The 57,671-nt window shown below is 42.0% G+C and carries 53 protein-coding genes and 1 other annotated feature (1 of these 54 running past the window's edge); of the genes, 49 read left to right on the forward strand and 4 right to left on the reverse strand.

Translation table 11 applies throughout. The features are described 5' to 3' along the window. The 7 genes from LJE09_RS06915 to LJE09_RS06945 all read left to right on the forward strand — a co-directional run. Positions 1-394, forward strand: a 394-nt coding sequence (locus LJE09_RS06915; protein ID WP_173704703.1) for a hypothetical protein, incomplete at its 5' end; no start/stop codon positions are given. A gap of 120 nt (positions 395-514) precedes the next feature. Beyond that, positions 515-880: a PAS domain-containing protein gene (locus LJE09_RS06920; protein ID WP_008703984.1), complete on the forward strand. Its 366-nt coding sequence runs from the start codon at positions 515-517 to the stop codon at positions 878-880. Positions 881-988: 108 nt separating this feature from the next. After that, complete coding sequence (locus tag LJE09_RS06925; RefSeq protein WP_008703983.1) at positions 989-1,792, forward strand: SDR family NAD(P)-dependent oxidoreductase; 804 nt, start codon at positions 989-991, stop codon at positions 1,790-1,792. Positions 1,793-1,943: 151 nt separating this feature from the next. Next, entirely contained in the window at positions 1,944-3,533 is a 1,590-nt protein-coding gene (locus LJE09_RS06930; RefSeq protein WP_008703981.1) for an AAA family ATPase, read from the forward strand. A 49-nt stretch (positions 3,534-3,582) separates the two neighbouring features. Continuing rightward, positions 3,583-4,344 (forward strand): inositol monophosphatase family protein, encoded by a 762-nt coding sequence (locus tag LJE09_RS06935; RefSeq protein WP_020994056.1) that lies wholly within the window; start codon positions 3,583-3,585, stop codon positions 4,342-4,344. Between the two features lie 25 nt (positions 4,345-4,369). After that, positions 4,370-5,728 carry an MFS transporter gene (locus LJE09_RS06940; protein ID WP_008703977.1) on the forward strand — a complete coding sequence of 453 codons (1,359 nt, stop codon included), beginning with the start codon at positions 4,370-4,372 and terminating at the stop codon, positions 5,726-5,728. 79 nt (positions 5,729-5,807) lie between these two features. Further along, a complete protein-coding gene (locus tag LJE09_RS06945; RefSeq protein WP_008703976.1) occupies positions 5,808-6,830 on the forward strand; it encodes an alpha/beta fold hydrolase in 1,023 nt (340 codons plus the stop codon). Positions 6,831-6,949: 119 nt separating this feature from the next. Here the strand turns inward: LJE09_RS06945 and LJE09_RS06950 are convergent, their stop codons facing one another. Continuing rightward, positions 6,950-8,290 carry an MATE family efflux transporter gene (locus LJE09_RS06950; protein ID WP_008703974.1) on the reverse strand — a complete coding sequence of 447 codons (1,341 nt, stop codon included), beginning with the start codon at positions 8,288-8,290 and terminating at the stop codon, positions 6,950-6,952. A 439-nt stretch (positions 8,291-8,729) separates the two neighbouring features. Here LJE09_RS06950 and LJE09_RS06955 point away from each other — a divergent pair, with 439 nt between their 5' ends. The 9 genes from LJE09_RS06955 (at position 8,730) to LJE09_RS06995 (ending at position 16,297) form a co-directional block, all read left to right on the forward strand. After that, positions 8,730-9,002, forward strand: coding sequence for a hypothetical protein (locus LJE09_RS06955; protein WP_008703953.1), 273 nt, complete (start codon positions 8,730-8,732; stop codon positions 9,000-9,002). A 29-nt stretch (positions 9,003-9,031) separates the two neighbouring features. Further along, entirely contained in the window at positions 9,032-10,054 is a 1,023-nt protein-coding gene (locus LJE09_RS06960; protein WP_020994048.1) for a transglutaminase domain-containing protein, read from the forward strand. After that, positions 10,038-10,178, forward strand: a complete 141-nt coding sequence (locus tag LJE09_RS06965) for a hypothetical protein (RefSeq protein ID WP_173697481.1) — start codon at positions 10,038-10,040, stop codon at positions 10,176-10,178. Before LJE09_RS06960 ends, LJE09_RS06965 begins: the two co-directional genes overlap by 17 nt. A gap of 26 nt (positions 10,179-10,204) precedes the next feature. Then, on the forward strand, positions 10,205-10,846 hold the full coding sequence (locus LJE09_RS06970) for a methylated-DNA--[protein]-cysteine S-methyltransferase (protein WP_227311096.1): 642 nt from the start codon (positions 10,205-10,207) through the stop codon (positions 10,844-10,846). 33 nt (positions 10,847-10,879) lie between these two features. Beyond that, the gene (locus LJE09_RS19135) at positions 10,880-11,209 is read left to right on the forward strand and encodes a hypothetical protein (RefSeq protein WP_008703942.1); all 330 of its coding nucleotides are present in this window, start codon (positions 10,880-10,882) and stop codon (positions 11,207-11,209) included. A gap of 180 nt (positions 11,210-11,389) precedes the next feature. Beyond that, complete coding sequence (gene pap / locus LJE09_RS06980) at positions 11,390-12,868, forward strand: polyphosphate:AMP phosphotransferase (RefSeq protein WP_008703941.1); 1,479 nt, start codon at positions 11,390-11,392, stop codon at positions 12,866-12,868. A 20-nt stretch (positions 12,869-12,888) separates the two neighbouring features. Continuing rightward, positions 12,889-13,620, forward strand: coding sequence for a class I SAM-dependent methyltransferase (locus LJE09_RS06985; protein ID WP_008703940.1), 732 nt, complete (start codon positions 12,889-12,891; stop codon positions 13,618-13,620). A 507-nt stretch (positions 13,621-14,127) separates the two neighbouring features. After that, on the forward strand, positions 14,128-14,973 hold the full coding sequence (locus LJE09_RS06990) for a S8 family peptidase (RefSeq protein WP_008703939.1): 846 nt from the start codon (positions 14,128-14,130) through the stop codon (positions 14,971-14,973). A gap of 115 nt (positions 14,974-15,088) precedes the next feature. Continuing rightward, positions 15,089-16,297 (forward strand): NADP-dependent isocitrate dehydrogenase, encoded by a 1,209-nt coding sequence (locus LJE09_RS06995; protein ID WP_008703938.1) that lies wholly within the window; start codon positions 15,089-15,091, stop codon positions 16,295-16,297. Positions 16,298-16,413: 116 nt separating this feature from the next. On the opposite strand, the gene LJE09_RS07000 is transcribed toward LJE09_RS06995, so the two are convergent. Beyond that, positions 16,414-18,324, reverse strand: a complete 1,911-nt coding sequence (locus tag LJE09_RS07000) for an ABC-F family ATP-binding cassette domain-containing protein (RefSeq protein ID WP_008703937.1) — start codon at positions 18,322-18,324, stop codon at positions 16,414-16,416. A 260-nt stretch (positions 18,325-18,584) separates the two neighbouring features. Here LJE09_RS07000 and LJE09_RS07005 point away from each other — a divergent pair, with 260 nt between their 5' ends. The 21 genes from LJE09_RS07005 (at position 18,585) to pgeF (ending at position 40,986) form a co-directional block, all read left to right on the forward strand. After that, complete coding sequence (locus LJE09_RS07005; protein WP_008703936.1) at positions 18,585-19,232, forward strand: redox-sensing transcriptional repressor Rex; 648 nt, start codon at positions 18,585-18,587, stop codon at positions 19,230-19,232. A gap of 89 nt (positions 19,233-19,321) precedes the next feature. Next, positions 19,322-20,821, forward strand: coding sequence for a bifunctional ADP-dependent NAD(P)H-hydrate dehydratase/NAD(P)H-hydrate epimerase (locus tag LJE09_RS07010; RefSeq protein WP_008703935.1), 1,500 nt, complete (start codon positions 19,322-19,324; stop codon positions 20,819-20,821). A 77-nt stretch (positions 20,822-20,898) separates the two neighbouring features. Continuing rightward, on the forward strand, positions 20,899-22,044 hold the full coding sequence (gene alr / locus LJE09_RS07015; RefSeq protein ID WP_195981266.1) for an alanine racemase: 1,146 nt from the start codon (positions 20,899-20,901) through the stop codon (positions 22,042-22,044). A 185-nt stretch (positions 22,045-22,229) separates the two neighbouring features. Continuing rightward, complete coding sequence (locus tag LJE09_RS07020) at positions 22,230-22,577, forward strand: type II toxin-antitoxin system PemK/MazF family toxin (RefSeq protein WP_020994045.1); 348 nt, start codon at positions 22,230-22,232, stop codon at positions 22,575-22,577. Positions 22,578-22,777: 200 nt separating this feature from the next. Next, entirely contained in the window at positions 22,778-24,091 is a 1,314-nt protein-coding gene (locus LJE09_RS07025; protein ID WP_070102655.1) for a hemolysin family protein, read from the forward strand. A gap of 41 nt (positions 24,092-24,132) precedes the next feature. After that, the gene (locus LJE09_RS07030; RefSeq protein WP_008703925.1) at positions 24,133-24,864 is read left to right on the forward strand and encodes a YebC/PmpR family DNA-binding transcriptional regulator; all 732 of its coding nucleotides are present in this window, start codon (positions 24,133-24,135) and stop codon (positions 24,862-24,864) included. 110 nt (positions 24,865-24,974) lie between these two features. Continuing rightward, complete coding sequence (locus tag LJE09_RS07035) at positions 24,975-25,727, forward strand: ClpP family protease (RefSeq protein ID WP_022379998.1); 753 nt, start codon at positions 24,975-24,977, stop codon at positions 25,725-25,727. A 100-nt stretch (positions 25,728-25,827) separates the two neighbouring features. After that, positions 25,828-26,715 carry a sulfide/dihydroorotate dehydrogenase-like FAD/NAD-binding protein gene (locus LJE09_RS07040; RefSeq protein WP_055052424.1) on the forward strand — a complete coding sequence of 296 codons (888 nt, stop codon included), beginning with the start codon at positions 25,828-25,830 and terminating at the stop codon, positions 26,713-26,715. After that, positions 26,715-28,109 (forward strand): NADPH-dependent glutamate synthase, encoded by a 1,395-nt coding sequence (gene gltA / locus LJE09_RS07045; protein WP_055057464.1) that lies wholly within the window; start codon positions 26,715-26,717, stop codon positions 28,107-28,109. Before LJE09_RS07040 ends, gltA begins: the two co-directional genes overlap by 1 nt. A 59-nt stretch (positions 28,110-28,168) precedes the next feature. Further along, positions 28,169-28,400, forward strand: a binding site (T-box leader). A 183-nt stretch (positions 28,401-28,583) separates the two neighbouring features. Next, the gene (gene pheS, locus LJE09_RS07050; RefSeq protein ID WP_026648180.1) at positions 28,584-29,603 is read left to right on the forward strand and encodes a phenylalanine--tRNA ligase subunit alpha; all 1,020 of its coding nucleotides are present in this window, start codon (positions 28,584-28,586) and stop codon (positions 29,601-29,603) included. 104 nt (positions 29,604-29,707) lie between these two features. Then, positions 29,708-32,125, forward strand: a complete 2,418-nt coding sequence (pheT, locus tag LJE09_RS07055; RefSeq protein ID WP_008703916.1) for a phenylalanine--tRNA ligase subunit beta — start codon at positions 29,708-29,710, stop codon at positions 32,123-32,125. Next, on the forward strand, positions 32,125-32,739 hold the full coding sequence (locus LJE09_RS07060; protein WP_022379995.1) for a histidine phosphatase family protein: 615 nt from the start codon (positions 32,125-32,127) through the stop codon (positions 32,737-32,739). Before pheT ends, LJE09_RS07060 begins: the two co-directional genes overlap by 1 nt. Before the next feature lie 430 nt (positions 32,740-33,169). Then, the gene (locus LJE09_RS07065; protein WP_118566421.1) at positions 33,170-34,810 is read left to right on the forward strand and encodes a MotA/TolQ/ExbB proton channel family protein; all 1,641 of its coding nucleotides are present in this window, start codon (positions 33,170-33,172) and stop codon (positions 34,808-34,810) included. 15 nt (positions 34,811-34,825) lie between these two features. Beyond that, positions 34,826-35,758 (forward strand): OmpA family protein, encoded by a 933-nt coding sequence (locus LJE09_RS07070; RefSeq protein ID WP_055052420.1) that lies wholly within the window; start codon positions 34,826-34,828, stop codon positions 35,756-35,758. A 208-nt stretch (positions 35,759-35,966) separates the two neighbouring features. After that, positions 35,967-36,842 (forward strand): methionyl aminopeptidase, encoded by an 876-nt coding sequence (locus LJE09_RS07075; RefSeq protein WP_008703912.1) that lies wholly within the window; start codon positions 35,967-35,969, stop codon positions 36,840-36,842. Positions 36,843-36,968: 126 nt separating this feature from the next. Continuing rightward, positions 36,969-37,316, forward strand: coding sequence for a 50S ribosomal protein L19 (gene rplS, locus LJE09_RS07080; RefSeq protein WP_008703911.1), 348 nt, complete (start codon positions 36,969-36,971; stop codon positions 37,314-37,316). A gap of 73 nt (positions 37,317-37,389) precedes the next feature. Continuing rightward, positions 37,390-37,995, forward strand: coding sequence for a signal peptidase I (lepB, locus tag LJE09_RS07085; RefSeq protein WP_118566422.1), 606 nt, complete (start codon positions 37,390-37,392; stop codon positions 37,993-37,995). 6 nt (positions 37,996-38,001) lie between these two features. Continuing rightward, positions 38,002-38,847, forward strand: a complete 846-nt coding sequence (gene ylqF, locus LJE09_RS07090) for a ribosome biogenesis GTPase YlqF (RefSeq protein ID WP_020994042.1) — start codon at positions 38,002-38,004, stop codon at positions 38,845-38,847. Next, complete coding sequence (locus tag LJE09_RS07095) at positions 38,844-39,599, forward strand: ribonuclease HII (RefSeq protein WP_118759244.1); 756 nt, start codon at positions 38,844-38,846, stop codon at positions 39,597-39,599. The genes ylqF and LJE09_RS07095 overlap by 4 nt, the downstream gene beginning before the upstream one ends. Before the next feature lie 109 nt (positions 39,600-39,708). Beyond that, on the forward strand, positions 39,709-40,074 hold the full coding sequence (locus tag LJE09_RS07100; RefSeq protein WP_008703904.1) for a YraN family protein: 366 nt from the start codon (positions 39,709-39,711) through the stop codon (positions 40,072-40,074). A gap of 60 nt (positions 40,075-40,134) precedes the next feature. Beyond that, positions 40,135-40,986, forward strand: a complete 852-nt coding sequence (gene pgeF / locus LJE09_RS07105; RefSeq protein ID WP_118759243.1) for a peptidoglycan editing factor PgeF — start codon at positions 40,135-40,137, stop codon at positions 40,984-40,986. A gap of 127 nt (positions 40,987-41,113) precedes the next feature. Here the strand turns inward: pgeF and LJE09_RS07110 are convergent, their stop codons facing one another. Next, positions 41,114-42,283: a ribose-phosphate pyrophosphokinase gene (locus LJE09_RS07110; protein ID WP_055052419.1), complete on the reverse strand. Its 1,170-nt coding sequence runs from the start codon at positions 42,281-42,283 to the stop codon at positions 41,114-41,116. A 315-nt stretch (positions 42,284-42,598) separates the two neighbouring features. Here LJE09_RS07110 and LJE09_RS07115 point away from each other — a divergent pair, with 315 nt between their 5' ends. Genes LJE09_RS07115 through LJE09_RS07130 form a run of 4 tightly spaced genes read left to right on the forward strand, consistent with a single transcriptional unit; the run spans position 42,599 to position 46,959 of the window. Next, positions 42,599-43,981, forward strand: coding sequence for a DUF512 domain-containing protein (locus LJE09_RS07115; protein ID WP_055052418.1), 1,383 nt, complete (start codon positions 42,599-42,601; stop codon positions 43,979-43,981). Then, positions 43,944-45,269 (forward strand): ribosome biogenesis GTPase Der, encoded by a 1,326-nt coding sequence (gene der / locus LJE09_RS07120; RefSeq protein ID WP_008703896.1) that lies wholly within the window; start codon positions 43,944-43,946, stop codon positions 45,267-45,269. Before LJE09_RS07115 ends, der begins: the two co-directional genes overlap by 38 nt. Before the next feature lie 2 nt (positions 45,270-45,271). After that, the gene (gene plsY / locus LJE09_RS07125) at positions 45,272-45,916 is read left to right on the forward strand and encodes a glycerol-3-phosphate 1-O-acyltransferase PlsY (protein WP_029676806.1); all 645 of its coding nucleotides are present in this window, start codon (positions 45,272-45,274) and stop codon (positions 45,914-45,916) included. 14 nt (positions 45,917-45,930) lie between these two features. After that, the gene (locus LJE09_RS07130) at positions 45,931-46,959 is read left to right on the forward strand and encodes an NAD(P)H-dependent glycerol-3-phosphate dehydrogenase (RefSeq protein WP_055052417.1); all 1,029 of its coding nucleotides are present in this window, start codon (positions 45,931-45,933) and stop codon (positions 46,957-46,959) included. 194 nt (positions 46,960-47,153) lie between these two features. On the opposite strand, the gene LJE09_RS07135 is transcribed toward LJE09_RS07130, so the two are convergent. Further along, the gene (locus tag LJE09_RS07135) at positions 47,154-47,981 is read right to left on the reverse strand and encodes an aldo/keto reductase (RefSeq protein WP_008703893.1); all 828 of its coding nucleotides are present in this window, start codon (positions 47,979-47,981) and stop codon (positions 47,154-47,156) included. Positions 47,982-48,326: 345 nt separating this feature from the next. On the opposite strand from LJE09_RS07135, the gene LJE09_RS07140 reads away from it, so the two are divergent. From LJE09_RS07140 to acsD, 8 genes are all read left to right on the forward strand, one after another. Further along, a complete protein-coding gene (locus LJE09_RS07140; RefSeq protein WP_022380761.1) occupies positions 48,327-48,722 on the forward strand; it encodes a hypothetical protein in 396 nt (131 codons plus the stop codon). A 13-nt stretch (positions 48,723-48,735) separates the two neighbouring features. Continuing rightward, positions 48,736-48,918 (forward strand): CooT family nickel-binding protein, encoded by a 183-nt coding sequence (locus LJE09_RS07145; RefSeq protein WP_008703891.1) that lies wholly within the window; start codon positions 48,736-48,738, stop codon positions 48,916-48,918. Positions 48,919-49,010: 92 nt separating this feature from the next. After that, positions 49,011-49,781 (forward strand): ATP-binding protein, encoded by a 771-nt coding sequence (locus LJE09_RS07150; protein WP_227311091.1) that lies wholly within the window; start codon positions 49,011-49,013, stop codon positions 49,779-49,781. Between the two features lie 277 nt (positions 49,782-50,058). Then, positions 50,059-51,951: an anaerobic carbon-monoxide dehydrogenase catalytic subunit gene (gene cooS, locus LJE09_RS07155; RefSeq protein ID WP_055052416.1), complete on the forward strand. Its 1,893-nt coding sequence runs from the start codon at positions 50,059-50,061 to the stop codon at positions 51,949-51,951. 43 nt (positions 51,952-51,994) lie between these two features. Then, on the forward strand, positions 51,995-52,759 hold the full coding sequence (locus LJE09_RS07160) for an ATP-binding protein (protein WP_019161837.1): 765 nt from the start codon (positions 51,995-51,997) through the stop codon (positions 52,757-52,759). 23 nt (positions 52,760-52,782) lie between these two features. Then, complete coding sequence (acsB, locus tag LJE09_RS07165; RefSeq protein WP_022380764.1) at positions 52,783-54,909, forward strand: acetyl-CoA decarbonylase/synthase complex subunit alpha/beta; 2,127 nt, start codon at positions 52,783-52,785, stop codon at positions 54,907-54,909. A 124-nt stretch (positions 54,910-55,033) separates the two neighbouring features. Beyond that, positions 55,034-57,169, forward strand: coding sequence for an acetyl-CoA decarbonylase/synthase complex subunit alpha/beta (acsB, locus tag LJE09_RS07170; protein WP_055059584.1), 2,136 nt, complete (start codon positions 55,034-55,036; stop codon positions 57,167-57,169). A gap of 76 nt (positions 57,170-57,245) precedes the next feature. Continuing rightward, positions 57,246-57,671, forward strand: partial view of an acetyl-CoA decarbonylase/synthase complex subunit delta gene (gene acsD / locus LJE09_RS07175; protein ID WP_022380766.1) — the 5' end (the start) only. 519 nt of this gene lie beyond the right edge of the window; 426 of the gene's 945 nt are visible here — the first part of the coding sequence; it begins with the start codon at positions 57,246-57,248; its stop codon lies off the right edge, out of view.

Consider the following 57,671-nt stretch of genomic DNA (forward strand, 5'->3'; position numbering starts at 1 on the left):
AAAGCGTCTGGAAGCACGCGACTTCAGTCGTGTGAGGATAAAGTTTTTAATTCACGGGATTTCGGATGTAATTGATAAAATGACGGAAAATGTTGAATTTGCGGATCGTTTTATGAATAAAAATGGTTCATTAAGAAAAACACCATTAAAGAAAAAAAGAGCTATTTCAAAACTTGAATTTTTTATTCCAGAATATGAGTATCGGCGATTAAAAAAGATGAAGGATCCAATAGAGACATTGGAACGCCCAGTGGAACATATGACTGTTTATCGGAATGATGGTTCCAGTGTGACTTTGACAGCGGAGAATGGACGTGTGAGTATTGTTGACTCCAGGGAGAAGAATGTAAGGCATATTATTGAGGCAGATTATTTTGTTTCGAAAATTTTGTAATAATTTATTATAAATACCATTGATGGTGTCCGTATGTATGCCAACGGATATTTAAAGATATTTGATGTGGATAGTAAACTATTAGACGAAAGAAAAAAATGAAAGGACATAAAAAAATATATGATTAGTTTTTATAAGAGTATTGTTGACCAGGACAGGGCTTCGATTGTTATATGCAACCTTAAGCATGAGATTATCTACATGAATCCGGCAGCTGTTAACAGCTATGCGAAGCGAGGCGGTGATAAACTTATTGGAAGAAGCCTGTTAGATTGTCATAATCAGGAATCCAGGGATAAAATACAGAAGGTAGTGGACTGGTTTGCGGCAGATGAGAGCCATAACCTTGTCTATACTTTCCATAATGAGAAGCAAAATAAAGATGTTTATATGGTGGCACTCAGAGAAGAGGGAAGACTGATAGGATATTATGAAAAACATGAATATCGAAACGCAGAAACTATGAAACAATATGATTTGTGGTGATGTTATGGCACAGGACGAATGGTGCAGGCAGTTATTCAAGAATGAGGAAATACGACAGAAACTCACCCGTGTGGTAAGAAGAAAAAATGGAATGAGGTAAGTAACAATATGGAATCAAAACAGAAAAGAACAGCTCTTGTCACTGGCGGAAGTTCCGGAATCGGACGATGTACTGTAGCAGCATTGAGTAAGGCTGGCTATATAGTCTATGAGTTCAGTCGCCGGGATGTTCCGGTAGAAGGCGTGAAGCATATGTGCGTAGATGTGACAGATGAGGCTTCCGTGCAGGAAGCCGTTGGGCAGATCCTTTTGGAAAGAGGAAGTATCGAGATTCTTGTAAACTGCGCAGGTTTTGGTATTTCCGGGGCGGTGGAATTTACAGAGTTAAAACAGGCGAAAGCACAATTTGATGTAAATTTTTTCGGAACTGTCAATGTAAGCAGAGCTGTTCTTCCTTCTATGCGCAGACAGCACAGAGGGCATATTGTCAATATCAGTTCTGTGGCAGCGGTGGCACACATTCCGTTTCAGGCGTTTTATTCAGCCAGTAAAGCAGCAGTGTCTTCTTATTCCTGCGCGCTTGATAATGAAGTAAGTCCTTATGGTGTCAGGGTAACAGCAGTAGAACTTGGAGATATTCATACCGGTTTTACCCAGGCCAGACAAAAGATAGTTTTGGGTGATGATGAATACGGTGGCCGTATTTCACACGGTGTCAGTCAGATGGAGAAAGATGAACTAAGTGGGATGTCGCCGGAGATTATTGGTACATATATTGCGCGAATTGCACAGAAAAAGAACTGCGCACCAATTTGTGTGGCGGGTGTGAAGTATAAGATTCTGAGATTCTTATGTAAAATTCTGCCGTGTACATTACGGGGAAAGATTGTTGGTTCTATTTACGCAAAATAATTGAGATTATTTTATAGAATTCCGATATAGCCCGGGTGTCTGGATATATAACAGTTTTTTTCAGCTTTACGTTAAAATAGTTTCATGCTATCATTATTTTATTAAAAATTTTGATAACGTGAAGCTGTTTTTTGATTGTGGGGTGTAAGGAATGGGTAGATTTGTAAATCCTGATAACAGTGCATTTCAGGTGGCACTGAATTCTCCGATATATGTGGATAAAACCGGATTGTTGGAATATACAAACAGCGTACTTAATACAACAGAAGCTTATATCTGTAACTGCAGACCACGCAGGTTTGGAAAATCATATGCTGCAAATATGCTGGCCGCTTATTATAGTAAAGGCTGTAATTCCGAAGAAATGTTTTCAGGGCTGGATATAAGCAGGGAATCCGATTTTAAGACGCATCTTAATAAGTATGATGTGATTCATCTTGATATTCAGTGGTTTCTGGCAAATTGTGATAATGTGGATAATGTTGTAGCGTTTATTACGAAATCCGTACAGGCTGAATTGAGAGAGATTTACCCTGGTGTTCTGCCTGAAGAAGAGATAAGTTTGTCGGAAAGTCTTTCGCGTATTAAAAATATTGTTGGACAGAAATTTATTATAATTATTGATGAGTGGGATGTTCTGATCAGAGATGAAGCGGCAAATAAAAAAGTACAGGAAAAGTACATTAATTTTTTGCGGGCGATGTTCAAGGGAACGGAACCGACAAAATATATTCAGTTGGTGTATCTTACAGGTATTTTGCCGATAAAGAAAGAAAAAACGCAGTCTGCATTAAATAATTTTGATGAGTTTACAATGCTTGATGCAGGAGTGATGGCGCCATATATTGGATTTACAGAAGCTGAAGTGAAGGATCTTTGCGAAAGATATCACAGAGATTTTGAGAAAGTAAAATATTGGTATGATGGTTATTTGCTGGAGGACTATCAGGTATATAATCCTAAAGCAGTAGTAAGTGTTTGTGTGCGGGGCAGGTTTAGAAGTTACTGGTCTGAGACTGCTTCTTATGAAGCAATTGTTCCTTTTATCAATATGAATTATGATGGTTTGAAAAACGCTATAATTGAAATACTTTCCGGTGCTTCGATTAAAGTGAATACAGCTGCTTTCAAAAATGATACGGTGAATATACAAAGCAAAGATGATGTACTTACGTATTTGATCCATCTTGGTTATTTGGGATATAACCAGAATAGAAGAACTGCATTTGTTCCAAATGAAGAAATCCGGCAGGAATTGACAATGGCGGTTGAAAGCAGAAAATGGAATGAGATGATTACTTTTCAGCAGGAATCAGAACATTTACTGGAGGCTACGCTGGACATGGATGAAGAAGCAGTTGAAGAGGGAATTGAGAAAATCCATACAGAGTATGTTTCGAATATTCAGTATAATAATGAGAATTCTTTGAGCAGTGTACTTGCAATTGCATATCTGAGTTCAATGGAATATTATTTTAAACCAGTTCGTGAACTGCCGACAGGACGTGGGTTTGCAGACTTTGTATTTATTCCAAAACCAGAATACGTTTCCAGTTATCCGGCGCTTGTCGTAGAACTTAAATGGAATAAGAATGTCAAGACAGCATTACAGCAGATTAAGGAAAAACAATATCCGGATTCAGTTCTGGATTATACCGGAGATATTTTGCTGGTTGAGATAAACTATGACAAGAAGACAAAAGAACATCAGTGTCTGATTGAAAAGTATGAGAAATTATAAAAGTATTGATAAAACGGAAACCATTTTCTATTGAGAGGTGACAGATAATATGGAACTAAAGGAGAAAACTCCACATACGATATTAAATGAAATAATTGAAGCGGCAAAAGAATGCGGACAGGTTATGCTTCAGGCGGACAGGGCGAATTTTGGCATTAAGGATAAGGCAGGAAAAGCAAATTTTGTTACGAAGTATGATTGCAAAATTCAGGAAATGCTAGAAAAAAAGTTGTCTGAGATTCTTCCGGAAGCGGAGTTTTGGGGGGAAGAAGAGGATTGCCAGATTAACAGAAATGCAGAATATATTTTTGTGGTGGATCCGATTGATGGAACTACCAATTTTATTAAAGATTATCATATGAGCTGTGTATCTATTGGATTGATTCGAAATGGAAAGAGATATATGGGAGTCGTGCATAATCCGTATCTTAATGAAACTTTCTATGCGATTTCCGGTGAGGGTGCATATATGAATGGAAATGCGATTCATGTATCGAAGGATGATCTGGCAAACAGCATTGTTTTGTTTGGTTCATCACCGTATAATACGGAGCTTGCGAAGGCATCCTTTGAATTAGCTTACGAATATTTTCAAAAATGCCTTGATATCCGACGAAGCGGATCTGCAGCACTTGATTTATGTGCCATAGCATCAGGAAGAGCGGAAATTTATTTCGAGCTTATTTTATCTCCATGGGATTTTGCGGCAGGTGCACTTATTGTTGAAGAAGCAGGCGGAATTGTGACGACTGTTGAAGGAGAAGAACTTCCATGCTTGGAAAAGAGTTCGATTCTTGCAAGAAATAAGTAGTAGTTCTGAAATCTGGAGGTGCACGGTGAAAAAGTTAACAACAGGGAAAATATGGCAGTTTGCAGCCGGACAGTTTGGATGGGCGATGTTGTCCGGGATTATTTCTAACTGGCTTGTATATTTTTATCAGCCGGATAAGACAGCCATCAGTCAGGGACAGACAGTGTTCATTCCACAGGGGCTGGTGGTCTTTGGCATATTTACTATTATTGGCGGAATTACAGCTTTCGGAAGGATTTTTGATGCTTTTACAGATCCAATGATCGCCTCTTTATCTGACAGATGTACGTCAAAGAATGGGCGAAGAATTCCGTTCCTGAAATGGGCATCTTTACCGCTGGCGCTTTCTACAGTACTGGTTTTCTGGTCACCGGTTAATAAAAACAGCTGGATCAATGGAGTGTTTTTGCTGATTATGATTCTGGCGTACTATCTTTCCATTACTGCGTACTGTACACCATATAATGCGCTGATTCCGGAACTTGGACATACCCAGCAGGAAAGACTTAATATTTCCACAGTCATTTCCTTTACATTTATTGCCGGAACTGCAGTGGCGTATCTGGCACCTACGATATGGGGGATGTTTATTCCTGCTTTTGGCAGAGTTGGTGCTATCCGTATGACCTTTACTTTGATGGCGGCTATAGCGTTTATCTGTATGCTTGTGCCGGTATTTTGTATCCGTGAAAAAGACTATGTAGATACGGTTCCTGCAAAAGAGTCAGCTTTTGGATCTCTTGCAGCTACTTTTAAGAATGGAGAATTTCGCAAGTTTGTGGCATCTGATATTTTCTACTGGATTGCACTTACCATGTTTCAGACAGGTCTTCCATTTTTTGTCACCAGTCTTTTGAAACTTCCGGAAACAATGACAACTTTGTATTTTGTGGGAATGACAGCGTTGTCTCTTGTATTTTATATTCCGGTAAATAAGCTTACTCCTAAACTTGGAAAGAAAAAGATGATCTTGTTTGCATTTGCAGTATTTAGCCTTGCTTATTTTTATACCGGATTTATGGGAAAAATGAGTTTTATTCCGGCATCGGTGCAGGGACTGATCCTGACAGTCGTGGCGGCTCTTCCTATGGCGATTTTCGGAATTCTTCCGCAGGCTGTTGTGGCAGATATTTCGCAGAGCGACTCGATTACATCAGGAAGCAATCGTGAAGGAATGTTTTATGCGGCGAGAACATTTGCGTTTAAACTTGGGCAGAGTATTTCTATGTTGATATTTACAGCAGTCTCGACGATAGGGGCAGCAGAGGGAACTGGTTATAGAGTTGCTGCTTTTGGGGCAGCAGTATTCTGTTGTATAGGCGGAATTATACTGGTATTTTATAATGAGAAAAAGATTAATGGGATTATTAACAGGCACCAGTGAAGATTATAATACAGGTATGTATCGAATGGTGAAAAGCAGATAGCAACAGAATTATGAAAAAGCAACAGGAGTACATATAATGGAAATAATACATGAGAATGAATATTTGTATAAAATGAATGATGAAATAGAACCATATCTTGCAACGCACCGTCAGGAGGGGTACATTTCTGGTGCAGAGGATCATCTGCATCGAAAAGACACGGGGATAGTGGGGAAAATTCATGTACAGCGCTACCTGGCAGAGAAGCCGAAAGGCGTGATTATAATCAGTCATGGCTTTACAGAAGCAGCGCCGAAATATGAAGAGATGATTTATTATTTTCTGAAGGCTGGATATCATGTGTATATGCCGGAACATATGGGACATGGACAAAGTTATTGCCTGACAGCAGATCCATCTCTTGTACATATAGATACCTGGAAGCGATATGTGAGAGATTTTTTGAAAATATGCCATGTAATTAAAAAAACATATCCTGAACTGCCGTTAGTTCTTTTTGCACATTCTATGGGTGGGGCGATTGGCACAATTGCAGCTGCATGGGAGCCGCAACTGTTTCAGAAGATTATATTGAATTCTCCTATGCTCCGCCCGCTCACCGGAAATGTTCCCTGGCCATTGGTGATTGCTATTGCACAGACGAAGTGCCTTTTGGGAAGGGAGGAAGACTATGTGGCTGGTCAGAAGCCTTATGATGGTAGTGAGACTTTCGAAACCAGTGGATGTACTTCCAGACCAAGATTCGAAAAATATAATGAGATGCGTAAAGAGAATAAAAAATTCCAGGTTAGTGCAGCTTCTTATGGGTGGCTTCTGGCGTCTGTAAAAATGAGTTGGTACATAAAATATTGTGGATGGAAGAAACTGACAGCACCTGTTTTGCTATTTCAGGCAGAAAGAGATGATTTTGTATCTGTAAACGCATTGAGAAAATTTGCAGAGAAAATTAATCATAGAGGAATTACTTCCTGCGAATATGTTTACCTGCCGGGAACCAGACATGAGACCTACCGCAGCGATGACAGGACGATGGAAATGTATTTAGATAAGATTATGAAGTTTATGGATTCAGGCATGGTATCTGACAGTTGTACGTGATTCGTATCTTAATGAAATTTTCTATGCGATTCATGTATCGGAGGATAATCAAATAATGGAAATGGTTTTCTGTTATCAGCATCTCTACTAAGAGAACTGATAACAGGAAACCATTTTTATTATTTGGCTGAGTTTTTATTTAACAGCCGGAAACAGATTACAAAAAAGATAATTCCATATACAGTTGTGATAGGTGTCGCCATTCCAACATAAGTCAGAGATGTTTCCGGTAATCTCGACATAATGATAGATACCGGAATTCGGATGCAGAATGCGGAAGTGATTCCCTGGATCATAACAGGAATACTTTTTCCACAGCCATTAAAATATCCGATACTGCTGAAAAGTACACAAGTCAGTATACAGTCGGCAGAGAAACCTTTCAGGTAAGCGGCGCTCTGCGCGATTACCTCGGAATCATTGGTAAAGAAAGAGGATAATACTCCGCCTCCGAAGAATCCTACCATAAAGATGATGATTCCAACGGAACATCCGGTAATAATTGCAGTGTAAAAACCCTTCCATGCCCGGCTTTTCTTTCCGGCACCGATATTCTGCGCAACAAATGCTGATACACTCTGCATGATAGAGGACGGAACCAGCATAATAAAGGAAACGATTTTCTGTGCAATTCCATATCCGGCAGATGGCATCAGACCCATCTGATTGATAACAGAATTTACGACAAGAAATGAAATCTGAACCGTTGTCTCCTGAAGTGCGATCGGTATACCTACGTTTAATATTTTTCCAAGCTCTTCTTTATAAATCCGACATTGTTCTCTGGAAAATTCTATAGGCATATCCTGCTTTCTTAATACAACGACAGAACAGACGACAGAGACAAACTGTGCAAATACAGTGGCAATGGCGGCACCCGCAACATCCATGTGAAATACTCCAACCAGAAGCAAATCTCCCAGAATATTTATGACACAGGCAATTCCTACGAATAGAAGTGGAAGGTTTGCATTTCCCACACCTCGCAGCACACCGCTGATTACATTGTATGCAATGATAATAACGATACCGGCAGAACAGATTCTGATATAAAGAATTGTTTTGTCAAAGGATTCAGCCGGTGCCTGTAAAAGATGCGCAATTCCTCCGGCGGCAAATTCCAGTACAAATGTCATGATGACAGCAATGATCAGAAAAAGAATGATCGTAGTTCCGACCGCATTTCCTGCTTCTTTTGGTTTTTGTTCTCCGATGTGATGCCCGATTATTACGGTGGAGCCCATTGCAAGACTTGTAATGATAAAAGTAGCCATCTGCATAAAGGAACTTCCTGTTCCTACTGCGGAAATACTCGAGGCATTTCCGAATTTTCCAACAATCAGCAAATCAACTGCGCCATACGCAGCCTGCAGGATCAATGCGCCAAGCACGGGAATGGCAAACCGAAGCAAAGACTGGAACACAGGTCCTTCTGTAAAACTTATTTCTTTTTTCGACATTTTTTCCTCCTGAGAATGTGGCTTGAATGATTCAGATAGGCAGATATCATATCTGAAGCATTTAGATATTATCAGTATAACATAGTTATTGAGCACATTCTACTGTCACGTTGATAACCTTGTAAGTCTTGGAGTTACTGTGTTACTGTTTACTCAGTGCCTTGTAACAATCGTTACTGTTCACTCCGTTCACAGTAACGTAGCCAAAATTCATTCCAGATTGCCAGCGGCAATGGAATTTTGGCTTGTATGTCTCGGGATAGTGATGTGTGAACAGTAACTAACAATCTTTTTCCATATCAAATAAGCTCCATATTCTGATTGCGAATATCAGTTGAAGTATGTTACTATGAGAAAAAACATAGCTATATCATATGATTTTTGATGAAGTAAATCAGATGGCTGGTGACACAGAAACATGATAAGAAAGGCAAAAAACATGGCATCAGAAAGAACAGAAGAACTATACAGGGTTTTGCTCAGCAAGGGCTATCCGAAGGAGCTTTGTGCAGAGATCGCATATAAAAATATGAATACAGATTATACTGCAACCAGAATGCTGGGTTATTTATATCGGTATACAAATCCTAAAATCGAAGATCTGGTAGATGAGATGCTGGCGATTTTAAGTGATCGGGCGCAGATAATAGAGAAAAAGGAATCTGAACATGCGCAGGCAGTGATCAGTGAAATGTACCGGAAGGGATTATAAGTGACGAAGAACTTGGAGATAAGATAACAATGGAGCAATATTATTACAATCATATGAATAAGGCGCAGCAGGCTGCATATCACAGCATTCTTAGCGGTGTGAAAAACCTGGCGGATGAATTTCAAATTCCGGCATTAGAGGGAGAAGAACTTTATAATGTTTTTTTTCAGATGCGTCTGGATCATCCGGAGATATTTTGGGTGAGCAGTTATAAATACCGGTATTATAAAGACTCTCCGAATCTGATTTTTATTCCGGAGTATCTTTTTGATAAAAAGAAGATTTGCGAACATCAAAAGGCTATGACTGCCAGAGTTGAGAAGCTGATTCGTCCGGCTCAGAAGCTGTCTGAGTGGGAGAAAGAGAAGTATGTACATGATTTTATCTGTGAAAATATCCGCTATGACAAACTGAAAAAATCATATTCCCATGAAATTATCGGACCGTTGGGGCAAGGCGTTGGTGTTTGTGAGGGAATCGCAAAAGCAGTAAAGGTTTTGTTAGATGCACTGGGAGTCTGGTGTGTGATTGCAATCTGTGGAAATAATCCTGAGAAGGGGATTAAGTATCGCCACACATGGAATATCGTAAAAATAGGAGGTACATATTATCATCTGGATGCGACCTTTGATAATACCCTGGGGAAAGATCGTGAGACTTCTGAAATCCGCTATGATTATTTCAATCTGGATGATTCACAGATTTTCAGGGATCATGAGCCTCTTATTGCGCCGGCGCCTCACTGCGGTGATCATGAGCACTTTTACTATAAGGAGAAGAAGCTTTCTTTTACTAAGAAAGAGGATGTGTATAAACGTTCTTTGCAGGCGGCGAAGAAAGGCAGGGTACTTATTTTTCACTGGAGAGGCGGTTATCTGACAAAGGAAGTACTGAAGGAATTGCTGGAGCTTATCCGGAAAGCAGGAGATGAGAAAGACAAAACAGCAATGGTCAGCATAAACTGGCCGCAGGCAGTTATTCGTGTTCAGTATACGGATATGCAGGTACAGGAGAGTGTGACAATAGAGGAAGCGAATGAAGGGGAAAAATAGATGTAATAAACAGCTTAACTTTTTCCGTGTGAGGATAGAGCAGGAACAGTATGATAAGGCAATAATTTTGTTTGAGGGACTTCCAAGAGATTATGAAGATGCCAGAAATAATTTCAGGGAATAAGGGTGAAATAAATGAATCAAAATTGCATGATTACACGAGAAGCAGCGTTGGAATTCGGTTTATCATTTCAGAATACATATACGGAAAGACCTTTCCGTGATCAGAACTGGCAAGTGGTAAGAGCGAGGGAAAACAAAAAAATTTTTTTATGGATTTATGAACGAAACGGTTATGTTAATCTGAATGTAAAAGCAGATCCGAAGTGGCGTGATTTTTGGCGAAGTGCCTATGAATCTGTACAGGCTGGTTATCATCAGAATAAGGAACATTGGAATACCATTATTCTAAATGGGACGGTACCGGATAAAGATATTAAAAGAATGATATCCGAAAGCTATGATCTCGTAACATACAGCCCGACAAAGAAGATTTATGAGGCAGTGAAGCAAATTCCGAAAGGATGCGTTGCAACTTATGGTCAGGTTGCCGAAATGGCAGGGAATCCGAGAATGTCGAGAGCGGTAGGGAATGCCCTCCATAAGAATCCGGATCCGGGGCATATTCCCTGTTATCGGGTAGTGAATTTCAGAGGAGAACTGTCAGGGGCTTTTGCCTTCGGCGGTAAAGATGTACAGAAAAAGCTACTGGAAGCAGATGGAATTGAGGTTGTCAATGGAACGGTGGATTTAAAAAAATATGGATTGACGCAAAGAGATGATAAACTGTGAGAAAACAGATACGGATGATTACCTTATTATCATTTGAATGCTGCTTTTGATAACGGCCTGAGAAAGGATTACGGAAATTCTGAAATCCGATATGATCATTTTTATTATAAAAAGAAGAAGCTGTCTTTTACCAGACAGGAATTTTGTAATGCTCATCAGCTGGGGGCGGGCAAATCTTTCCGGATCTGCCTGGCAAAGGACTGTATTATAGGTGCAGGAAGCCTGGTTACCAAGAATACTGTGATACCGGATGGTTCTCTGGTAATGGGCAGTCCGGCCAGGATCAAACGAAATCTCACCTGGGAAGAATATTCTGAAAATATTGTGGCTTTAGAAAAAATCCATAGTAATCCCATAAAATAATGCAGTTAAAACAATTCAGTAGTGATATCATACACCTGCTTTACGATAAACAGATTTCATGTTATGATTATTTCAGTTGAATTTGAGATATTCTATTAATGAAAAGGGTAACTATTCAACAGTCTCTGATTGTGAGAGTATTGAACAGTTACGAAGAAAAATAAAAGGAGGATCAATGTTATGCTTACAACATGGACTCCGGCACATATGCCGGAAAAAGAGGAAATCAAAATCCGTCTGCAGACAGCAAGAAGTCAGCTCTATGATTTTCAGATGAAAATCAAGGAACATAAGATCCCGGTAATCGTACTCTTTGAAGGCTGGGGATCTTCCGGCAAGGGAAGTACGATCGGAAAAGTCATTAAGAATATTGATCCGCGTTTCTTTAAGGTTGCCACTATGTCAGCTCCCACAGCAGAAGAACTGAGATATCCATTTCTGTATCGTTATTTTAAACAGATTCCGGAAGCCGGAAAATTTACATTTCTGGATTCCGGCTGGATGGAGCAGACTTGTAAAGACTGTCTGTCGGGCGAGATTGAAGGCGAAGGTTATACACAGCGGATTGACAGCATCCGCCGTTTTGAGCGACAGCTTACAGATAATGGTTATCTGGTGCTGAAATTCTTTATGCAGATTGACAGGGATGAACAGAAGCGGCGTGAAAAATTACTTCTGGATCATAAAGACACCAGATGGCGTGTGTCAGACTTTGATAAATGGCAGAATGAACATTACAAAAAATGTGCAAAAATATTTTCTCAGTATCTGTCTGACACGAATGTTTCCTCTGCACCATGGTACATCATAGATGCCAGTGACAGAAAATGGGCGGAACTTCAGGTGCTGGAGACTATGGTAAGCAATATTGAAGTTGCCATGCAGAATCAGGCACATTCCGTTCCGATTTTGCAGAATGTATTCCCTCTGGAGCAGATTCCCCGTCTGTCGGATATTGATCTGAGAGATAAAACAATGGATGACGAGGAGTACAGGGGAGAACTGAAACAGCTCCAGAGTAAACTGGGGGAACTCCATAATAAACTGTACAGGAGACGTATTCCTGTGATCATCACGTATGAAGGCTGGGATGCGGCAGGCAAAGGAGGTAACATCAAACGTATTACAGAAGCTCTGGATCCCCGGGGCTATGAAGTACATCCAATTGCAAGTCCGGAACCACATGAGAAGGCCAGACATTATTTATGGCGTTTCTGGACAAGACTTCCGAAAAATGGGCATATCGCTATTTTTGACAGAACCTGGTATGGCAGAGTTATGGTAGAACGTCTGGAGGGATTTTGCAGTGAAAATGACTGGAAACGTGCCTACAACGAAATGAATGAGTTTGAGAAAGAACTTAAAGACTGGGGTGCAGTCATTATTAAATTCTGGGTACAGATCGATAAGGATACACAGCTGGAGCGTTTTCAGGAGAGACAGAATAATCCGGAGAAACAATGGAAGATCACAGATGAGGACTGGAGAAACAGAGAGAAATGGGATGCCTATGAAGTGGCCGTAAATGAGATGCTTCAGAAGACAAACACTTCCTTTGCACCATGGCATGTACTGGAATCTGTTGACAAGAAATATGCCCGTATCAAAGCACTCAGAATTGTGATCTCTGAAATAGAAAAAGCATTAAAAGAAAATTAAATTTTGCGGGAAATGTGTAAATGAATGATAAGATAACAGTCTGCCTGGGTAAGGGCGGGCAAAGAGAAATGGCAGAATCTTTTGCCAGAAAGAACAATGTTCCGATTATGGACAAACCGGGAGAACATCTGACAGTAATGTTTGACTCCCGGGGCGTATCACTTACCGGTTATGGCCTGACATATCAGGGAGATTTTGAAGGAATGCTGCACAGAGTCACAAACGGAAGACTTTCCCATGAAATGCTGGTACGTGCGGTCAAAACAGAGGGAGAACATCTGAAAGCAATTGATGCCACTGCAGGTATGGGGGAGGATGGTTTCCTTCTTGCAGCATATGGCTATGAGGTGACATTATACGAACAGAATCCGGTGATCGCCGCACTTTTGAAGGATGCGCTCCGGCGTGCCAGAAAGCATCCCGTATTAAAAGACATTGCTTCCAGAATGAAACTGGTGGAGGGTGACAGTGTGTCATGTATGGAGAAACTTATGGATCCGGTAGATGTGATCTATCTTGATCCCATGTTCCCGAAGAGACAGAAATCCGGTCTGATAAATAAAAAACTTCAGCTGATCCAGAAACTTGAACCTCCATGTTCTGAGGAAAAAGATCTTTTTGATGCAGCTATCAAAGCCGGACCTTCCAGAATTATCGTAAAACGTCCTCTTAAGAGCGTCTGTCTTGATGGAAGAGAGCCTTCTTATATATTAAAAGGAAAAGCAATACGATATGACTGTTATGTGATGTAGAAGGTTTATCAGCACATTGCAGCAGCCCTTTATTTTTGAGGGCTGCTGCAATGTATTTTTTTCCATTCCCGGATAAATTCCATTTGTTCCTGATCGGAGATTTCCTGGGAGGCAGCGTCATTTCCGGCAGCTACACAGCAGAGCAGGACGAAGGTCTGAAAGAGTAAAAATACCAGTATCAATAATAATGCAGTCATAATTTGTCTCCTTAATATTATGCAGATGGTTACAGTTATTTTATGAAATTGCTATAAGGATATTTTCGGGATTTCTGTAACAGATTCTGTATATGCCTGTTGTTTTGCATATCAGAAGTATCTGCATATCATGGAAGCTTTATACATTTTATTTACAGAAAAACGGAGATATGACAGGAGAAACTGTCGGACACAAAAATATAATCTTCCGAATAATTTAAAGTAAGACGCAAATGTTCATTGTCTTTGTAGCGACCTGATGAACAGTTGCGGTAAGATTTCATTATCCAGATGATTCGGAGGATTTTTTATGAAGAATTCAGATGATTCCGGATATACAGGAAAGCACGTGGGTGTGTGTGTTCTGGATACCGGGATTTTTCCTCATATAGATTTTACAGGGAGAATACTTGCGTTTCAAGATTTCATCGGACATCGTATCAGACCTTATGATGATAATTCTCATGGAACCCATGTATGTGGGATCATTGGCGGTGACGGAAGGGCTTCGGAAGGACGGATCAGAGGAATTGCCCCCGGGTGTAGCCTGATAGTTCTGAAGGTGCTCGACAGAACGGGAAATGGCAGGAAAGAAGATGTTTTACAGGCTTTTCGCTGGATCCTGGAGAATAAGAGATATTATGGGATACGTGTAGTGAATATCTCGGTGGGAACAACCTGTAGGAGAGCAGAAGATCACAGAGTTCTGATCGCAGGTGTGGAACAACTTTGGGATGCAGGTCTGGTGGTAGTGGCTGCGGCAGGAAATCAGGGACCGAAGGCAGGAAGTGTGACAGCACCGGGAAGCAGCCGGAAGATTATCACAGTAGGCTCCAGCGATCTGCTTACAGGACGGACTGCCATATCAGGCAGGGGACCTACATTTGAGTGTGTTTGTAAACCGGATCTGGTTGCACCCGGGAATCATGTTCTTGCCTGTGCACCGGGAGCAGATAACGGATATGGAGTGAAGAGTGGTACTTCTATGTCTACACCTCTGGTTGCAGGGGCAGCAGCATTGATGCTTGAGAAGAATCCGGAGCTGACTAATGTTCAGATCAAGATGAAATTGAAAGAAAGTGCCAGGGATATGGGATTGCCAAAGAATCAGCAGGGATGGGGAGAACTGGATCTGGAACGCTTTATGGAACTGTGATCAGTAATCATTTTATTTGGCAAAATATTGCTTTAGTGTATAAAAGCATTGACGAACGGTCTGTTTTCGGCTATCATGATAGTTAACTGGATGAGAGCCAAAGAGGAGGATTAACATGAAAAAAATTCAGATGCAGACACCACTTGTGGAGATGGATGGAGATGAGATGACCAGAATTCTCTGGAAAATAATCAAAGATGAACTTCTTCTTCCGTATATTGATTTGAACACTGAGTATTATGACCTTGGTCTGGAATACAGAAATGAAACGGATGATCAGGTAACTGTTGATGCAGCAGAGGCTACAAAGAAGTACGGCGTAGCAGTGAAATGTGCAACTATCACTCCTAATAAGGCAAGAATGGAAGAGTATACCTTAAAGAAAATGTACAAGAGTCCTAACGGAACGATTCGTGCAATTCTCGACGGAACTGTTTTTCGTGCCCCAATCGTAGTGAAGGGTATTGAACCATGTGTTAAGAACTGGAAGAAACCGATCACCATCGCACGTCATGCCTATGGTGATGTGTATAAGAACACAGAGATGTATATTGACGGTCCCGGAGATGCTTATCTGGTATTTGAAGGTGCAGACGGACAGCAGAGAAAAGAGCTGATCCATCATTATGAGGGACCGGGTGTGCTTCAGGGTATGCACAATCTGGATGATTCTATCACAAGTTTTGCAAGATGCTGTTTTAATTATGCACTGGATACAAAACAGAACCTGTGGCTTGGCGGCAAGGATACGATCTCCAAGATTTATGACGGACGTTTTAAGGAAATCTTTGCAACTATTTATGAAGATGAGTTTAAGGAGAAATTCGAAGCAGCAGGCATTGAATATTTCTACAGCCTGATCGATGATATCGTAGCTCGTGTCATGAAGGCTGAAGGCGGATTTATCTGGGCCTGCAAGAACTATGATGGAGATGTTATGAGCGATATGGTTTCTTCAGCATTTGGTTCTCTGGCTATGATGACATCTGTACTGGTATCTCCACAGGGATATTACGAATATGAAGCTGCTCATGGAACTGTACAGAGACATTATTATCGCTATCTGAAAGGTGAGGAGACATCTACTAACTCTGTAGCAACTATTTTTGCATGGACTGGAGCTCTGAGAAAAAGAGGTGAGCTGGACGGCAATAAAGAATTGATGGAATTTGCTGATAAACTGGAGAAGGCGACTCTGGAGACGATTGAAAGCGGTAAGATGACAAAAGACCTTGCGCTGATCACTTCTCTTGAGGATGTGACAGTACTGAACAGCAAAGATTTCATCCTTGCCATCAGAGAGAGACTGGATGAAATTTTATAATTTCAGAAATTATCCGGTAATGTTTCTATAACATTATAAAGTTCTCCGGGCAGGATCACACTGCAGCGGAGAAACCTGTAAAAAGTTATAAACTGCGAAAATGGGAAGAACCTGCATTATGCAAGTTCTTCCCATTTTTCATATAATCCTTCTAATTCTTCGGTAATGGCGGCTTTCTCTTTGCTGAGTTTCGCACATTCTGCCACATTTGTGCAGATATCCGGGAGAATCATGGTTTCGTCGATCTCTTTATCTCTGGTTTCAAGTTCTTCAATGCGGGCTTCTACTTTTTTTAGTTCATTCTCTCGTTTTCGCTGGCGGGCCTGTTCTTCTTTCTGCTGTTGCCAGGAAAGCTTGTTATCAGAAGCCTGCTTTGCTTCTGTCACAGCCTGAGCGGCAGCCGGAGCATATTTTTCCGTCAGCTCTTCTTTTTTCTCCAGATAATAGTCGTAATCTCCGATATAATTTACAATTGCCTGATTGGTCAGATCCAGGATCCGGGTAGCTGTCTGGTTGATGAAGTAACGGTCGTGGGAAACATAGAATACTGTTCCAGTGTAACTGTTCAATGCCTCTTCAAGAATCTCTTTTGAAGCGATATCCAGATGGTTGGTGGGCTCATCGAGGATCAGAAAGTTTGCTTCGGACAGCATCAGCTTGGCGAGGGAAACACGACCTCTTTCTCCGCCGGACAGAGCGGAGATCAGTTTGAATACATCATCCCCTGTGAAAAGGAATGCTGCCAGCATATTTCGAATTTCTGTTTCCGTAAGTGTGGGATAAGCATCTGAGATTTCCTCAAAAATAGTTTTCTCCATATGAAGAACATGGTGTTCCTGGTCATAGTAGCCAATCTGTACCTTGGAACCAAGAGTAAATCTGCCGCTGTCTGCATCAATCAGCCCATTGATGATCTTTAACATGGTGGTTTTGCCTGTGCCGTTATTGCCAATCAGGGCTACACGTTCTCCACGTTTGATCTCAAAGGAGATGTCACTGAAAAGTGTCTGTCCGGGAAAAGATTTGGAAAGACTTTCCACAGTAAGGACATCATTTCCGCTGACAAATCTTGGTTCCAGGGAAATGCGCATCTGATTCTGAATCTCCTGTGGTTTATCAATGCGCTGGACTTTATCCAGCATTTTCTCGCGGCTTTCCGCACGTTTGATGGATTTCTCGCGGTTAAAGGATTTCAGCTTGGCAATGACTGCTTCCTGATGTTTGATATCCCGCTGCTGGTTCAGATAGGCTTTGTACTGGGCGTCACGCAGCTGGGCTTTTTTCAGGGCATAGGCAGAATAGTTGCCACTGTACATACGCATATTTCCTGCTTCGATTTCCACAACTTTTGTTACAACTTTGTCAAGAAAGTAACGGTCGTGGGATACGATAAATACAGCACCCGGGTAATTCAGAAGATAGGTTTCCAGCCAGGAAATACTCTCCATATCCAGATGGTTGGTAGGCTCATCCAGAAGAAGAATGTCAGGGCTGGCAAGAAGCAGTTTACCCAGAGCTACGCGGGTTTTCTGGCCGCCTGAAAGAGTTTCTATCTGGCGTTCGAAATCTTCTTCTGTGAAACCAAGACCTTTTAATACACCCATGATCTCACTTTTGTAAGCGTAACCATTTTCCAGTTCAAACTGGTGACTCAGTCTTGTGTAAGTATTCATCAGGCTGTCCAGAGCATCTCCGGTGGTGGTTTTCATTTCCTGTTCCAGAGAGCGCAGACGGTTCTCCATATCAATAATGTGCTGTTTGGTGGAAATCAGTTCTTCGTAAATGGTATGATGGCCATGAATGTCCTGATACTGGGCAAGGTAGCCGATATTTTTATCTTTGGCAAGTACCACGTTTCCTGAATCCGGGGAGAGCTCATGCATAATGATTCGCAGCAGAGTCGTCTTGCCTGCACCGTTATTGCCGATGAGAGCTGCCTTTTCGCGGTCTTCTATATGGAAACTGGCATCCTTGAGAATGATTTTTTCGCCAAAGGATTTACAGATATTCTGACATGATAAAATCATAGGAATTCCTCCGTTTGTAATTTGTCCGCGTACTATTATAATCGAAAATGCCTGTTTTTGAAAGCATTTTAAGAGATTTTGTCCAGAGAAAAGAAAGCACCGGATGGATGCATGGAAGAAAATATGATATTCCGGGGAATTTTTCAGAATGAAATTGATAAAAAAATACAGAAATATTTGGTCAAAAAGTACAAATTTAATTTGACAATAAAATAACATCTGGGTATAATTGACATAGATAAGCTAAGGAGGGAAAATTTGTGGAAGCTAAGGAAATTTCGAAAGCGGTAATCAAGCGTTTGCCGCGGTACTACCGCTACCTCGGTGAATTGATGGAGGAGAATGTAGAGCGTATATCTTCAAATGATCTTAGCAAGAAGATGCATGTGACGGCTTCCCAGATTCGTCAGGACTTAAATAATTTCGGTGGTTTTGGTCAGCAGGGTTACGGCTATAATGTACGCTATTTGTATACAGAAATCGGTAAGATCCTTGGGCTGGATACTGTACATCCGATGATTATTCTGGGTGCCGGTAATTTGGGACAGGCATTGGCCAATTATGTGGATTTTGAAAAGCGCGGATTTAAGCTGGTTGGTATTTTTGACGTCAATCCTGTACTTGAGGGGATTGCAGTTCGTGGAATTGAGATTCAGATGTTGAGCGATCTTCCTTTGTTTCTGAAGGAGAATGAGGTTGAGATCGCGATCTTGACTCTTCCTAAAATTAAAGCCAAAGAGATGGCAAAGATTTTGATTGATAATGGAATTAAGGCAATCTGGAATTTTGCACATATTGATCTGGATGCCCCGGAGGATGTAATGGTAGAGAACGTACATCTTTCAGAGAGTCTTATGACTTTGTCCTATAACCTGAGTGAGTACAGAAAGGAACATGAAGGGATGTAAGGGATAACTGTGAAACACAAGGCTGTGGTCATCTGATCACAGCTTTTCTCTTGTATGTAAATGTGTTATTGTAAACAGGAGGTGAACAGATGAGAGAGATTGTAACTGCTGTTGAGATGAAAGAACTGGATCATAATACGATTCAGAAAGCCGGGATATCGTCTCCAGTACTTATGGAGAGGGCGGCATTAAAGACGGTTGAGGAGATTGTACAGAGATTAAAGAATAAAGAAAAAGAGAAAATCCTTGTGGTCTGCGGAACCGGCAACAATGGCGGAGACGGATTGGCGATTGCCAGACTGCTTCAGTTGAGAGGAGTCAGAACCTGGTATTATATTGCGGGTAAGGAAGAGAAAATGACTGCTGAAACTGCCGGACAGCTTAAAACAGCAGAATATTATCAGGTGCCCCGGGTGCATAACCTGGATCCGGATGAATATACTACTATAGTAGATGCCATCTTTGGGGTTGGACTGAGCAGACCTGTAGAGGGAAAATATGCAGAGCTTATCAGTACAATGAACCGGGCATCTGCGTATAAAGTAGCTGTGGATATTCCATCCGGGATTGACTCAGATACCGGATTTGAGAAGGGGATTGCATTCCGGGCAGATCTTACGGTTACCTTTGCTTTTCGCAAAAGAGGGCTGTGTTTTTATCCCGGACGCATGTATGGCGGTGAGATCGTTGTTACGGATATCGGAATCTATTCCATACCCGGAAAGAAAATCTGTATGCATCATCTGGAACGTGAAGATTTAAAAATGCTTCCGGAGAGAGTTCCCTATGGAAATAAAGGAACCTTCGGTAAGGTTCTTCTTATAGCTGGCAGCGAAGGAATGTGCGGAGCTGCATATCTGAGTGCAGCAGCTGCTCTGAAAAGCTCTGCGGGAATGGTGAGAATTCAGACCGTGGAGGCCAACAGGATTCCGTTGCAGACACTGTTGCCGGAAGCCATGATCACCTGTGATTTTGATGAGAAAAAAAACCAGGCAATGCTTGACTGGTGTGATGTGCTTGTGATAGGACCGGGTCTTGGAACCGGAGCGCAGAGCAGGGAAAGAGCTCAGTGGTTCCTGGCGAAGGCAGCTGAGTGTAAAAAAACAGTAATTCTGGATGCAGATGGCCTGAATCTTCTGTCAGTCCATGACAACTGGAAGTGTTTTATCGGGGAACATGTGATCCTGACACCTCATATTGGTGAGATGAGTCGTCTGTGCGGAAAAGAAATCGGTAAGATCCAGGATTGTCTGGCACAGACTGCAGCTGATTATGCAAAGGAGTCTGGAGCGGTTTGCGTTCTGAAGGATGCCTGTACTGTGGTGGCAGATGCTTTTGGAGATATGTATTTGAACATTTCGGGTAATGCAGGAATGGCTACAGCGGGAAGTGGAGATGTGTTAAGTGGTGTGCTTGCCGGTATACAGTGTATGTACCTGGCAGCAGAAAAGAAATTTTCTCCTGTTATTCTGGCTGCACTTGGTGTATATGTGCATGGGCTGGCAGGTGATCTGGCTGCTGAAACAGTAGGGCAGCGAGGGATGACCGCAGGAGATATCATCTGTTTTCTGCCGGAAATACTAAGATAGAATATTCATTTTGAGGCAGTAAATCTGTGAAACAATTTGCAGATATTAACATGAAAAAATAACAGAGGAAAATTATTATGAAGAAAGATAGCAGAGTAAAAGCAGTCATTTCACTGGATGCAGTAGAACATAATTTCCGGGAAATGAGAAAAAATATTGCAGAAGAGACAAAGATGATCGCAGTCATAAAGGCTGACGCTTATGGACATGGCGCGGTGCCGGTTGCACATCTCATTGAGGATTATGATTATATCTGGGGGTTTGCGGCTGCAACTGCGGAAGAAGCGATTCATCTGCGAGAAGCCGGGATTACAAAACCAATCCTGATCCTTGGAATTGTTTTTGATGAATATTTTCCGGAACTTGTCCGTTATGAGATCCGTCCTGCAGTGTGCGAATATGAGGAGGCAAGGAAACTTTCAGACGAAGCGGTTCTGCAGAAAAAAACTGTACATATTCATATTGCTCTGGACACAGGAATGACCAGGATCGGTTTTGCGGATGTACAGGAAAATGTAGAGGAAATTAAAAAAATTTCAGAACTTCCAAATCTTAAGATTGAGGGTATGTTTACTCATTTTGCAAGAGCAGATGAGTATGACAGAAGTCCGGCTATGGTACAATTGGAGCGGTATCTGGATTTTTCAAGGCGCGTAGAAGAGGCAGGAGTGGAAATTCCTCTGCATCACTGTTCTAACAGTGCGGGCATCATACGTATGCCGGAAGCAAATCTGAATATTGTCCGCGCCGGAATCACAATTTATGGAATTTATCCTTCTTCTGAGGTGGAGAGAGATATTGTAAAGCTTGAGCCGGTTATGGAACTTAAGAGTCATGTGACTTATGTGAAGGACGTTCCTGCCGGAGCAGCGATCAGCTACGGCGGTACTTATGTGGCTGACAGGAAGATTCGTGTGGCAACTATTCCGGTGGGCTATGCAGACGGCTATTCCAGGCAGCTTTCCAATAAAGGCTGGGTTCTGATACATGGACAAAAGGCTCCGATCCTTGGCAGAGTCTGTATGGACCAGTTTATGGTAGATGTGACTGAGATTGGTGATGTGAAGAAGGGCGATGAGGTAACACTGATCGGCAGAGACGGGGATGAGTTTATCGGTATTGAGGAGATTGGTGATCTCTGTGGCAGATTTTCCTATGAGTTTGCCTGTGATATCAGCCCGCGTGTGCCGAGAGTCTATATTAAAAACGGGAAAGAAATATAATGTTACTGTTTGCTGAATAGAGACGAAGTGAGCGATAACTGATTTTTATATACCACGCATGTATACACAAGAAAAAGGTGGAAATACTTTATCTTAACCGGACAGAAAATATCCGGCTGATAACAAGGTTTCTTCTTATGGCAATGTTGTAAATTGAAACCGGAAAGAATCGGAGTGTGAATTGTGTGGTAATTAAAAGAGGGGATATATTTTATGCTGATCTTCGCCCTGTAGTGGGGAGTGAACAGGGTGGAATCCGGCCGGTTCTGATCATTCAGAATAACGTAGGTAACCGGCACAGTCCTACAGTGATCTGTGCTGCTATTACATCAAAAATGAACAAGGCTAAGCTTCCTACACATATTGAGATCAATGCGGAACTCTATGGGATTGAAAAAGATTCTGTGATTTTGCTGGAACAGCTTCGTACTATAGATAAAAGAAGATTAAAAGATAAAGTCTGTCATCTGGATGATGCGATGCTGGATAAGGTGAATCATGCACTTGAGATCAGCCTGGAGCTTACGTTCTGATTTTACTTTTTAAGGGATATATCATCTGATCCGGTATTACGATTTTTTGGCTTGCATGTCTCGGATAGTAGTGCGTGAACAATAAATGAACAGTAATTTTTGGTATCTCTGTCCGGTCAGTATCTTGACGATTAATGGAGAAAGTGATATATTTTACCAGTAATTACGCATATTCAATAAGGAGGAGACTGAATAATATAATGGAAGATGGCAGTAGTATGCCCCTCTGGGGCTTATTTGTTTTACTGTTACTGTTGTGGCTGAATGGAATCTTTTACGGGTTTGCCGCAGCGCTGAGAAACATAAGTGAGAATGATACACAGAAGAAAGCAGAGGAAGGCGATAAAAAAGCACAGATGCTGATGGCTCTGATCGACAAACCGGCGCAGTTTGTCAATGCAATTCCGCTGATCGTAATGGCATGTGGTATTTGTTTTGGTACTTTTCTGGTCCCATATGCTGTGGATGCATTTTATCCATACATAAAGCATGTGCCTGCACTGATCCTGGTAATGGCATTGTGTGTGATTTTTCTTGCTGCAATCGGTATTCTGGCTTTTCGGCGGGTTGGTACTTATCATCCTGAAGCTTATGCATATAAGTATCTGAACCTGGTACATTTCTGGCTGAATCTGTTAAAGCCTTTTACTGTATCTGTCACCTGGATCGCCAGACTGGCAGCAGTGCCTTTTGGTGTGGAGATAAACCGTACAGAAAAGTCTGTCACAGAAGAGGAAATCATTTCCATTGTAGATGAAGCTCATGAACAGGGCGTTATCCAGGAGAATGAGGCGGAAATGATCCAGAATATCATATCTTTTAATGAGACAGAAGCCCATGATATCATGACTCACAGAAAGAATGTGGTGGCCTTTGACGAGGAGATATTACTCAAGAACATGATTGACACTATGCTGGAAGAGGGGAATTCCCGTTATCCGGTATATGAGGAGAATATTGACAATATCAAAGGAATTGTCCATTATAAAGATGCGCTTAAGTTTATGACACAGAATCCCTGGGCGAAGTTCAAACCGTTGAAGGAACTGCCCGGAATTATCCGCCAGGCATCCCTGATTCCTGAAACAAGGGGGATTGGAGATCTTTTTCATACTATGCAGGCCAGAAAGATCCATATGGCAATTGTTGTGGATGAATATGGCCAGACAGCCGGGATCGTTACCATGGAGGATATTCTGGAGGAGATTGTCGGAGATATTCTGGATGAATATGATGAGGATGAAATTACGATCCGCGCACAGAAAGATAACAGTCTGATCATTGACGGGCTTGCTTATCTGGAGGATGTGGAAGAAGAGTTGGATGCAGATTTTGGGGATACAGAGTTTGAAACACTGAACGGTTATCTGACCAATATTCTGGGACATATTCCTACAGATAAGGATGTTGATACAAGCATAAAAGCGATTGGATACTGCTTTACGATCTTGTCTATTGGTAATAAAACCATTGGCAAGGTTAAGGTGGAGCGGGATAATAATGTTGCTGTATAAACAGCAGCAGATAAAAATAATTAACAAAAGGAGAAAGAAAGATGTCAGGACATTCAAAATTTGCAAACATTAAGCATAAGAAAGAGAAAAACGATGCAAAAAAAGGTAAGATTTTTACAGTAATCGGACGTGAGCTGGTTATGGCTGTCAAAGCAGGCGGTCCGGATCCAAATAACAACAGCAAACTTCGTGATGTAATTGCCAAAGCGAAAGCAAACAACATGCCAAACGATACAATCGAACGTGGTATCAAAAAAGCAGCAGGTGCTGATTCCGCAGACAACTACGAGAAAGCTGTATATGAAGGATATGGTCCGAACGGTGTTGCTATCATTGTTGAGACTCTGACAGACAACAAGAACCGTACAGCAGGTAATGTACGTAATGCATTTACAAAGGGTAACGGAAGCATCGGAACTCAGGGATGTGTATCCTATATGTTTGATCAGAAAGGTCAGATCATTATTGACAAAGAAGAGTGTGAGATGGATGCAGACGAGATTATGATGCTTGCTCTGGATGCCGGTGCTGAGGACTTCAGCGAGGAAGAGGACAGTTATGAGATTCTCACTGCTCCGGATGATTTCAGTGCAGTTCGCGAAGCTCTGGAAAAAGCAGGTCTGCCTATTGCAGAAGCACAGGTTGCCATGATTCCTCAGACTTATGTGGAGCTTACAGATGAGCAGGCACTCAAGGATCTTCAGAGAACTCTGGATCTTCTGGATGATGACGATGATGTCACAGATTACTGGACAAACTGGGATGAGCAGTAAAATACCGCAGGTATATTGAGACTGCCTGTTTTGGGTTATTGCTGTCGGACATGTATAGTTTATAAAAGAAACACACATAATACCTCCATAGAGAAAATGGAGGTATTTTTATGTCTGAAAACAGATATGGAGAAAAAAGAGAAGAGTCTGAAACAGGGATGAAGCTGCAAAACTGTGAGACACAGGAGTCAGAAAATAAAGTTCAGGAAAGTACCAATGAGCAGATCAAAGATATGGGACAGGTGGTTTTAAACAGCAATTCCCGAAAACACAAGGTAGAGCTTCTGACCATCATTGGTGAGGTGGAAGGTCATGAGTCTGCACCCTCCCATTCCAAAACTACAAAATATGAGCATGTACTTCCAAAGCTTGCCATCATTGAGGATGATGAAGAAATAGAAGGCTTGCTGATCCTTTTAAACACAGTGGGAGGAGATGTGGAGGCTGGGCTTGCCATTGCAGAGATGATTGCCTCATTAAGTATACCAACAGTGTCACTGGTTCTGGGCGGCGGACATTCTATCGGAGTTCCGATGGCCGTATCTGCGGACTATTCTTTCGCAGTACCAAGTGCTACGATGGTGATCCATCCGGTACGTTCCAATGGTATGTTTATCGGAGTGGCTCAGACTTACCGGAATATGGAGAAAATTCAGGACCGTATCACTACATTTATTTCCGAACACTCCAGAGCATCTCAGAAACGTCTGGAAGAGCTGATGCTTGATACTTCTCAGCTGGTAAAAGATGTAGGAACCATGCTGGAAGGAAAAGAGGCAGTAAAAGAAGGGCTGATCGATGAGGTTGGCGGTATTAAGGAAGCGTTGGCAAAATTATATGAAATGATAGAAAAAGAGTGTTGAAAGTGAAAAAAATCTTATATATGCTACAAATCAACCCTTGCCATATGTCAGATTTTGGCGTATTATTAATAGAGGTTTATTATTTGCGAGGAGGAAAACCATGTATAAGATTTTAAAAGCTGAAACACTGGCAGCTAAGATCCATCTTATGGTTGTACACGCACCGCGTGTTGCAAGCCATTGTCAGCCAGGACAATTTATTATCGTTAAGTTAGATGAGAAGGGTGAGAGAATCCCTCTTACTATCTGTGATTATGATCGTGAAGAGGGTACGGTCACAATCGTATTCCAGGAGATTGGTGTATCTACCATCAAGATGGCAGAATTAAAAGCAGGAGATGCATTCCGCGATTTCGTAGGACCTCTTGGATGTCCTTCTGAATTTGTTGAGGAAGATATCGAAGAATTAAAGAAAAAGAAAATGGTATTTGTTGCCGGCGGTGTTGGTACAGCCCCTGTTTACCCACAGGTAAAATGGCTCCATGAACATGGAATCACAGCAGATGTTATTCTTGGTGCAAAAACTAAGGATATGGTTATCCTTGAGAAAGAACTGGGAGAAGTTTCCAATCTTTATGTTACTACAGATGACGGTTCCTATGGCCGTGCAGGTATGGTTACCAAGACTCTTGAGGATCTGGTAACAAATGAAGGCAAACATTACGATGTCTGTGTAGCGATCGGACCGATGATCATGATGAAATTTGTCTGTCTTCTTACCAAGAAGCTTGGCATTCATACAATTGTCAGCATGAACCCGATCATGGTTGACGGAACAGGTATGTGTGGCGCATGCCGCCTTCAGGTTGGCGATGAGATTAAGTTTGCATGTGTAGACGGACCGGAATTCGATGGACATCTCGTTGATTTCGACCAAGCTATGAAGAGAAGCCAGATGTATAAGACTGAAGAGGGACGTGCATTACTGAAACTTCAGGAAGGTGATACCCATCATGGCGGATGTGGACATTGTGGAGGTGACAAGTAATGGCAGATGCAAAGATGTTAAAGAAAGTTCCTGTAAGAGAACAGAATCCAAAAGTACGTGCAACAAACTTTGAAGAAGTTTGTCTTGGATACAATCAGGAAGAAGCAATGGAAGAAGCACAGAGATGCTTAGGCTGTAAGAAACCGAAATGTGTGGAAGGCTGTCCTGTATCCATTAATATTCCTGGATTTATTGAAGAGATCAAAGAGGGAAAGATCGAAGAGGCATACAAAGTGATCGGATTATCCTCCGCACTTCCGGCTATCTGTGGACGTGTATGTCCTCAGGAATCCCAGTGTGAGGGTAAATGTATCCGCGGAGTCAAAGGCGAAGCTGTTTCTATCGGTAAGCTGGAGAGATTTGTTGCTGACTATGCTCTGGAACATGATATCAAACCTGTTGGAGCAGAAGTTAAGAACGGACATAAAGTTGCAGTGATCGGTTCCGGTCCTTCCGGACTTACCTGTGCAGGTGATCTTGCAAAAGCTGGTTATGATGTAACTGTATTTGAAGCTCTTCATGAACTTGGCGGTGTTCTTGTTTACGGTATTCCGGAGTTCCGTCTTCCGAAACAGAAAGTTGTTAAGAAAGAAATTGAAAAAGTTAAAGAATTAGGTGTTAAATTCGAGACGAATGTTGTTATCGGTAAATCCACAACAATTGATCAGCTGATCGAGGACGAAGGATTTGAAGCTGTATTTATCGGATCAGGTGCCGGACTTCCAATGTTCATGGGTATCCCGGGTGAGAATGCAAGCGGTGTATTCTCTGCCAACGAATATCTTACAAGAAGCAACCTGATGAAAGCTTTTGATGATTCTTATGATACACCGATCGCAGCAGGAAAGAAAGTAGCAGTTGTAGGCGGTGGTAATGTTGCTATGGATGCTGCCAGAACAGCTTTAAGACTTGGTGCTGAAGTACATATCGTATACAGAAGAAGTGAAGCAGAGCTTCCTGCACGAGCAGAGGAAGTTCATCACGCAAAAGAAGAGGGAATCATCTTTGATCTTCTTACTAACCCGAAGGAAATCCTTGTAGATGAGAACGGTCATGTAAAAGGTATGAAGGTTGTCAAGATGGAACTTGGTGAGCCGGATGCTTCCGGAAGACGTCGTCCGGTTGAAATTCCGGGATCTGAATATGACATGGATGTAGATACAGTTATCATGTCTCTTGGTACTTCCCCGAACCCTCTTATTTCTTCTACAACAAAAGGTCTTGAAGTCAATAAGAGAAGATGTATCATTGCTGAAGAAGAAACAGGTAAGACATCTAAAGATGGTGTATATGCCGGCGGTGATGCTGTTACAGGTGCAGCTACTGTTATCCTTGCCATGGGTGCAGGTAAAGCTGGTGCCAAAGGTATCGATGAATATCTTAAAAATAAATAATGTAAATGGTACTTGACAGATTTTGACGTCTGTGGCATGATTACTAGTGTTGATAATCATGAAAAGCTTAGAAGGTGTTTACAGGGATTTATTTTCCGTCAGAGAGAGGAAGCCATCGGCTGGAAGCTGCCTCAGGTTCAGATATTTCCTGAATTTCCCACCGGAGCCGCGTTTCTGAATGACAGTATTTACTGAGTAGGAAATGACGTTACTGCGCGTTAAGCAGACCGAGAGCCTGTAGAAAATGCAGGAAGCAGGGTGGTACCGCGGATATTTTACTCCGTCCCTTTAGTGGGACGGAGTTTTTTGTTTGCCAATTCTGCTATTATAACATGAATTGCGAGAACTGCTTTTGCAACGGAGCGATTTGTGGCTATCAAGTCAGAGTCAGATTTTACGTTACTGTTCATTCTGTTCTCAGTAACGATTTTTCTTCTCTGACATTATGACATAAAGGAGAAAGAGAACATGGATATGAAAGAAAGACTTCAGGAACTGGCTGAAGCAGCCGGAAAACGGATCAGTGAATCCGAAGGTCTGGAAAAACTGAACGAAGTACGTGTGGCATACCTTGGTAAAAAAGGTGAATTGACTGCAATTTTAAAGAGTATGAAAGATGTTGCACCGGAAGAGCGCCCGAAGGTTGGACAGCTTGTAAACGAAACAAGAAGCAAGATAGAAGCACTTCTTGATGAATCTAAACAGAAACTGGAAGAAGCAGCACGTGAAGAGAAGATGAAACAGGAAGTGATTGATGTGACTTTACCTGCAAAGAAAGCTAAAATCGGTCACCGTCACCCGAACACCATCGCCCTGGAAGAAGTAGAGCGTATCTTTATTGGTATGGGTTATGAAGTAGTAGAGGGACCGGAGGTAGAGTATGCGGATTACAACTTTACTAAACTGAATATTCCGGAAAATCATCCGGCACGTGATGAACAGGATACTTTCTTTATCAACGATTCTATCCTTCTTCGTTCCCAGACTTCACCGGTTCAGGCACGTACTATGGAGAAAGGAAAGCTGCCGATCCGTATGATTGCACCTGGTCGTGTATTCCGTTCAGATGAAGTAGATGCAACACATTCTCCTTCTTTCCATCAGATCGAAGGTCTTGTTATTGACAAGAACATCACTTTTGCAGATCTTAAGGGAACTTTGCAGGAGTTTGCACAGGAATTATTCGGACCTGAGACAAAAACTAAGTTCAGACCACATCACTTCCCGTTCACAGAGCCAAGCGCAGAGGTGGATGTATCCTGTTTCAAGTGTGGTGGTAAAGGCTGCCGTTTCTGTAAAGGTTCCGGTTGGATTGAAATCCTTGGCTGCGGTATGGTTCATCCGAATGTATTAAGCATGTGCGGAATTGATCCGGAAGAATACACAGGATTCGCATTTGGCGTAGGTCTTGAACGTATTGCACTTCTGAAATATGAGATTGATGACATGAGACTGCTCTATGAGAATGATATCCGTTTCCTGAAACAGTTCTGATGAAATGACTGTCTGAAACAACAGAGCTATGCAGCCAAGAGGAAATTTCTGTCCGGGAAAGCTGCTATAAGTCTGAGCTATAATATAGAAAGAGGATTAACAAAATGAATACTTCATTATCTTGGATTAAAATGTATGTGCCGGATCTTGATGTGACAGCACAGGAATATACAGATGCCATGACACTGACAGGAACAAAAGTGGAAGGCTTTGAAAAACTGGACGCAGATCTGGATAAGATCGTGATCGGTCAGATTGAAAAAATTGAGAAACATCCGGATGCAGATAAACTGATCATCTGCCAGGTGAATATCGGAACAGAGACTGTACAGATTGTTACAGGCGCTCCTAATGTAAAAGAGGGAGATAAGGTTCCTGTTGTTCTTGACGGTGGACGTGTTGCCGGTGGACATGACGGAAAGAAAACACCGGGTGGAATTGAAATTAAAAAAGGAAAACTTCGCGGAATCGATTCCTATGGTATGATGTGTTCCATCGAAGAGCTGGGAAGCACAAGAGAAATGTATCCGGAAGCACCGGAATACGGAATCTATATTTTTCCTGAAGACGCTGTTGTAGGCGAGAGTGCGATCAAGGCACTGGGCCTGGATGATGTTGTCTTTGAATATGAAATCACATCCAATCGTGTTGACTGCTACGGCGTACTGGGAATTGCAAGAGAAGCGGCAGCTACGTTTAATGAGAAATTCTGTCCTCCTGTTGTAGAGTGTAAGGGAAATGATGAAAAAGCTTCTGACTATGTAAAAGTAACGGTAGAAGATCCGAAACTTTGTCCACGTTACTGCGCAAGAGTCGTAAAGAATGTTAAGATCGGACCATCTCCGAAATGGATGCAGAGATGTCTGGCTTCCAATGGAATCCGTCCGATCAATAATCTGGTAGATATTACAAACTATGTAATGGAAGAATTTGGTCAGCCAATGCACGCATATGATCTGGACAGGATTGCAGGAAAAGAAATCGTTGTACGTCGTGCAGAGAATGATGAGAAATTTGTAACGCTGGATGGACAGGAACGTACCATGGATGATCAGGTACTGATGATTTGTGACGGTGAGAAAGCAGTTGGTATTGCCGGTATCATGGGTGGAGAGAATTCTATGATCACAGACGATGTAAAAACTGTTCTTTTCGAGGCTGCATGTTTTGATGGAACAAATATCCGCCTTTCTTCCAAGAGAATCGGTCTGAGAACAGATGCTTCCGGTAAATTCGAAAAGGGTCTTGACCCGAACAATGCGCAGGCAGCTATCGACAGAGCATGCCAGCTGATGGAGGAACTTGGGGCAGGTGAAGTCGTAGGTGGAATGGTAGATATCTGCAATGAAGTAAGAGAACCATCCAGAGTTCCTTTCAAACCGGAGAAGATTAATGCTCTTCTTGGAACTGACCTGACACCGGAAGAAATGCTTGCTTATTTGGCAAAAGTAGAACTGACCTATGACGAAAAAACAAATGAGATCGTAGCTCCTACTTTCCGTCAGGATATCCATTATGTAGCTGATGTTGCAGAAGAAGTTGCAAGATTTTTCGGATATGATAAGATTCCTACTACTCTGCCTACAGGTGAAGCTACAACAGGTAAGCTTCCGTTTAAACTTCGTATTGAAGCAGTGGCACGTGATATTGCGGAATATTGTGGTTTCTCTGAAGGAATGACCTATTCTTTCGAAAGTCCGAAGGTATTTGACAAATTAAGACTTCCGGCTGACAGTAAGCTCCGTCAGGGAATCGTGATCAGCAATCCTCTGGGAGAAGACTACAGTGTCATGAGAACAACTACTTTAAACGGTATGCTCAGTTCTCTGGCTACGAACTATAACAGAAGAAATAAAGATGTACGTCTCTATGAACTTGGTAATGTATATCGTCCGAAAGCACTTCCTCTTACAGAACTTCCGGATGAGCGTATGCACTTTACACTTGGTATGTATGGAAACGGCGATTTCTTTGACATGAAAGGTGTATGTGAAGAGTTCTTTGAGAAAGTAGGAATGAGAGATAAAGTAGATTATGATCCAAACAGCGGAAAAACTTACCTTCATCCCGGAAGACAGGCAAATATGGTTTATGATGGTAAGGTTGTGGGCTATCTGGGAGAGGTTCATCCTCTGGTTGCAGATACTTATGGAATCGGTGATAAGGCATATGTGGCAGTGATTGATATCCTTACGGTTCTTGAATTTGCAAGCTTCAACCATAAATACACAGGAATTGCAAAATATCCTGCAGTAACCCGCGATTTAAGTATGGTCGTTCCGAAAACCGTTCTTGCAGGACAGATTGAACATATTCTGACTCAGAGAGGTGGAAAGATTCTGGAGAGTTATCAGTTATTTGACATTTATGAAGGAAACCAGATTAAAGGAGGATATAAATCCATGGCTTATTCTCTGGTATTCCGTCACCATGACAAGACTCTGGAAGAGAGCGAGATTACAGCTGCAATGAAGAAAATCCTGAATGGTCTGACAGACCTTGGAATCGAGTTGAGAAGTTAATGCTGATTTATGTATTAAGACATGGGATAACTCAGTGGAATAAACTGAAAAAAGTGCAGGGGGCAATGGATATTCCCCTTGCACCGGAAGGAATTGAACTGGCGAAAAGAACAGGAGAAGCATTAAAAGATGTTCCGTTTGATATCTGTTTTACCAGTCCTCTGGCAAGAGCGAGACAGACAGCACATTATGTGCTGGGAAACAGGCAGATTCCTGTTATTGAGGATAAAAGAATCCAGGAAATTGATTTCGGAGTTCTTGAAGGAAGCCGGTTTAAGGATGAACAAGGGAAGATCATCAGCCATGAAATGGAAATTTTCTTTGAAGAGCCACAGAAATTTGAACGTCCTCAAAACGGCGAAAACATTTCTGATATCCTGAAACGCACCAGAGAATTCTGGGTGGAGAAAACGACAGATCCTGCTCTGGCAGACAAAACAATTCTTGTTTCTTCTCATGGATGTGCAGTTCGTGCACTGCTTCAGAATGTCTATCAGGATCCGGAACATTTCTGGCATGGATGTGTGCCTCCAAACTGCAGTATCAATCTGCTTGAAGTAAAAGATGGAAAAGCCAGATTTCTGGAAGAAGATAAAGTTTATTCTGAAATATAACAATTCTGTAAAATAATCCGGTGGAAAACTGTGCTTTGAGTACAGCTTTTCTGCCGGACTTTTAATATATTTTGTTACTGTTTATACACCACTATCCCGAGACATACAAGCCAAAATTCCATTGCCGCAGGCAATCTGGAATGAATTTTGGCTGTTACTGTTCACTGGTAATATCCCGCGAGGTGTTTTTTGTGAGCGAAGGTCACAGAAAACCCGAGATATACCGCGCGAATTTATGCGATTAGCATAAATTCTGTGCATCGCGAAGCGTGTTACTGAGAACGGAGTGAACAGTAACTTTTGGCTACGTTACTGTGAACAGTAACTATATTTTTACTTGTGACAGATATGACGTTGTGATATGATATACGAAAAAGGAAATTGTCTGTAATTTTGTGCAGAATCTGCAAATAATCACAGGAGGTGTATTATGGGCAAAAAAATTATGAATACGGTTCTTTTTCTGGTGGTGCTTGGTGGATGTGTTGCCATGACGCTGCTGACCGGGAATGGTTCATCAGGCACGATGATTTATAACTTTGCATTCCTCGCTGTTATGGCTGTGATCTATCTGGCCGGACTGTTTGGCGGTATGTTTCGGGTAGACAGCATTGGAGAGGCTCTTGCAAGAGGAACGCAGGAGCTTTCCAGTATATTCAAAATACCCGGAAAAGCCAAAAGCGAAGATCTTTCCTGCCTGAAGGGGATGTTTGAACATAAATATCTGGATGACAGAATGGACAGCTTTGTAGATGCCATGGAGAAAAACCAGGAAGGAATCGGAGATGTTGAAGATTACATAAATGAGGACGAGATTGATCTTTATGTACATAAGAAGATTCTGGAAATGGCACCGGATATTTTTACCAGCCTTGGTATTCTTGGTACTTTTATTGGTCTGGTATGGGGGCTTAAGAGTTTTGAGCCATCCAGCTATGAGACAATGACTACCTCTGTATCTGCCCTGGTAGATGGCATCAAAGTAGCATTCCTTACTTCTATCTATGGAATTGCATTTGCACTGATCTACAGTTCCGGAATGAAAAGCGTTTATTCCGGAATGGATGCGAAGCTTCAGGGGTTTCTGGAGAGATTTCATCTTTATGTACTTCCGGCGGCTGAGAGCGAGTCAAGAAACCTGATGCTTGCAAGTCAGAAGGTTCAGACAAAAGCCATGAAACAGATGGCAGAGCAGCTTACCTCACAGATGGCAGAGAGTTTTGAGAAAGCAATCAATCCTACTTTCCAGAAGATGACAGAATCTCTGGAGATTCTGACAGAATCTGTAACAAAATGTCAGGAGGATGTGGTTCAGGATATCCTGCGTACTTTTTTGCGGGAGATGAACGGTTCATTTAAAATGCAGTTCACAGATTTCAACGAAGCTCTTGTACAGCTGAAGGAAGCGCAGAAAGAAAATATTGATTATACTACAAGGCTCTATCAGACGATGAGTAATCAGCTGAATACCTCATATGCAAAACAGAGTGAAGCTATGAAAGACCTTGTAAATGAACTGGGACAGGTTCAGGGCCGTTATATGTCTACGGCAACAAGAATCACACAGGATAATCAGGAAATCCAGAAGCTTCAGCAGCAGGATTATCAGCGCATTGCGGATTATCTGCATGAATCCGAGAAATCTTCTGCCAAATTCTGGGTTGCCTGCAATCAGACAATGCAGAAATATGTGGAAGCTGCTGCACAGGGAATGGAAAAGGTTTCTGCCGCAAATCAGGCAGGAAAAGATGTGCTTGAAGCGAACCGCGGACTGGTGGAACAACTGGATGCAAAAATGAAGGACTTTGTATCTTATCAGAAGATGACCTATGAAACAATGGAAGAGGTGCGCAAACTTTTTGCAGACATTTCTGTTCAGAAAGAGGATAACAATATTTATCTTTCCGGCGGAAAGGCGGCTCAGAGTGCGGCGCAGAAAGAATCCGCAGAAGAAATACGCAGGCTTCTGGAAGAACAGAGCGAACGTCAGGAGGCACTTCTGGAGGAAATGAACAAAAATATGAAAAATATTTCCAAAAACCAGAAAGGTAAATTCAGCTTATTTAAATAGAAAAAGGAGAAAAATATGCGCAAAAGAAAGAAATCAGAAGAGGGCGGATTTAATGTCTGGCGGTCTTATTCTGATATGATGGCCGGTGTGCTGCTCCTTTTTATACTGATTATGTGTGTGACTCTTTTTCAGGCTCAGAAAAGTTATAATGAGAGTATTAAGGAGAGAGATGACAAGATAGCTCTTCAGGAGCAGTATACAGCGGAAATTCTGGCACAGCAGAGTGAGCTGGACGAGAAAAACAGCAAGCTGAGTTCCCAGGATGAACAGCTTGACAAGCAGAAAAAGCTTCTTGCAGAACTGGCAGCACAGTTAAAGGAACAGCAGGCCAGCCTTGATGAAAAAACATCTCTTCTTGCAACACAGCAAAAGAAAATTGATAATATCATCGGTGTCAAGGCAGATGTTATTGAAGCATTGCAGAAGGAGTTTTCCAAAAACAATGTAAGTGTTGATATTGATGCTCAGACAGGTGCTCTTACCCTCAATGCAAATGTATTATTTGACTATGATAAGTCAGAACTGACAGATGAGGGCAAACAGGAACTTGCAGATATCCTTCCGATTTACTGTAAGGTGCTTCTTCAGAAAGATTATAAGAAGTATCTGGCTGAGATCATCATTGACGGTTATACAGACACAGACGGAGACTATGATTACAATCTGGAGCTTTCTCAGAAACGTTCTCTCGCAGTTGCACAGTATCTGACGGAAATCAGGGAGAACTTCCTGAGTTCTGATGAGATTTCAGAACTTCAGAATTATCTGACCGTAAATGGTCATGGTTCAGCCAATCCGGTTCTGGATTCCGATGGGAATGTAGATAAGGATGCATCCAGACGAGTGGAAGTAAAGTTTCGTCTGAAAGATGATGAGATGATAAATGAGCTTAATCAGATTATGAATACAGATAAGACTTCTGATTCTGAAAAATCCGGCAGCAATTAAACTGCCGGATTTTTCAATTCCGGAGTGTGTTTGAAAAATGCTTTGATGCAGATGCTTTTTCTTACAATTCACGAAAGATAACGAGTAATTTTACCAATAACAGTTCACATTTCCGAGAGAAAATGTGGTATGATAAAACAGTACACAGTTTCCTGTAATGGTGATGATGCGCTGTACCCTACATAAGAAAAAAGAAAGAGGAATTATCATGTCTTTGAAAATTGGAAGAAACGATCCATGCTGGTGTGGAAGCGGAAAAAAATATAAAAAATGCCATGAGGCATTTGATGAAAAAATGGAAATAATGAAGCAGAAAGGATATGCAGTGATCGATCATGATCTGATCAAAACACCCGAACAGATCGCGAAAATAAAAGAAAGCTGCAAAATCAATATCGCAGTTCTTGATTATGTGGAAGAGCATATTAAACCAGGTGTATCCACTGAAGAGATTGACAGATGGGTACATGAAGAGACTGTACGGCATGGGGGAATCCCGGCACCGTTAAATTACGAAGGATTTCCAAAGAGCGTGTGTACTTCTGTAAATGAAGTGGTATGCCATGGAATCCCGGATGAAGAGCAGATTCTGAAAGAGGGAGATATTATCAATGTTGATGTATCTACAATATATAATGGTTATTATTCTGACTCGTCCAGAATGTTCTGCATCGGTAAAGTGAGTCCGGAGAAAGAAAAACTTGTCAAGGTCACAAAAGAATGTGTTGAGATTGGTATTTCCCAGGTGAAACCATGGACTCCGATCGGAAATATGGGAAGTGCAGTTCATAAACATGCAGTAGAAAACGGATATTCTGTAGTCAGAGAAATCGGTGGACATGGTGTGGGAGTTGAGTTCCATGAAGATCCATGGGTAAGCTTTGTTTCTGAAGAGAATACAGGTGTCCTGATGGTTCCGGGTATGATGTTTACCATAGAGCCGATGGTAAATATGGGAAGCGATGAAATTTATACGGATGAGATTGACGAGTGGACAGTCCGTACAGAGGACGGACTTCCTTCAGCCCAGTGGGAAGTAACTGTTCTGGTTACGGAAACAGGATGTGAAGTAATCTGCTGGTAAAAAATTTGCAAAAAGTATTGCAATACATCAGGCTATATAGTATAATCACAACTGTTGTGAAAAAAGATGGTCCTCTGTTACAGGATATGTATTAAGAACATCCATATAAGAATAGGAGAAAATACAATGAACGAAATTATCAAAAACATCGAAGCAGCTCAGTTAAAAGCTGAAGTACCGGCATTCAACACAGGTGATACTGTAAGAGTACACGCACTGATCAAAGAAGGAAACCGTGAACGTGTTCAGGTTTTTGAAGGAACAGTTCTCAAGAAACAGGGCGGAAGCAACAGAGCTACATTTACTGTAAGAAAGAGCTCTAACGGAGTAGGCGTTGAGAAAACATGGCCACTTCATTCCCCACATGTAGTAAAAGTAGAAGTTATCCGTCGTGGTAAAGTACGTCGTGCGAAACTGAACTACTTAAGAGATCGTGTGGGTAAAGCAGCTAAGGTTAAAGAGCTTGTTAAATAATTTCATGAATTAGCAGAAGAAGGGACAATAACTTGTGTATTGTCCCTCTTTTTCCATCTGTCAGGAGATTTGGATGAATATCAGAAAATGGAAAGATAGTCCGGCACTGAAAGAGACCAGAGATATGCTGGAAATAAAACTTGAAGATAAAAAAGTCCGGGGAATCCTTAACTGGATATTTCAGATAGCGGTAGTGCTCATTTTTGGCATTCTGGCGGGAATTGCGCTGTTTCAATCAGTGACTGTACAGGAGAGTGCCATGGAGCCCACACTGCAGGTTGGAGAACACTTTTTTGTAAACAGGGCTGTTTATAAAGTATCCTCACCTGAACGGGGAGACATCATTGTATATAAAACCAGTGGAAGTGATGATGCGGCTCTGCATATCGGCCGCGTGGTCGGTCTGCCTGGTGAGACTGTACAGATATCCAACGGAGCAGTATTGGTCAACGGAGAAGTATATAATGAAAATAAGAATTTTCCTGAAATCAGTAATGCGGGATTGGCATCCGACGGAGTGTCTCTGGAAAGCGGTGAGTATTTTGTACTTGGCGATAACAGAAATAACAGTGAGGACAGCCGGTATGGTGATATCGGAAATATCAATAAGAAATATATTGTGGGAAAGGTATGGTTTGTCATTTCCCCGAAAGATAAATTTGGATTTTTGAAAGGTTAGGTGTATATGAACGTACAGTGGTACCCTGGTCATATGACCAAGGCAAAGAGACAGATGCAGGAGGACATTAAGCTGATCGATCTGATCATTGAACTTGTGGATGCCCGCGTACCTCTTTCGAGCAGAAACCCGGATATCGATGAACTGGGAAAAAATAAATCCAGACTGATTCTTCTTAATAAATCAGATCTGGCTGACGAGCGCCAGAATGAAGCCTGGAAAACTTATTTTCAGGCAAAGGGATTTTATGTTGTAAAAGTAGATTCCAGAAATGGTTCCGGAATGAAAGCAATCAATAATGTGATCCAGGAAGCATGTAAGGAAAAGATAGAAAGAGACAGACGCCGCGGTATTAAAAACCGTCCGATCCGCGCTATGGTAGTGGGAATCCCGAATGTAGGAAAATCTACATTTATCAATACCTTTGCAGGACGGGCCTGTGCAAAGACCGGAAACAAGCCGGGAGTTACGAAAGGAAAACAGTGGATCCGTCTGAATAAGGGAGTAGAACTTTTGGACACTCCTGGTATTTTGTGGCCGAAATTTGAAGACCAGCAGGTGGGAATCCGTCTGGCATGTGTAGGTTCTATCAAAGATGACATTCTGAATATGGAGGAACTGGCACTCTGGCTGATCGATTATCTGCGCGAAAATTATAAAGGGATTCTGGCAGAGAGATATCAGATCACAGAGGAGGGAACTTCTGTGGAAGTTCTGGAGGCGATTGCCAGAGCCAGAGGGTGTCTGAAAAAGCAGGAAGAGCTGGACTATGCCAAAGCTTCGCTGATACTGTTTGATGATTTCCGTTCCGGAAAAATGGGGCGGATCACATTGGAGTGGGCGCCATTATGAAAACAATAGCTGAGATTAAAGTCGAGTTTGCTGCAGCAGATATGAGCAGCTACCCGGCTTTATATGAAATTTATAAAGAAGATACAAGAAGTGGTGTGCAAAAGCTGATCGCACAGTGCCGCAAAAAGGAAGCAGCTCTGGAAGCGGAGAAGCAGCGTATTGAAAATATGAAGGTATATGAGCATAAATATGAACATCTTGGTTATTTATGCGGAATTGATGAAGTGGGAAGAGGCCCCCTTGCAGGCCCGGTTGTGGCATGTGCAGTAATTCTGCCACAGGACAGCCGGATCCTTTATCTGAACGATTCCAAGAAACTCAGTGCTTCCAAAAGAGAAGAACTGTATGATGTGATTATGAGGGAAGCGGTTTCAGTAGGAATCGGTATGCGCAGCCCGGAGCGTATTGACGAGATCAATATCCTTCAGGCTACTTATGAGGCAATGCGGGAGGCGGTAAGTAAACTGGAAGTGGTTCCTCAGCTTCTTCTCAATGATGCAGTCACGATTCCTCAGATCACCATTCCACAGGTTCCCATTATTAAGGGAGATGCAAAGAGTGTTTCCATTGCAGCAGCAAGTATTGTTGCAAAAGTGACAAGGGACAGAATGATGGAAGAATATGATAAAGTGTTCCCGGAATATGGTTTTGCATCAAATAAGGGATATGGTTCTGCCGATCATATTGCGGCACTGAAAAAATACGGAGAAACCCCGATCCACAGAAAGACCTTTATTACACATTTCATATAAACAGTTGCAAAAGGGTTACTATCCTTCAGTACACAGCAATACACTGAGTGATGCACAGTAACAACAAAAGATGCCTACATATAATATAAAAAGAAATGGATGGAAGAATTTGCATAAAAATACCCGGTCTACCGGAAGCTGTTACGAACGAAAAGCTGCTGATTATCTGAAACAGCAGGGATTATTTATTCTGAGATATAATTACAGATGCAGATTTGGAGAAATCGATCTGATTGCCAGAGATGGAGAATATCTTGTTTTTGTTGAGGTAAAATACAGGAAAGACAATAGTTCCGGTTATTCGCTGGCTGCAGTAAATCCTGCTAAACAGAAAACCATATGTAAGGTGGCAAGGTATTTTCTTACAGTGGAATATCACAATGTGGATATCCCATGCCGTTTCGATGTGGCAGGAATTGACGGGGATGAAATACACTGGGTTAAGAATGCGTTTGAATATATTGCAATCCTCTAATAATTATAGAAACTGCTTTGATGAATAATCTGCCATACAGCAGGAAGGGAATAATGAAATATGAAGATAAAATGGAACAGTGAACAGATTCCAAAGATGAATGTAAAAAACAATAAAGATGTTACATTTCTTACATATCCCGCATATGAAGAAATGAACTGGCTTGTTCATGGATTCAGCACCCGCTTTGGCGGAGTGAGCAGAGGAATCTACAGTTCTATGAACCTGAGTTTTACAAGAGGTGATGAGGAATCCTGCGTGAAAGAAAATTACAGAAGGATTTCTGATGCTATGGGATTTGATACGAACAGCATCGTTACATCTGATCAGACTCATACCAACAATGTGCGGAAAGTAACAGAGAAAGACCGCGGAAAGGGAATTGTGATCCCGCGTGATTATACAGATACAGATGGAATGATCACAAATGTTCCGGGGCTGGTTCTCGCAACCTTTTATGCGGATTGCGTTCCACTGTATTTTGCTGATCCGGCGAATCACGCGATCGGACTGTCTCATTCGGGATGGAGAGGTACGGTTCAGAAAATCGGTGCAGTTACCATAGAAAAGATGTCTGAAGAGTATGGAAGTAATCCGAAAGATCTGAAGGTGGCCATCGGACCGTCTATCTGTCAGGAGTGTTATGAAGTCAGCGAAGATGTGATTGAAGAATTTGAAAAGGTTTTTGATAAGAAATACCGGAACAGGCTGTTTTACAGAAAAGAAAACGGAAAATATCAGTTAAATCTGTGGATGGCAAACAAGATTATTTTTCTGGAAGCGGGAATCCCGGAAGAAAACATTTCCATGCCAAATCTCTGTACCTGCTGTAATCCTGAGTTTCTCTTTTCTCACAGGGCTTCCCATGGAAAAAGGGGAAATCTTGGGGCTTTTCTTGGCATACGTTCATAAAACCTGAAATTGTTATAAGCACAACAGTGCGAAGTGAGTAATCCTGAATTGGCAGATTAACTGTACAATACGAAAAAGGGGGGAGCTGGTTAACAGCTCCCCTTTTCGTATTCATCTGCCGGAAAAACTATCTGGAATTTACTTTTTCCATAAGAGACATGATCTTTTCGTTGCTGGAACGAACCTTCTCAACGGAAACATCATGATTGATGATATCAATGATGCTCGCAAGATATTTGCTCATATTTGCTTCTACATAATATGGTCTTTCGAGAAGTTCCGGAATGCGGTAATTCAGGTTGGTTGTGATCACTCTGTCAAGCCAGCCTTTCTCATAATATTCATCAAATTTATCCAGACCGTCTGTGAACAGACCGTAGGTAGTGCATACAAATACTCTCTTTGCGTTGCGTTCTTTTAACTGTTTGGCAACATCCAGCATACTTCCGCCGGAGGAAATCATGTCATCGATAACTACAACATCTTTGCCTTCTACGGAATCTCCGAGGAATTCATGTGCAACAATAGGATTCTTTCCATTGACGATTGTAGAGTAATCACGACGTTTGTAGAACATACCCATATCTACTCCAAGGATATTGGAGAAATATACAGCTCTTGACATGGCACCTTCATCAGGGCTGATGATCATCAGATGGTCATTGTCAACACGAAGATCCGGCACACTCTTGATCAGAGCTTTTAAAAACTGATAAGTAGGGAAAAAGTTATCAAAACCATTCAGCGGAATAGAGTTCTGGACACGTGGATCATGGGCATCAAAGGTAATGATATTGGAAACTCCCATATCGCTTAATTCCTTCAGTGCCAGTGCACAGTCCAGAGATTCTCTTTTAGTACGTCTGTGCTGGCGGCCTTCATAAAGGAACGGCATAATTACATTGATACGGTGTGCCTTGCCTGTTGCAGCGGAAATAATTCGTTTAAGATCCTGGAAATGGTTGTCAGGAGACATATGGTTCTCGTGTCCGCATACAGTATAAGATTCACTGTAATTGGTCACATCAACCATAATATAAAGGTCAGTGCCACGAACGGATTCTTTAATATAACCTTTACCTTCACCGGTTCCGAAACGGGGGCATTCACATTCTACAATAAATGATTCTTCGCTGTATCCCTGAGGAATAGCACTGAGCTGTTTGCGTTCAACCAGCTCTTTACGGAATTTAACAAGTTTTCTGTCAACTTCTTCTGCAAGTTCTCTGCATCCAAGAGCTGCAATACGGATAGGTGCAACCGGCATGGATTTTTCCAACAATTCTATGTTTGGCATAATACTCCTCCTAAGTAGTGATTTTATACTCAAAAAATAGATTTCAATATAATATATAACATTTGCCCTAAAATACGTCAAGGAATTTATTGATTTTTTCTTTTACAATTGTTATGATATAAAAGATAGTGGATTCTGGGCGCAGGTATATTTTGTCCGGAATTACTGTCATATGATATCAGGAGTAAATGTCAGAAAGTTACTGTGCCTGCACAGTAAATAAATCAGCGGCTCCTGAATGATCGAGAAACAAAATGTGCCGGAAAAGTTTATCCCACACACAATTTCCGGTTACATTCCAATGGAGTAAAATTCATGAAAAAAAATTTACACATAATATCCAGAGTTCTTCCGGACAGCATCGGAGAAGAACTGGAACTGGAACCGGGAGATGCGCTGCTTTCCATTAACGGCCAGCCGGTAGAGGATGTGTTTGATTATCGTTATCTGATGAATGACGAATTTGTTACGCTCCTTATCCGAAAGAAGAATGGCGAGGAATGGGAACTGGAAGTAGAAAAGGAATATGAAGATGATCTTGGCGTGGAGTTTGAGAACAGTCTTATGGATGAGTACCGCTCCTGTTCCAATCACTGTATTTTCTGTTTTATAGACCAGATGCCGCCCGGTATGAGAGAAACTTTATATTTTAAAGATGATGATTCCAGACTGTCATTCCTGCAGGGAAACTATGTTACCCTTACCAATATGAGTGACTATGATCTGGATCGTATTATCAAGTTTCATCTTTCCCCGATCAATGTATCGTTTCAGACTATGAATCCCAAGCTTCGCTGTAAAATGCTCCATAATCGATTTGCCGGAGATGCCCTTGCAAAAGTTGACAGGCTTTATAAAGGTGATGTGACCATGAACGGGCAGATTGTGCTCTGCAAGGGGATTAATGACAGGGATGAACTGGAATACAGTCTGGAAAAACTGTCGGAATATGCGCCTGTACTGCAGAGTGTTTCAATCGTACCTGTAGGTCTTTCCAGGTATCGAAAAGGTCTGTATCCACTGGAATCTTTTGATAAAGAGGATGCAAGGTATCTGATCAGTCAGGTAGAGCGGTGGCAGAAGATCATGGTGAAGAAGCATGGTATTCATTTTGTACATGCTTCGGATGAATGGTATATTCTTGCAGGATATGAACTTCCTGAGGAGGGCAGATATGACGGATACCTTCAGCTGGAGAATGGTGTTGGTATGATGCGTCTGCTTGAAACAGAGGTAAAAGAGAGACTTGAGCAGCTTGAAGGCGATGACAGAGAGGTAAATGCCACTGTTGCAACAGGACGGCTGGCAGCGCCTTATATAGGTAAAATGATAAAACTGGTACAGAAGAAATTTCCGAATGTCCAGGCTGAAGTATATGCAGTAAAGAATAATTTCTTTGGAGAGAAGATCACAGTTTCCGGTCTGATTACAGCTACTGATCTTATGGATCAGCTTGCGCAGAGAAATCTGGGAGAAAAAGTACTGATCCCATGCAATATGCTCAGAAGCGGCGAGGATGTTTTTCTGGATGACCTGACGGTGGAAGATGTCAGACAGGCTCTTAAGACGGAAGTTGTAGTGGTAGATGAACCGGGTGCTGACCTGGTAAACTGTCTGATCGAAGTACCAGACCATAAAAAGATAAGAAGGAGACAGATATATGAGCAAACCGGTAGTAGCGATAGTGGGCAGACCTAATGTAGGTAAATCCACATTGTTTAATGCGCTGGCAGGTGAGAAGATTTCTATTGTAAAAGATACACCCGGCGTTACAAGAGACAGAATTTATGCAGATGTGACATGGCTGGACAAGACATTTACCATGATCGATACAGGCGGTATTGAGCCGGACAGCAGTGACATCATCCTTTCTCAGATGAGAGAGCAGGCACAGATTGCCATTGATACGGCAGATGTTATCATCTTTATCACAGACGTTCATCAGGGACTGGTGGATTCCGATGCGAAGGTGGCAGATATGCTCCGACGCAGCGGCAAACCGGTTGTCCTTGTTGTGAATAAGGTAGACAGTATCCAGAAATTTATGATGGATGTTTATGAGTTCTATAACCTTGGTATCGGTGAACCGATTCCGATTTCTGCGGCAAACCGTATGGGGCTGGGTGATATGCTGGATGAAGTGGCAAAACATTTCCCTGAGGATGCAGATACAGAAGAAGATGATGAAATCCCGAGAATTGCCATTGTGGGAAAACCAAACGTAGGAAAATCGTCATTGGTAAACAAACTTCTGGGAGAAGACCGTGTGATTGTTTCTGATATTGCCGGAACTACAAGAGATGCGGTAGATACCAGAGTAAAATGGCAGGGAAAGGATTATATCTTTATTGATACTGCCGGACTTCGCCGTAAGGGAAAAGTCAAAGAGGAGATTGAGAGATACAGTGTGATCCGTACAGTGACTGCAGTAGAACGTGCGGATGTTGTCATTGTAATGATCGATGCGTCAGAGGGTGTTACAGAACAGGATGCCAAGATTGCAGGTATTGCCCACGAAAGAGGAAAGGGTGTTATCATTGCCGTAAATAAATGGGATGCCATTGAAAAGAATGATAAGACTATTTATAAGCACACAAACAGAATCCGCGAGGTTCTGGCATATATGCCATATGCGGAACTGGTATTTATTTCTGCAAAAACAGGACTCAGGATTTCCAGAATGTTTGAAACGATCGATGCGGTTATCGAAAACCAGACACTGCGTATCCAGACGGGTGTCCTGAATGAAATCCTTTCTGAGGCAGTGGCAATGCAGCAGCCTCCGTCTGATAAGGGAAAACGTCTGAAGATTTACTATATGACACAGGTGGCTGTCAAACCGCCTACATTTGTTATCTTTGTAAATGACAAAGAGCTGATGCATTTCTCTTATACCAGATATCTGGAGAACAAGATCAGGGATGCCTTTGGATTTGCGGGAACATCACTGAAATTCATTATTCGTGAACGAGGTGAAAAAGAATAATCATGGAACGCCTGATTTGTATTGCAATTGGATATGCATGTGGACTTTTTCAGACCGCATACATTTTAGGAAAAATTTATCATATTGATATCCGCAAACAGGGAAGCGGAAATCTGGGTTCTACAAATGTACTGCGTACACTTGGCAAAAAGGCCGGGGCATTGAATCTGTTGTGTGACTGTCTGAAGTGTATTGCGGCCATCCTGATCGTAAGGGCAATATTCGGAAATTCTTATGGAGATATTCTGCCGCTGCTGAGCCTTTATGCAGCAGCTGGGTGTATTCTGGGGCATAATTTTCCGTTTTATCTTAATTTTAAGGGCGGGAAGGGCGTAGCTGCATCTGTAGGACTTGTGATTGCTTTTGACTGGCGGATTTTTGTGATCTGTGCAATTGTATTTTTCGGACTGTTTTTCCTGACACACTATGTTTCTCTGTGTTCGGTAAGTGCATATCTGGCTGCATTTATCAGTATGATCGTATTTGGACAGATGGGTTCTTATCATATGGATTCTTATCATATGATCGAGCTTTATATTGTTATGGGACTCTTGACAGTACTGGCATTTTACAGACATAAAAAGAACATAAAACGGCTTCTTGACGGGACAGAAAGTAAAATTTATTTAAGCAAAAAAAATAAATAAAAAGAGGTATTTATATGGCAAAGATAAGTGTGCTTGGTGCGGGAAGCTGGGGAACTGCCCTGTCTATCCTTCTTTACAATAATGGACACGAGGTGATTCTCTGGTCGGCGCTTGGGGAGGAGATAACAACATTAAGAGAAAAGCGGGAACACGTGAGCAAACTTCCGGGTGTAAAGATTCCTGAACCGATTGATATCACAATAGATCTTGAGAGAAGCCTGCGGGATGCAGATGTGGCAATTCTGGCAGTTCCTTCGCCTTATACCAGAAGTACCTGCAAGCGTATGGCGCCTTTTGTAAAAAACGGACAGAAAATTGTAAATGTTGCCAAAGGTGTGGAGGAAAAAACTCTTCTTACTTTAAGCGAGATCATTGAACAGGAACTTCCACAGGCAAATGTGTCTGTGCTTTCCGGCCCAAGCCATGCAGAAGAGGTTGGAAAAGGACTTCCGACTACCTGTGTGGTAAGTTCTCACCAGAGAGAGACAGCAGAATATTTGCAGGGAATCTTTATGAGCCCTGTTTTCAGAGTTTATACCACGCCGGATATGCTGGGAGTGGAGCTTGGCGCAGCGTTAAAGAATGTGATCGCACTGGCGGCCGGAACCGCAGATGGTCTGGGATACGGCGATAATACCAAAGCAGCCCTGATCACAAGAGGAATTGCAGAAATTTCACGTCTGGGTGTTAAAATGGGAGCACGTATGGAAACCTTTTATGGTCTGTCCGGAATCGGAGATCTGATCGTTACCTGTGCCAGTGTCCACAGCCGTAACCGGAAAGCCGGATATCTGATGGGAAAAGGATATACCATGGAGCAGGCGATGGCTGAAGTGAAAATGATCGTGGAGGGCGTCTATTCTGCAAAAGCAGCAAAAGAACTGGCTGAGAAGTATGATGTGGAAATGCCGATCATCACAGAAATAAACAAAGTCTTGTTCGAAGGAAAAAGTGCAGCGGAAGCGGTGATCGACCTTATGGTAAGAGATAAGAAAGTGGAGACGCCGATGCTTCCATGGGAAGACGGACAGAAAACTAACTGAGATGTTATAGAAAAACTGTAACTGTTCAGTACCTCGCGGGATAGCTGACTGCTGAATGGTTACGAAAAACTTTCGAATGCATCATTTATGGGAAATTCTATAGACAGAGATGATAAATATGTAAAAAGCAGATGTTATATAAATACATCTGCTTTTTACATTTGAATGATAAAATATTTTTTAACTACTCTTTATCAGAATGCAATGTCCCTTAAATCCTCGGGAACATGTGAACTGTGGAAATTTTCGTTCAGAGTATCGATCAGATCCATATCCTCCTGTTCGATTGTGAAATCAAAAATATTGCCGTTACTTCTGATGCGGTCAGGATGTACGGATTTCGGGATTACTGATATTCCCTTCTGGGTAGCCCAGCGCAGACCAATCTGAGCAGGAGTATGGGCATATTTAGTTCCGAGTACACACATAACATCATTATCAAGATATGCACCCCTTGCAAGCGGGGCATATGCCTGTACCTGGATTCCTTTATCCTGGCAATAATCAATCAGCTCTTTCGGATAGCAGAGAGGATGGCATTCAATCTGATTTACAGCAGGTATGATTCCGGAATTGGCTTCCAGTTCTTCCAGATGACGGATTTCAAAATTACTGACACCGATAGAAAGAGCCCGCCCGGATTTCTGGATTTCCTCCAGTACTTTCCAGGTGCTGAGATAACATCCCGGAACCGGCCAGTGGATCAGATACAAATCCACATAATCCAGTTTGAGCCGGTCCAGGCTTCTTTCAAAAGCACCCTGAATGTCTCCCAGACGCTGTGCGGTATTCCATACTTTTGTAGTAATAAAAAGTTCATTTCGCGGTATTCCACAGCTGGCGATTCCCCGTCCTACATTTTCTTCGTTTTTATATACGGAGGCTGTATCAATCAGACGGTATCCTGATTCAACAGCAGAAATAATAGCATTTTCGGCCTCATTTTCCCCGGTGGCTTTGTATACTCCCAGTCCGAGTAAAGGCATCTCTCTGTTTGTATTCAGAAAAACAGTATTATCCAAAACAATTCCTCCAATTCCTATATACACTTTGGGCAAGCTGCTTTGCCCGATAATCTTGTCCAAGTATAACATAAAAATGTGTCAGAAGTACATAAAAATTATTAAGTTTTTGCAAGAGTACATTGTTAACAATATAACATAAGGGTTAAAGTATTAACAGTTCTTGTGAAAAAAGCTATTTCAAAGCATATATTTCAAAATTTTTTTAGTGATTATTTATGCTAAATGGCTTGCGGAAACGAAAAAAAAGATGTATAATATCAGTAAATTGATAATTTATTGTCATAAAAAAAGACTGAATTTTATAAATTCAGTGTATTTTTCAATAGAAGGGAGCATTTAACCATGCATTTAATCAAAGATGAAAATGGGAATCTTGTCCAGCATGGGCATGGACACACCCATGAACATACCCATGAAGATGGTATGACTCATACTCATGAGCATACTCATGGCGAAGGTCATGATCATGGACATTCTCATGCAGATCATGCCTGTGATACTGCTCATTGCGGATCCTGCAGTGAAGGTGACTGTAAGAATGAGACACTGGCTCTTCTGACATATATGCTTCAGCACAATGAGCATCATGCTCAGGAACTGGATCAGATGGCTGATAACCTTGCCAAGATGGGAATGGATGCAGCATGTAAGACTATTAAGGAAGCTGTTGCAGATTTTCAGAAAGGCAATATGAGACTTGGACTTGCCTTAACACTTGTTAAAGAAGAGATGAAATAGGAGGCGACATCACATGTGTCTGGCAACTGTATATAAAGAAAGTGACGATTCTGTTATTTTTAAAAATGTTTCCCGTATAGATGTGGATGGGAATAAATTGATTCTCCGTGATATTATGGGAGATGAGAGAGTGGTCGAGGGAACTATTTTAATGGTTGACCTTGCCAACAGTATTGTGAAACTGAAATGTGACTGATATTAAGATAGGGACAAAACACCTTTTGACCTTAACATCATTTTTTATTTATAGAAAGAATACTAAGACAGATTTAGGAGGCACCTGGTTTTATGGCACACGTAATTGCTGTCGCAGGAAAAGGCGGCGTGGGAAAAACAACATTATGCGGAATGCTGATCCAGTACCTGTGTGAAAAGGGTAAAGGGCCGATTCTTGCAGTAGATGCTGATGCAAACTCAAACCTCAATGAGGTTCTTGGCGTAAAGGTAGAGACAACTCTTGGCGATGTGCGTGAAGAAATTGCACGTGCAGAGCTTGCAAAAGAGAATCCAATTCCTACCGGAATGTCTAAGGCTGATTACGCGGAAATGCGTTTTGAAGATGCGCTTGTAGAAGATGATGATTTTGATCTTCTTGTCATGGGCAGAACTCAGGGAAAAGGCTGTTACTGCTATGTTAATGGTCTTCTTCAGACTCAGCTTGCAAAATACCAGAATAATTATCCGTATATTGTTGTAGATAATGAAGCCGGAATGGAACATATCAGCAGAGGTGTTCTTCCGAGCATGCAGACTGCCATTCTGGTCAGCGACTGCTCCAGAAGAGGCGTACAGGCAGTAGGCAGGATTGCAGAACTCATTAAAGAATGTGATATGCATCCTGATACAGTCGGTCTGATCATTAACCGAGCTCCGAAAGGAGAATTGAATAAGGGAATTCAGGAAGAGATTGCAAATCAGGGACTGACACTTCTTGGTGTTGTTCCACAGGATGAAACAGTTTATGAATATGACTGTGAAGGACGTCCTACAAGCACACTTCCGGAAGACAACCCTGTCAAGACTGCACTTTGTGCAATCGTTGATAATTTAAAATTATAAGAAACACCCCTTGTCGGATGAGAATCCGATGAGGGATGTTTCTGCGCATAGGAAATCTATATATGCAGAGATAAATACAAGTTTACATCTTTATTTTTTAAGTTAAATAACCCATGGGAGGGGATGGGATGGGTTATCACAGTTATCTTTAACGGAGCCAATTCTTCAGATATAGATAACCTATAGATAACCGGGATTTCCTGCCTGTGGGATTATTAATAAAATAAAAATGTGTATCTTAAAGGAATACACAAACCAGAATTAAAGGAGGTCTATAATGAGTGAATTCAAATTAACTACAGTGGAAGAGTTTGAAGAGGCTACTGCCAGACTTTTGGAGACAGGTGCAAAGGTTGGAGCTGACGCATGGCAGCTTCGTGTAAAAAAACAGACTCCACATTGTAAATTCGGTGAGCAGGGTGTCTGCTGTCGTATCTGTGCTATGGGACCATGTCGTATTACCCCTAAAGCATCAAGAGGTATCTGCGGATGTGACGTTCATGGTATCGTAGGAAGAAACTTCCTGAAATTTACAGCAGGTGGTGCAGCTACTCACTCTGATCACGGTCGTGAAATCTGCCACACATTATATTGTGCAAAAGACGGCGGAAACTATCAGGTAAAAGATCCTGAGAAACTGATCCGTATCGCAAAAGAATGGGGCGTAGAGACAGAAGGAAAAGATATCTATGATCTGGCTCATGAAATGGCTGAGACAGGATTGATGGAATATGGTAAACCATTCGGATATCAGAGATTCCTTGACAGAATGCCTGCAGGACAGAAAGAGAAACTGATTGAAAATGAAATTGCACCACGTGCAATCGACCGTGAAGTTTCCACTTCTTTACATATGGCTCATATGGGATGTTCTTCTCTTCCGGAAGCTCTTGTAAAACAATCTCTTCGCTGCGGTATGGCTGATGGATGGGGCGGTTCCATGATGGGAACAGAGTTCTCTGATGTTTTATTCGGAACTCCGAAGCCAATTGACACAGAAGCTAACCTTGGTGTAATGGTTGAAGAGAATGTAAACATTGTTGTACACGGACATGATCCGAGCCTTTCTGAGATGATCTGTGAATATGCAGACAGCAAAGAAATGATCGATTATGCAAAATCTGTAGGAGCAAAAGGAATCACTGTTTCCGGTGTATGCTGTACTTCAAACGAAGTAGCTATGCGTCGCGGTGTTCCGATGGCCGGTAACTTCCTGCAGCAGGAGAATGTAGTGCTGACAGGTGCCTGCGAAGCGATCGTAGTAGACGTTCAGTGTATCTTCCCTGCATTAGGACCTTTAAGCAAATGCTTCCATACTAAATTTATCACAACTTCTCCAATCGCTCAGATGCCTGATGCTGAATTTATCAGATTCAATGCTGAGACAGCAGGAGAGAATGCAAAAGCGATCGTTAAGATGGCTATTGATAACTTCAAGAACAGAAAACCTGAACTTGTACATATCCCACAGCTGAAACAGAAAGCTACAGTTGGTTATTCCGTAGAAGCAATCGTTAAGGTTCTTGACGGTGTTACAAACTCTCAGGTTGATGAGACAGGAACAACAAAACCATTACTTGAGTGCATCACTTCCGGTGTTATCCGTGGTGCTGTTGCTATGGTTGGATGTAACAATCCTAAGATCCGTCCTGACTATGCACATATTGAACTGATGAAGAAATGTATCGCCAATGATATCGTTGTCATTGCTTCCGGATGTTCTGCACAGGCAGCTGCAAAAGCAGGTCTTATGGACAAATCTGCAAAAGATCTCTGTGGTGCAGGTCTGAAACGTGTCTGTGAACTGGCTGATATCCCACCGGTACTCCACATGGGATCATGCGTAGATATTTCCCGTATGATGATCCTTGCTGCTGAACTTGCAAAAGATGCAGGTCTTCAGATCAATCAGCTTCCTGTAGTTGGATGTGCTCCTGAGTGGATGTCTGAAAAAGCTGTATCCATCGGTAACTATGTAGTAGGTACCGGTATTGATACATTCCTTGGTGTTGATCCATATGTTTCCGGTTCTTCAGAAATGGGAGAGCTTCTTACAGAGGGAACAAGAAAATGGACAGGAGCTGCTTATACAGTAGAAACAGATATTGAGAAATTAGTTGATCTGATGATCGAAAGAATCGAAGAGAAGAGAACAGCATTAGGAATCTAATCTGCTGTAATCTTAAAATGTAATAAAAGGTGGATGACGTAAAATGAAAATAGCAGTTACAGGAAAAGGCGGCGTAGGCAAAACCACTTTTGCAGCAACGCTGGCCAGGTTGTATGCAGCAGAGGGCAGACCGGTACTTGCAGCAGATGTGGATCCGGATGCGAATCTTGGTCTTGCATTAGGCTTTGATGAAGAAACTCTGGATTCTATTGTACCGATTTCAAAGATGCGTAAGCTGGTGGAAGAACGTACAGGGGCTACAGCAGGAAATCAGTTCTATCATCTGAATCCGAAAGTAGACGATATTCCGGAGAAATATGGTAAGGTCTGTAATGGCGTACGGCTCCTTGTCCTGGGAACTGTCGAGACAGGCGGCGGCGGATGTGTATGCCCGGAACATGTAATGTTAAAGCGCATTATCAATAATCTGGTACTTAGAAGAGAAGATGTAGTAATTCTTGATATGGAAGCCGGCCTGGAACATCTCGGCAGAGGAACCACAGAAGGAGTTGATGCATTTATCGTAGTGATCGAACCAGGTGCAAGGAGTGTGCAGACATATAAAAATGTAAAGCGCCTGGCAAAAGATTTAGGAGTGTCTCAGGTAAAGGTTGTCGCAAACAAAGTGCGCAATGAAGATGACGAAAACTTTATCAGAGAACGGATTCCACAGGAAGATCTTTTAGGTATGATTCATTACAACACAGAGGTAATTGATGCAGACAGACAGGGAAAATCCCCATATGACTTCAGCAAGACAGTTACCGATGAGATCATTAAAATAAAAGAAAAGATAGATCGTCAGTAATCATATATTAGGAGGTAGAACAAGTGACTTTATTTGAAAGTGTTTTTGCGGGAAACGACGCGGTTTATGGACTTACAGAGGGTGCCATCAACCAGGCAATTGAAAAATACGGCGCTGACAAAGCAGTCAGCTTCCCTGATACAGCATATTCTTTACCATGCTACTATGCAGTAACAGGAACAAAGGTTGGAACTCTTGCAGAGTTAAAAGATGCTCTTGCAGTAGTAAAAACTCTTATGACAAGAGAGAAGAGAACAAATGACGTATTTATGTCAGGCGTTGCTACAGCTCTCTGCGCAGAATTTATCGAAGTTCTGAAATATATTGACGGAGCAGTTCCTTATGAAGCTCCTTGCTACGGACATCTTGCAGATGCAGTGATCCGTGAACTTGGTGTACCGCTTGTAACAGGTGATATCCCAGGTGTAGCAGTTATCCTTGGAAAAGCTCCTTCCGCTCAGGAAGCAGCAGACCTTGTTAAATCCTATCAGTCTCAGGGTATCTTGATCACTCTGGTTGGTGACGTTATTGACCAGTTAGAGGAAGTTGGATACAAGACAGGTGCTAACGTACGTGTTATCCCGCTTGGAAAAGACGTTACAGCAGTTATCCATGTAGTATCTGTAGCACTTCGTGCAGCTCTTATCTTCGGTAACGTAAAACCAGGTGATGCTGCAACTCTGATGGATTACACAATGAAACGTGTACCTGCATTTGTTAATGCATTTGCACCGTTAAATGATGTGATCGTAGCTTGTGGTGCAGGCGCTATCGCTCTTGGATTCCCGGTTATCACAAACCAGGAAGATGTTGCAAGAGTACCGAAGAGCCTGATCTGCCAGAAAGACATCTCCAAATGGAATGCGACTTCTCTGGAAGCACGTGACATCAAGATTAAAATTACAAACATCGATATCCCGGTTGCTTTCGCATCTGCATTCGAAGGTGAGATTATCCGTCGTAAAGACATGCAGGTTGAATTCGATGGTTCCCGTGTAGACTGTGCAGAGCTTGTACATACATGTGATGCAAGTGAAGTAGAAGACCATAAGATTACAGTTGTTGGTCCGGAAGTAGACGACATGGAACTTGGCAGCAAGAACAGCATTGCATATGTTGTTAAAGTTGCAGGTAAAAACATGCAGCCTGACTTTGAACCTGTTATCGAGCGTAAGTTCCATAACTACATCAACTGTATCGAAGGTGTATATCATACAGGACAGAGAGATATGCAGAGAATCCGTATCAGCAAAGATGCATTTGCTGCAGGCTTCAAGATCAAACATATCGGTGAAGTTCTCTATACACAGGTTAAGAATGAATTTGACGCAGTTGTTGATAAATGTGAAGTTACTATTTATACAGATCCTGCTGAGTGTACAAGAATCCGTCATGAAGTTGCTATCCCGATCTTCGAGAAACGTGATGACCGTCTGAATACTCTGACAGACGAATCTGTAGATGTATATTACAGCTGTATCCTCTGCCAGGCATTCTCCCCGTCTCACGTATGCGTTGTTACACCTGAGAGACTTGGACTTTGCGGTGCCGTTTCATGGCTGGATGCAAAAGCTACCAACGAGCTGGATCCAAACGGACCTTGCCAGGTAATCACAAAAGAAAGACCTATTGATGAGAACCTTGGTTCTTATGAAGATGTAGATGAAGCTGTTAAGAAATTATCCCAGGGTGCATTAGAGCACGTTACACTGTACTCTATCATGCAGGATCCTATGACATCATGCGGATGCTTCGAGTGTATCTGCGGTATCGAGCCATTCTCCAATGGTGTTGTTATCGCTAACCGTGAGTATGCAGGCATGACACCTCTTGGAATGACATTCTCAGAAATGGCATCCATGACAGGTGGTGGTGTTCAGACACCTGGTTTCATGGGACATGGTAAACATTTCATCAGCTCCAAGAAGTTCATGAAGGCAGAAGGCGGTATTGAACGTATCGTATGGATGCCGAAAGAACTGAAAGAGTTTGTTGCTGAACGTCTTAATAAGACAGCAAATGAACTCTATGGTATTGAAAACTTTACAGATATGATCGGTGATGAAACAATCGCTACTGATCCGGAGACACTGGTTGGATTCCTTACAGAAAAAGGCCATCCGGCATTAGCTCTTGATCCGATGATGTAAAGATTGGTGGTTTTGCCCGGAGTCGTGGATGGGCAATGCGGAAGCCACTAAACGTCTCCGGGGTTTAAACGCCTAAAGCGTTATATAGATAAAACCATAGTATTATTCTAAATACGAAATGGAGATGTGCAAATTGTTAATCGACAGAATCTTTAACGGAAATGATGCAGTCTACGGGTTAACCTGTCAGGCTGTAGAGGGAGCCATTGCACAGCACGGCGCAGACAAGGCAGTTGAATTTCCTCATACTGCCTACTGTCTGCCATGTTACTATGCAGTAACAGGAGTCAAGGTGAAGACCCTTGGTGAAATGAAAGAAGCACTTGGTGTGATCAAATCTCTTATGACAAGAGAGCATCAGTTAGATGACGCTTTGATGTCCGGAGTCGCTACCGCACTTTGTGCAGAGTTCATAGAAGTACTGAAGTATCTGGATGGAGCGGAGCCATACAGTGAACCGTACTATGGACACCTTCCGGATTCCATAATCCGTGAACTTGGTGTACCTCTTGTAACCGGTGATATTCCTGGTGTAGCTGTTATTATTGGATCGGCACCTACCGCACAGGAAGGTGTAGATCTGGTAAAGAGTTATCAGGCACAGGGAATTCTTGTTACACTTGTTGGAGGAATTATTGACCAGGCGCAGGAACTTGGATTGAAAATGGGCTATAATGTTCGAATCGTACCACTTGGAAAAGATATTACTTCTGTAATCCATGTAGTATCCGTGGCACTTCGTGCAGCTCTGATCTTCGGAAACGTTACTCCTGGAGATGCAGCCGCTCTGATCAAGTATACATCAGAGAGAGTACCGGCATTTGTCAATGCGTTTAAACCGATCGATGATGTGATTCTGGCTGCTGGTGCAGGAGCAATCAAACTTGGATTCCCTGTGATTTCCAATGAAGATGAAAACATTACAGAAGTTCCGGGTGCGCTGATCGCATGCCCGAATGTTGCTGATTTTAATAAGGTTTCTCTGGAAGCCAGAAATATTAAGATCAAAATTACCAATATTGATATTCCTGTTGCGTTTGCGTCTGCATTCGAAGGCGAGATTATCCGTCGTAAAGATATGCAGGTTGAGTTCGACGGTTCCCGTGTGGATTGTGCAGAACTTGTGCAGACAAGAAGTATGGATGAGGTAGAGGACCACAAGATTACAGTTGTAGGACCAGATGTAGATGAAATGGAATTGGGAAGCAAGAATCCGATCGCTTACGTGGTAGAAGTAGCGGGAAAGAGAATGCAGCCTGATTTTGAACCTGTAATTGAGCGTAAATTCCACAATTACATTAACTGTATTGAGGGAGTTTATCATACAGGACAGAGAGATATGCAGAGGATCCGTATCGGTAAGGAAGCTTACAATGCAGGATTCCGTATCAGACATATCGGTGAAGTTCTGTATACACAGGTAAAAAATGAGTTTGAAGCTGTAGTTGATAAATGTCAGGTAACCGTTTATACTGATCCGGCTGAGTGTACAAGAATCCGTCATGAGGTAGCAATCCCTGTATTCGATAAACGTGATGCACGTCTTGAAAATCTTACAGATGAAACTGTAGACGTATATTACAGCTGTATCCTTTGTCAGGCTTTTTCACCGTCTCATGTATGTGTTGTTACACCAGAGAGACTTGGACTTTGCGGAGCCGTTTCATGGCTGGATGCAAAAGCAACAAATGAACTGGATCCAAACGGACCTTGTCAGATCATTACAAAGGAAAGACCAATTGATGAGAACCTTGGTTCTTATGAGGATGTTGATGAAGCTGTACAAAAATTCTCACAGGGAGCTCTCGAACACGTTACACTTTATTCCATTATGCAGGATCCTATGACTTCCTGTGGATGCTTTGAGTGTATCTGTGGTATTGAGCCATTTTCTAATGGTGTAGTAATCGCCAACCGTGAATATGCAGGAATGACACCTCTCGGAATGACATTCTCAGAGATGGCATCTATGACTGGCGGCGGTGTTCAGACACCAGGATTCATGGGACATGGTAAACACTTTATTTCATCCAAGAAATTCATGAAGGCAGAAGGCGGTATTGAACGTATCGTATGGATGCCTAAGGAATTAAAAGAGACAGTTGCGGAGCGTTTGAATAAGACAGCAAAGGAACTGTATGGTATTGACAACTTTACTGATATGATTGGTGACGAGACAAATACAACAGATCCAGAAGAGCTTGTTGCATTTTTAACAGAACATAATCATCCAGCCTTGTCAATGGACCCGATGATGTAGTATACTATATGAGATGATGTGATTTGTCTGCGTAGAGGCAAGTACATAGTAATTTTTTTAAGGAGGCCAAATAGAAATGCCGTTTAATCAGAAACTTCAGAAATTTAATGCAAAGATTAATACAGTCACAATTGGTAGCGGAGATAAGACTGTAACAATCGGCGGAGACTCTACTTATCCATTTTATTCTTTTGATGCACCATCAGAAAACGCACCTAAGATCGGTGTTGAAATCTCTGATATGGGTCTTGAGAATATTGTATCCGAAGGTATCAAAGCATACTATGACGGAGCATCCACAATCGGAGAAATGGCTAAAAAAGCAGCAGCTATGGAAGGTGCTGACTTTGTAGCTCTGATCCTTGAGGGTGGAGATCCGAACGGTGTAAACAAATCTGTTGATGAACTTATCGCAGTTGTTAAAGAAGTTGCAGATGCAATTGATGCACCATTAGTAGTTGAAGGATGCAAGAATGTAGAGAAAGATGCAGAACTCCTTCCT

It is taken from the genome of Blautia sp. DFI.3.45 (genome assembly GCF_020593505.1).
Taxonomy (GTDB): domain Bacteria; phylum Bacillota; class Clostridia; order Lachnospirales; family Lachnospiraceae; genus Blautia_A; species Blautia_A wexlerae.

Coding starts and splice junctions, on each gene's coding strand:
- LJE09_RS06920 (WP_008703984.1), top strand. CDS start 515: ATGATTAGTTTTTATAAGAGTATTGTTGACCAGGACAGGGCTTCGATT.
- LJE09_RS06925 (WP_008703983.1), top strand. CDS start 989: ATGGAATCAAAACAGAAAAGAACAGCTCTTGTCACTGGCGGAAGTTCC.
- LJE09_RS06930 (WP_008703981.1), top strand. CDS start 1,944: ATGGGTAGATTTGTAAATCCTGATAACAGTGCATTTCAGGTGGCACTG.
- LJE09_RS06935 (WP_020994056.1), top strand. CDS start 3,583: ATGGAACTAAAGGAGAAAACTCCACATACGATATTAAATGAAATAATT.
- LJE09_RS06945 (WP_008703976.1), top strand. CDS start 5,808: ATGGAAATAATACATGAGAATGAATATTTGTATAAAATGAATGATGAA.
- LJE09_RS06950 (WP_008703974.1), bottom strand. CDS start 8,290: ATGTCGAAAAAAGAAATAAGTTTTACAGAAGGACCTGTGTTCCAGTCT.
- LJE09_RS06955 (WP_008703953.1), top strand. CDS start 8,730: ATGGCATCAGAAAGAACAGAAGAACTATACAGGGTTTTGCTCAGCAAG.
- LJE09_RS06960 (WP_020994048.1), top strand. CDS start 9,032: ATGGAGCAATATTATTACAATCATATGAATAAGGCGCAGCAGGCTGCA.
- LJE09_RS06965 (WP_173697481.1), top strand. CDS start 10,038: ATGAAGGGGAAAAATAGATGTAATAAACAGCTTAACTTTTTCCGTGTG.
- LJE09_RS06970 (WP_227311096.1), top strand. CDS start 10,205: ATGATTACACGAGAAGCAGCGTTGGAATTCGGTTTATCATTTCAGAAT.
- pap (WP_008703941.1), top strand. CDS start 11,390: ATGCTTACAACATGGACTCCGGCACATATGCCGGAAAAAGAGGAAATC.
- LJE09_RS06985 (WP_008703940.1), top strand. CDS start 12,889: ATGAATGATAAGATAACAGTCTGCCTGGGTAAGGGCGGGCAAAGAGAA.
- LJE09_RS06990 (WP_008703939.1), top strand. CDS start 14,128: ATGAAGAATTCAGATGATTCCGGATATACAGGAAAGCACGTGGGTGTG.
- LJE09_RS06995 (WP_008703938.1), top strand. CDS start 15,089: ATGAAAAAAATTCAGATGCAGACACCACTTGTGGAGATGGATGGAGAT.
- LJE09_RS07000 (WP_008703937.1), bottom strand. CDS start 18,324: ATGATTTTATCATGTCAGAATATCTGTAAATCCTTTGGCGAAAAAATC.
- LJE09_RS07010 (WP_008703935.1), top strand. CDS start 19,322: ATGAGAGAGATTGTAACTGCTGTTGAGATGAAAGAACTGGATCATAAT.
- alr (WP_195981266.1), top strand. CDS start 20,899: ATGAAGAAAGATAGCAGAGTAAAAGCAGTCATTTCACTGGATGCAGTA.
- LJE09_RS07025 (WP_070102655.1), top strand. CDS start 22,778: ATGGAAGATGGCAGTAGTATGCCCCTCTGGGGCTTATTTGTTTTACTG.
- LJE09_RS07030 (WP_008703925.1), top strand. CDS start 24,133: ATGTCAGGACATTCAAAATTTGCAAACATTAAGCATAAGAAAGAGAAA.
- LJE09_RS07035 (WP_022379998.1), top strand. CDS start 24,975: ATGTCTGAAAACAGATATGGAGAAAAAAGAGAAGAGTCTGAAACAGGG.
- LJE09_RS07040 (WP_055052424.1), top strand. CDS start 25,828: ATGTATAAGATTTTAAAAGCTGAAACACTGGCAGCTAAGATCCATCTT.
- gltA (WP_055057464.1), top strand. CDS start 26,715: ATGGCAGATGCAAAGATGTTAAAGAAAGTTCCTGTAAGAGAACAGAAT.
- pheS (WP_026648180.1), top strand. CDS start 28,584: ATGAAAGAAAGACTTCAGGAACTGGCTGAAGCAGCCGGAAAACGGATC.
- pheT (WP_008703916.1), top strand. CDS start 29,708: ATGAATACTTCATTATCTTGGATTAAAATGTATGTGCCGGATCTTGAT.
- LJE09_RS07060 (WP_022379995.1), top strand. CDS start 32,125: ATGCTGATTTATGTATTAAGACATGGGATAACTCAGTGGAATAAACTG.
- LJE09_RS07065 (WP_118566421.1), top strand. CDS start 33,170: ATGGGCAAAAAAATTATGAATACGGTTCTTTTTCTGGTGGTGCTTGGT.
- LJE09_RS07070 (WP_055052420.1), top strand. CDS start 34,826: ATGCGCAAAAGAAAGAAATCAGAAGAGGGCGGATTTAATGTCTGGCGG.
- LJE09_RS07075 (WP_008703912.1), top strand. CDS start 35,967: ATGTCTTTGAAAATTGGAAGAAACGATCCATGCTGGTGTGGAAGCGGA.
- rplS (WP_008703911.1), top strand. CDS start 36,969: ATGAACGAAATTATCAAAAACATCGAAGCAGCTCAGTTAAAAGCTGAA.
- lepB (WP_118566422.1), top strand. CDS start 37,390: ATGAATATCAGAAAATGGAAAGATAGTCCGGCACTGAAAGAGACCAGA.
- ylqF (WP_020994042.1), top strand. CDS start 38,002: ATGAACGTACAGTGGTACCCTGGTCATATGACCAAGGCAAAGAGACAG.
- LJE09_RS07095 (WP_118759244.1), top strand. CDS start 38,844: ATGAAAACAATAGCTGAGATTAAAGTCGAGTTTGCTGCAGCAGATATG.
- pgeF (WP_118759243.1), top strand. CDS start 40,135: ATGAAGATAAAATGGAACAGTGAACAGATTCCAAAGATGAATGTAAAA.
- LJE09_RS07110 (WP_055052419.1), bottom strand. CDS start 42,283: ATGCCAAACATAGAATTGTTGGAAAAATCCATGCCGGTTGCACCTATC.
- LJE09_RS07115 (WP_055052418.1), top strand. CDS start 42,599: ATGAAAAAAAATTTACACATAATATCCAGAGTTCTTCCGGACAGCATC.
- der (WP_008703896.1), top strand. CDS start 43,944: ATGAGCAAACCGGTAGTAGCGATAGTGGGCAGACCTAATGTAGGTAAA.
- plsY (WP_029676806.1), top strand. CDS start 45,272: ATGGAACGCCTGATTTGTATTGCAATTGGATATGCATGTGGACTTTTT.
- LJE09_RS07130 (WP_055052417.1), top strand. CDS start 45,931: ATGGCAAAGATAAGTGTGCTTGGTGCGGGAAGCTGGGGAACTGCCCTG.
- LJE09_RS07140 (WP_022380761.1), top strand. CDS start 48,327: ATGCATTTAATCAAAGATGAAAATGGGAATCTTGTCCAGCATGGGCAT.
- LJE09_RS07145 (WP_008703891.1), top strand. CDS start 48,736: ATGTGTCTGGCAACTGTATATAAAGAAAGTGACGATTCTGTTATTTTT.
- LJE09_RS07150 (WP_227311091.1), top strand. CDS start 49,011: ATGGCACACGTAATTGCTGTCGCAGGAAAAGGCGGCGTGGGAAAAACA.
- cooS (WP_055052416.1), top strand. CDS start 50,059: ATGAGTGAATTCAAATTAACTACAGTGGAAGAGTTTGAAGAGGCTACT.
- LJE09_RS07160 (WP_019161837.1), top strand. CDS start 51,995: ATGAAAATAGCAGTTACAGGAAAAGGCGGCGTAGGCAAAACCACTTTT.
- acsB (WP_055059584.1), top strand. CDS start 55,034: ATGTGCAAATTGTTAATCGACAGAATCTTTAACGGAAATGATGCAGTC.